The sequence below is a fragment of the Mucisphaera sp. genome (assembly GCF_965279675.1).
Classification (GTDB): domain Bacteria; phylum Planctomycetota; class Phycisphaerae; order Phycisphaerales; family Phycisphaeraceae; genus Mucisphaera.
Genome location: NZ_CBDIIJ010000002.1, coordinates 173015 through 229388 on the forward strand (window position 1 = coordinate 173015; position 56374 = coordinate 229388).

General features: G+C 61.8%; 48 protein-coding genes and 2 tRNA genes (2 of these 50 cut by a window edge). 16 read left to right on the forward strand and 34 right to left on the reverse strand.

The genetic code is table 11. The annotated features are described in order from the left end of the window. The 4 genes in view from astD to ACQZAB_RS00670 are tightly spaced (at most 9 nt apart) and all read right to left on the reverse strand, a layout consistent with a single transcriptional unit that may run on beyond the window. A protein-coding gene (gene astD / locus ACQZAB_RS00655) for a succinylglutamate-semialdehyde dehydrogenase (protein ID WP_428386253.1) crosses the window boundary here: on the reverse strand, positions 1–1083 show its 5' portion. Its footprint begins 396 nt before the window's first position; the window shows 1083 of its 1479 coding nt (coding positions 1–1083); it begins with the start codon at positions 1081–1083; its stop codon lies off the left edge, out of view. Beyond that, on the reverse strand, positions 1080–2087 hold the full coding sequence (locus tag ACQZAB_RS00660) for an arginine N-succinyltransferase (protein ID WP_428386254.1): 1008 nt from the start codon (positions 2085–2087) through the stop codon (positions 1080–1082). Before ACQZAB_RS00660 ends, astD begins: the two co-directional genes overlap by 4 nt. A gap of 9 nt (positions 2088–2096) precedes the next feature. Beyond that, complete coding sequence (locus ACQZAB_RS00665) at positions 2097–2399, reverse strand: hypothetical protein (protein ID WP_428386255.1); 303 nt, start codon at positions 2397–2399, stop codon at positions 2097–2099. Beyond that, the gene (locus tag ACQZAB_RS00670) at positions 2396–3301 is read right to left on the reverse strand and encodes an ion transporter (protein WP_428386256.1); all 906 of its coding nucleotides are present in this window, start codon (positions 3299–3301) and stop codon (positions 2396–2398) included. Before ACQZAB_RS00670 ends, ACQZAB_RS00665 begins: the two co-directional genes overlap by 4 nt. Positions 3302–3477: 176 nt before the next feature. Here ACQZAB_RS00670 and ACQZAB_RS00675 point away from each other — a divergent pair, with 176 nt between their 5' ends. Continuing rightward, positions 3478–3894 carry a hypothetical protein gene (locus tag ACQZAB_RS00675; protein WP_428386257.1) on the forward strand — a complete coding sequence of 139 codons (417 nt, stop codon included), beginning with the start codon at positions 3478–3480 and terminating at the stop codon, positions 3892–3894. 16 nt (positions 3895–3910) lie between these two features. Here ACQZAB_RS00675 and ACQZAB_RS00680 read toward each other — a convergent pair whose 3' ends face one another. Continuing rightward, positions 3911–7369, reverse strand: coding sequence for a putative Ig domain-containing protein (locus ACQZAB_RS00680; RefSeq protein ID WP_428386258.1), 3459 nt, complete (start codon positions 7367–7369; stop codon positions 3911–3913). Between the two features lie 355 nt (positions 7370–7724). Between ACQZAB_RS00680 and ACQZAB_RS00685 the strand changes: the two genes are divergently transcribed. Continuing rightward, positions 7725–12791 carry a beta strand repeat-containing protein gene (locus ACQZAB_RS00685; protein ID WP_428386259.1) on the forward strand — a complete coding sequence of 1689 codons (5067 nt, stop codon included), beginning with the start codon at positions 7725–7727 and terminating at the stop codon, positions 12789–12791. Positions 12792–12990: 199 nt separating this feature from the next. Here ACQZAB_RS00685 and ACQZAB_RS00690 read toward each other — a convergent pair whose 3' ends face one another. Both ACQZAB_RS00690 and ACQZAB_RS00695 read right to left on the reverse strand, forming a co-directional pair. After that, positions 12991–13818, reverse strand: coding sequence for an MlaE family ABC transporter permease (locus ACQZAB_RS00690; RefSeq protein ID WP_428386260.1), 828 nt, complete (start codon positions 13816–13818; stop codon positions 12991–12993). Between the two features lie 111 nt (positions 13819–13929). Beyond that, positions 13930–14003, reverse strand: a tRNA-His gene (locus ACQZAB_RS00695). A gap of 165 nt (positions 14004–14168) precedes the next feature. Between ACQZAB_RS00695 and ACQZAB_RS00700 the strand changes: the two genes are divergently transcribed. From ACQZAB_RS00700 to ACQZAB_RS00715, 4 genes are all read left to right on the forward strand, one after another. Then, positions 14169–14666 carry a hypothetical protein gene (locus ACQZAB_RS00700; RefSeq protein WP_428386261.1) on the forward strand — a complete coding sequence of 166 codons (498 nt, stop codon included), beginning with the start codon at positions 14169–14171 and terminating at the stop codon, positions 14664–14666. A gap of 72 nt (positions 14667–14738) precedes the next feature. Further along, positions 14739–15221 (forward strand): hypothetical protein, encoded by a 483-nt coding sequence (locus ACQZAB_RS00705; RefSeq protein WP_428386262.1) that lies wholly within the window; start codon positions 14739–14741, stop codon positions 15219–15221. Between the two features lie 38 nt (positions 15222–15259). Next, positions 15260–15967 (forward strand): hypothetical protein, encoded by a 708-nt coding sequence (locus ACQZAB_RS00710; RefSeq protein WP_428386263.1) that lies wholly within the window; start codon positions 15260–15262, stop codon positions 15965–15967. A 15-nt stretch (positions 15968–15982) separates the two neighbouring features. Next, positions 15983–17248 (forward strand): RluA family pseudouridine synthase, encoded by a 1266-nt coding sequence (locus ACQZAB_RS00715; protein ID WP_428386264.1) that lies wholly within the window; start codon positions 15983–15985, stop codon positions 17246–17248. A gap of 6 nt (positions 17249–17254) precedes the next feature. Here the strand turns inward: ACQZAB_RS00715 and ACQZAB_RS00720 are convergent, their stop codons facing one another. Genes ACQZAB_RS00720 through ACQZAB_RS00730 form a run of 3 tightly spaced genes read right to left on the reverse strand, consistent with a single transcriptional unit; the run spans position 17255 to position 20843 of the window. Further along, entirely contained in the window at positions 17255–17836 is a 582-nt protein-coding gene (locus ACQZAB_RS00720; RefSeq protein WP_428386265.1) for a cob(I)yrinic acid a,c-diamide adenosyltransferase, read from the reverse strand. Between the two features lie 25 nt (positions 17837–17861). Then, complete coding sequence (gene lon, locus ACQZAB_RS00725; RefSeq protein ID WP_428386266.1) at positions 17862–20390, reverse strand: endopeptidase La; 2529 nt, start codon at positions 20388–20390, stop codon at positions 17862–17864. Between the two features lie 24 nt (positions 20391–20414). Next, positions 20415–20843 (reverse strand): Hsp20/alpha crystallin family protein, encoded by a 429-nt coding sequence (locus ACQZAB_RS00730; RefSeq protein ID WP_428386267.1) that lies wholly within the window; start codon positions 20841–20843, stop codon positions 20415–20417. A gap of 136 nt (positions 20844–20979) precedes the next feature. Here ACQZAB_RS00730 and folE2 point away from each other — a divergent pair, with 136 nt between their 5' ends. Next, a complete protein-coding gene (folE2, locus tag ACQZAB_RS00735; protein WP_428386268.1) occupies positions 20980–21819 on the forward strand; it encodes a GTP cyclohydrolase FolE2 in 840 nt (279 codons plus the stop codon). Between the two features lie 74 nt (positions 21820–21893). On the opposite strand, the gene hflC is transcribed toward folE2, so the two are convergent. Together hflC and hflK are read right to left on the reverse strand one after the other, a co-directional pair. Further along, the gene (gene hflC, locus ACQZAB_RS00740) at positions 21894–22838 is read right to left on the reverse strand and encodes a protease modulator HflC (protein ID WP_428386269.1); all 945 of its coding nucleotides are present in this window, start codon (positions 22836–22838) and stop codon (positions 21894–21896) included. Next, on the reverse strand, positions 22838–23872 hold the full coding sequence (gene hflK / locus ACQZAB_RS00745) for an FtsH protease activity modulator HflK (RefSeq protein WP_428386270.1): 1035 nt from the start codon (positions 23870–23872) through the stop codon (positions 22838–22840). Before hflK ends, hflC begins: the two co-directional genes overlap by 1 nt. 131 nt (positions 23873–24003) lie before the next feature. On the opposite strand from hflK, the gene ACQZAB_RS00750 reads away from it, so the two are divergent. The 4 genes from ACQZAB_RS00750 to ACQZAB_RS00765 all read left to right on the forward strand — a co-directional run bounded on the left by ACQZAB_RS00750 (position 24004) and on the right by ACQZAB_RS00765 (position 29835). After that, the gene (locus ACQZAB_RS00750) at positions 24004–25920 is read left to right on the forward strand and encodes an MFS transporter (RefSeq protein WP_428386271.1); all 1917 of its coding nucleotides are present in this window, start codon (positions 24004–24006) and stop codon (positions 25918–25920) included. 107 nt (positions 25921–26027) lie between these two features. Further along, positions 26028–27056, forward strand: a complete 1029-nt coding sequence (locus ACQZAB_RS00755; protein WP_428386272.1) for a sugar phosphate isomerase/epimerase family protein — start codon at positions 26028–26030, stop codon at positions 27054–27056. Positions 27057–27065: 9 nt separating this feature from the next. Further along, positions 27066–27611, forward strand: a complete 546-nt coding sequence (locus ACQZAB_RS00760; protein WP_428386273.1) for an NfeD family protein — start codon at positions 27066–27068, stop codon at positions 27609–27611. Positions 27612–27759: 148 nt separating this feature from the next. Next, entirely contained in the window at positions 27760–29835 is a 2076-nt protein-coding gene (locus tag ACQZAB_RS00765) for a methyl-accepting chemotaxis protein (RefSeq protein ID WP_428386274.1), read from the forward strand. 6 nt (positions 29836–29841) lie between these two features. On the opposite strand, the gene ACQZAB_RS00770 is transcribed toward ACQZAB_RS00765, so the two are convergent. The 3 genes from ACQZAB_RS00770 to ACQZAB_RS00780 are packed head-to-tail and all read right to left on the reverse strand — an operon-like array spanning position 29842 to position 32154. Further along, on the reverse strand, positions 29842–30111 hold the full coding sequence (locus ACQZAB_RS00770; RefSeq protein WP_428386275.1) for a FliM/FliN family flagellar motor switch protein: 270 nt from the start codon (positions 30109–30111) through the stop codon (positions 29842–29844). Positions 30112–30156: 45 nt separating this feature from the next. Continuing rightward, positions 30157–31731, reverse strand: coding sequence for an anthranilate synthase component I (trpE, locus tag ACQZAB_RS00775; RefSeq protein WP_428386276.1), 1575 nt, complete (start codon positions 31729–31731; stop codon positions 30157–30159). A gap of 6 nt (positions 31732–31737) precedes the next feature. Next, entirely contained in the window at positions 31738–32154 is a 417-nt protein-coding gene (locus ACQZAB_RS00780) for a hypothetical protein (protein WP_428386277.1), read from the reverse strand. Positions 32155–32218: 64 nt separating this feature from the next. Between ACQZAB_RS00780 and ACQZAB_RS00785 the strand changes: the two genes are divergently transcribed. Continuing rightward, positions 32219–33760 (forward strand): hypothetical protein, encoded by a 1542-nt coding sequence (locus ACQZAB_RS00785; protein WP_428386278.1) that lies wholly within the window; start codon positions 32219–32221, stop codon positions 33758–33760. A gap of 355 nt (positions 33761–34115) precedes the next feature. Continuing rightward, on the forward strand, positions 34116–34991 hold the full coding sequence (locus tag ACQZAB_RS00790) for a TorF family putative porin (protein ID WP_428386279.1): 876 nt from the start codon (positions 34116–34118) through the stop codon (positions 34989–34991). A gap of 92 nt (positions 34992–35083) precedes the next feature. On the opposite strand, the gene ACQZAB_RS00795 is transcribed toward ACQZAB_RS00790, so the two are convergent. From ACQZAB_RS00795 to ACQZAB_RS00825, 7 genes are all read right to left on the reverse strand, one after another. After that, the gene (locus tag ACQZAB_RS00795) at positions 35084–36271 is read right to left on the reverse strand and encodes an aminotransferase class V-fold PLP-dependent enzyme (protein ID WP_428386280.1); all 1188 of its coding nucleotides are present in this window, start codon (positions 36269–36271) and stop codon (positions 35084–35086) included. Between the two features lie 7 nt (positions 36272–36278). Next, on the reverse strand, positions 36279–36770 hold the full coding sequence (locus ACQZAB_RS00800) for a DinB family protein (RefSeq protein ID WP_428386282.1): 492 nt from the start codon (positions 36768–36770) through the stop codon (positions 36279–36281). 12 nt (positions 36771–36782) lie between these two features. Beyond that, positions 36783–37262 (reverse strand): DinB family protein, encoded by a 480-nt coding sequence (locus tag ACQZAB_RS00805; RefSeq protein WP_428386283.1) that lies wholly within the window; start codon positions 37260–37262, stop codon positions 36783–36785. A gap of 18 nt (positions 37263–37280) precedes the next feature. Further along, the gene (locus ACQZAB_RS00810) at positions 37281–38384 is read right to left on the reverse strand and encodes a ThiF family adenylyltransferase (RefSeq protein WP_428386284.1); all 1104 of its coding nucleotides are present in this window, start codon (positions 38382–38384) and stop codon (positions 37281–37283) included. 98 nt (positions 38385–38482) lie between these two features. Next, complete coding sequence (rpsG, locus tag ACQZAB_RS00815) at positions 38483–38956, reverse strand: 30S ribosomal protein S7 (protein ID WP_428386285.1); 474 nt, start codon at positions 38954–38956, stop codon at positions 38483–38485. A 54-nt stretch (positions 38957–39010) separates the two neighbouring features. Beyond that, complete coding sequence (rpsL, locus tag ACQZAB_RS00820; protein ID WP_428386286.1) at positions 39011–39385, reverse strand: 30S ribosomal protein S12; 375 nt, start codon at positions 39383–39385, stop codon at positions 39011–39013. A gap of 127 nt (positions 39386–39512) precedes the next feature. After that, complete coding sequence (locus tag ACQZAB_RS00825) at positions 39513–40682, reverse strand: hypothetical protein (RefSeq protein ID WP_428386287.1); 1170 nt, start codon at positions 40680–40682, stop codon at positions 39513–39515. Positions 40683–40738: 56 nt separating this feature from the next. Between ACQZAB_RS00825 and ACQZAB_RS00830 the strand changes: the two genes are divergently transcribed. Continuing rightward, the gene (locus tag ACQZAB_RS00830) at positions 40739–41530 is read left to right on the forward strand and encodes a glycosyltransferase family 2 protein (RefSeq protein ID WP_428386288.1); all 792 of its coding nucleotides are present in this window, start codon (positions 40739–40741) and stop codon (positions 41528–41530) included. A gap of 8 nt (positions 41531–41538) precedes the next feature. Here the strand turns inward: ACQZAB_RS00830 and ACQZAB_RS00835 are convergent, their stop codons facing one another. From ACQZAB_RS00835 to holA, 7 genes are read right to left on the reverse strand one after another with little or no spacing between them, the layout of a single operon-like run. Next, the gene (locus ACQZAB_RS00835) at positions 41539–42711 is read right to left on the reverse strand and encodes a glycosyltransferase family 4 protein (RefSeq protein ID WP_428386289.1); all 1173 of its coding nucleotides are present in this window, start codon (positions 42709–42711) and stop codon (positions 41539–41541) included. 3 nt (positions 42712–42714) lie between these two features. Continuing rightward, on the reverse strand, positions 42715–43779 hold the full coding sequence (gene waaF, locus ACQZAB_RS00840) for a lipopolysaccharide heptosyltransferase II (RefSeq protein WP_428386290.1): 1065 nt from the start codon (positions 43777–43779) through the stop codon (positions 42715–42717). Continuing rightward, entirely contained in the window at positions 43776–44879 is a 1104-nt protein-coding gene (locus ACQZAB_RS00845) for a hypothetical protein (RefSeq protein ID WP_428386291.1), read from the reverse strand. The genes waaF and ACQZAB_RS00845 overlap by 4 nt, the downstream gene beginning before the upstream one ends. A 48-nt stretch (positions 44880–44927) precedes the next feature. Next, a complete protein-coding gene (gmk, locus tag ACQZAB_RS00850) occupies positions 44928–45500 on the reverse strand; it encodes a guanylate kinase (protein ID WP_428386292.1) in 573 nt (190 codons plus the stop codon). After that, complete coding sequence (locus ACQZAB_RS00855) at positions 45497–46480, reverse strand: aspartate carbamoyltransferase catalytic subunit (protein ID WP_428386293.1); 984 nt, start codon at positions 46478–46480, stop codon at positions 45497–45499. Before ACQZAB_RS00855 ends, gmk begins: the two co-directional genes overlap by 4 nt. Positions 46481–46529: 49 nt before the next feature. Next, the gene (locus ACQZAB_RS00860; protein ID WP_428386294.1) at positions 46530–47612 is read right to left on the reverse strand and encodes a hypothetical protein; all 1083 of its coding nucleotides are present in this window, start codon (positions 47610–47612) and stop codon (positions 46530–46532) included. A gap of 54 nt (positions 47613–47666) precedes the next feature. After that, on the reverse strand, positions 47667–48671 hold the full coding sequence (gene holA, locus ACQZAB_RS00865) for a DNA polymerase III subunit delta (protein WP_428386295.1): 1005 nt from the start codon (positions 48669–48671) through the stop codon (positions 47667–47669). Between the two features lie 87 nt (positions 48672–48758). Between holA and ACQZAB_RS00870 the strand changes: the two genes are divergently transcribed. Continuing rightward, positions 48759–49784: a Gfo/Idh/MocA family protein gene (locus ACQZAB_RS00870; RefSeq protein WP_428386296.1), complete on the forward strand. Its 1026-nt coding sequence runs from the start codon at positions 48759–48761 to the stop codon at positions 49782–49784. A gap of 34 nt (positions 49785–49818) precedes the next feature. Here the strand turns inward: ACQZAB_RS00870 and ACQZAB_RS00875 are convergent, their stop codons facing one another. After that, entirely contained in the window at positions 49819–51909 is a 2091-nt protein-coding gene (locus tag ACQZAB_RS00875; RefSeq protein ID WP_428386297.1) for an ATP-binding protein, read from the reverse strand. A 219-nt stretch (positions 51910–52128) separates the two neighbouring features. Here ACQZAB_RS00875 and ACQZAB_RS00880 point away from each other — a divergent pair. Next, positions 52129–52202: transfer RNA gene (locus ACQZAB_RS00880), tRNA-Glu, on the forward strand. A 66-nt stretch (positions 52203–52268) separates the two neighbouring features. Here ACQZAB_RS00880 and mgtE read toward each other — a convergent pair. The 4 genes from mgtE to ACQZAB_RS00900 all read right to left on the reverse strand — a co-directional run. After that, positions 52269–53672: a magnesium transporter gene (gene mgtE, locus ACQZAB_RS00885; RefSeq protein WP_428386298.1), complete on the reverse strand. Its 1404-nt coding sequence runs from the start codon at positions 53670–53672 to the stop codon at positions 52269–52271. Positions 53673–53770: 98 nt separating this feature from the next. Then, on the reverse strand, positions 53771–54604 hold the full coding sequence (locus ACQZAB_RS00890; RefSeq protein ID WP_428386299.1) for a sulfotransferase domain-containing protein: 834 nt from the start codon (positions 54602–54604) through the stop codon (positions 53771–53773). A 120-nt stretch (positions 54605–54724) separates the two neighbouring features. Next, positions 54725–55363 (reverse strand): 50S ribosomal protein L17, encoded by a 639-nt coding sequence (gene rplQ / locus ACQZAB_RS00895; RefSeq protein ID WP_428386300.1) that lies wholly within the window; start codon positions 55361–55363, stop codon positions 54725–54727. A gap of 162 nt (positions 55364–55525) precedes the next feature. Then, positions 55526–56374, reverse strand: the 3' portion of a protein-coding gene (locus ACQZAB_RS00900; protein WP_428390118.1) for a DNA-directed RNA polymerase subunit alpha. The gene runs 177 nt beyond the window's last position; only the last 849 of its 1026 coding nucleotides appear in the window; the start codon falls outside the window, past its right edge — the gene reads right to left on this strand; its stop codon occupies positions 55526–55528.

Below are 56374 nucleotides of genomic sequence, written 5' to 3' on the forward strand. Positions count from 1 at the left end.
GATGCCGGTGTGGTCGCCGGCTTGCTTGACGGGTTCGAGGATGGTGCCGTTCTGATTTTCGAGGGAGGCCTGGGCGTCGAGGATGGCCTGGCCGGCTTCGGGTGAGATGAGGGGGCCGGTGAAGGGTTGGGGGTCTTCGTCGAAGTGGCCGATTTTGATGGACTGGGTGATGGCGATGAGGCGGTTGAGGAATTGCTGGCGATCGACGGCGGGCGTGAGGATGAGTCGTCGGGCGCAGTTGCAGCGTTGGCCGGCGGTGGAAAAGGCGGAGACGGCGACGGTGTAGGCGGCGGCGTCGAGGTTGGCGACCTTGTCGACGACGATGGCGTTGTTACCGCCTAGTTCGAGGGCGACGATCTTGCCGGGTTCGTCGATGAGTTTGGCGGCGATGGCCCGGCCGGCGTTGTAGCTGCCGGTGAAGAGGACGCCATCGATCTGCGGGTGGGCGACGAGGGCTTCTCCTGTCTCGCGGGCGCCGACGATGGCGGAGAGGACGCCTGGGGGTAGTCCGGCATCGGCCCAGAGTTTGGCCATGAGGATGCCGGCGGAGGGCGTGCGCTCGCTGGGTTTGAAGACGATGGTGTTGCCGGCGAGGAGTGCGGGGACGATGTGTCCGTTGGGCAGGTGGACGGGGAAGTTAAAGGGGCCGATGACGGCGAGGACGCCATGGGACCGGTGTCGGGTGACGGCTTTGGCGTTGGGGAGGTCGAAGGTGGTTTCGGTGAGCTGGCGGTGGTGTTCGGCGATGGAGGTTTCGACCTTGGGGCCTATGAGGCCGACTTCGGCTGCGGCTTCCCAGCGGGGTTTGCCGGCTTCGGAGGCGACGGCTTCGGTGAGGGCCTCGGCGTGTTCGGCGGCGAGCTGTGCGAAGCGCTGGCAGATGACGATGCGGTTTTCGAGGGGTGTGGCGGACCAGGCGGGCTGGGCTTTGCGGGCGGTGCGGACGGCTTCGTCGACCTGTTCGGCGGAGGCGGCGTGGCCGAGCCATGTGGGCTCGAGGGTCCAGGGGTCGCGGGCGGTGATGGGCTTGCCTTGGCCGTTGACGAAGTCGCTGTTGATGAAGTGTTTGTGCTCGGCGCTCATGGCTTGGTTTCCGATGGCGTGGTGTAGAGGTGTGTGGCGCGGACGTGGTCGTCGGGGTTGAGTTGGAGGAGGTCAATGGCCTGCTGGGGGAGGTGGAGGGTGTTGTCGGTATGGGTAGCGGGGGTGAGGGTGGCTCGGAAGTCGTGTTGGGTGTTGGCGACCATCCACTGCGGTGCCTGGGGGTCGATGTTGGCGGGGGTGATCGGAAGACGGTGGCTGTCGCGGATGGTTTTGATGCTTTGGGTTTCGGCGGAGAGAACGGGACCGGCGTCGAAGATATCGATGAGGTCGGTGGCTTTGAAGCCTTGCTTGTGGAGCAGGTGCATGGCGGGGAGGGTGTCGGGGTGGACGCGACCGACGACGGCTCGGGCCTCGTCGGAGAGGAGGTTGAGGTAGATGGGGTGGCGGGGCATAAGTTCGGCGATGAACTGCTTGTCGTAGGCGGAGCGGAAGTCGGCGGTGGTGTAGTCGACGGCGAAGAAGTGGTGTCCGACGGCGTCCCAGAAGGGGCTGCGGCCGAGGGCGTCGACGACGCCTCGGAGTTCCGCGATGGTGCGGGGCTGGAAGTCGTCGGGGTGTTCGGCGATGTATAGGAAACGGGCAAGCGAGAGGAAGCGACCGCGGCCGGCGCGGCGGGCGTTGGGGCTGAGGAAAAGCGTGCCGATCTCGGAGGGGCCGTTCTTCTCGGCGATGAGGTGGAGGACGTTGAGCTTCTGGCTGATGCCCAGGCCCTGGGACTGGTGGGTGATGGTTTCGAGGTGGAAGGCGTACCAGGGTTCGTCGGTGCCGACCTGGGGGGTGATGCTGGCGGTGCCGAGGAGGCGGCGGGTGGTGGTGTCTTCGAGGACGAAGAGGCGGGTGGTGTTATTGAGTGAGTGGGTGATGCGTTCGGCGAGGAGGTGTTCGGCGGCGGGCAGGGTGGTGAGTCCGTGGCCGGCCTGCTGCGCGAGTTCGAGGAGGCCGGGGAGGTCTTTGTTCTGGACGAGGCGGAGGATGAGGCTCATGGCTAAGTTTTAGAATGAGTGTTCGGGCTGAGGCTGATCGTTTTCGGCGAGAGCGTAGATGTCGTCGATGACTCTTGGGACGATGTATTTGTTAATGGTCCAGCTGTAGACGATGAAGGAGACGGGGATGGCAACGACGTAGCCGGCGATTGCGCCGGCGGTGCCGGGATCGATTTGGAGACCTAGTACGACCACGGCTGCCCCTGCTATCCCGCCGGCGAGTGCGCCGCAGAGGGCTCCGAGGAGGGTGGCGACGATGAAGAAGATGAACCAGGCTTTGAGGGTTGGGACTTTGTAGTCGGCTTCGTTCATGGGTGGTGGCTTTCGGGAGAGGATGTCTTCGGGGTTTTCTCTGAGGGTAGTTGGTGGCGGATGACGCGGAGTTTTTCCTTGAGTCGGTCGAGGTCGTGTTCGAGGGCGACGAGTTCGTCGGCGGCTCCGGCGTGTTCTTTTCGGGCTTCGGCTTCGGCCTGGGCTTCGTGCATGGAGTTGATGATGACGCCTATGAAAAGGTTGAGCATGATCATCGTGCCGACGAGGACGAAGCTGAGGAAGTAGAGGCCGCCGACGATGGGTTGTGCCTGCGGGTTTTCTGCGGTGGCGAAGGGGTTATCGATGGCGTAGACGTCGGAGCCGAACATCTGGATGTACATGATGTCGGTCCAGTCTTCGAGGGTGACGATGCGGAAGAGGGAGAGGAGGGCGAGTTGGAGGTTTCCGAAGTGGACGGGGTCGTTGTCGCGGAAGAGGAAGACGCCGAGGACGGCGTAGATGTAGAAGAGGATGGAGAGGAGCATGCCGACGTAGCCCATGGATGGGATGCTCTTGAGCAGCGCCTCGACGAGGAGCTGGAGCTTGGGCATGGCGGAGATGAGTCGGAGGGCTCGGAGGACGCGGGCGAGTCGGAGGACGGCGGCGGCGTGGCCGTCGAGGGGTAGGAGGCAGACGACGACGATGGTGAAGTCGAAGCAGTTCCAAGGGTCGCGGAAGTAGCGGTGCCAGTGGCAGCCGTGGGAGGCCATCTTAAGGATAGCTTCGAGGGTGAAGAGCCAGACGATGGTCCAGTCGAGGGCGTAGATGATGCGGCCATACTGGTCCATGACGGCGGGGTAGGTTTCGAGTCCGACGATGACGGCGGCGGCGAAGATGAGGAAGAGGATGACGCGGCTGAAGGCGGCGGATTCGACCAGTGCTTTGATGCGTTCAACGAGCATTGGCAGAAGAATACCCGGGTGGGTGATCTGGTGAGTGAAGGGCTGTGACGGGGGATGGATTTAACCGGATTAGGTGGACTTGATCGGTTTTAGGAGGGTTTCTGAGGGGGTCGCATTCGTCAGGGGGTGTGGCTATCTTGTGGGAGGTTCTGTTTTCAGGTGAAGGGATCGCGGTCATGTTGAAGGTGTTTCTTGGTGTCTTTCTTTCGATCATTGCGGGCATGTATGCGGTTTACTACCTCGCGGGTCTGAATGTGGATCCGAATGAGCAGGGCCAGGCTTTTCGTGATGCAGTGCAGGTGGGGATGGACTGGGCGGATGTGGTGGATTTGCGCGAGCCGAAGAAGTGCGTGCGTATGAATTATGACACGCCGGGGCTGATGCCGGCTCGGCTAGAGACGCGGTATGACGCGGATCATGTGAAGGGGCTGGTTTCAAGCGGGAAGGCGATGGACGGCGGGTTCTTCTTCCCGTATGTGTTCTCGGGGGACATGGCATTCAGCGTTCACTTCGATGGGAACGGGAAGGTGGTCGCTGTGGAGGATGACAAGACCACTGCGGATCTGTTTAGCGGGAACCTGTTCTCGCCCTGATGCGTTTGGGTTCGGTTCAGGCGGGGGTCAGCCACCAGGGCTGGTTGTCTTCTTCGGTTTCGATCCAGTCCGGATCGCTTAAGGCGGCATCTGTCTGCTGCTGAGGCTGGGTGGGTGGCGGGCTGGTGATGGTTGCTGTCTGGAGGAGGCCGGGTTGTGTGGCGGCGGGTGAGTTGATGATGGTGAGGTTGAAGGCGGCGGTGGCGTCGTCGCCGTTGGCGTCGATGGCGATGACGTCGAAGGTGAAGGTGCCGGGTTCGGTGGGTGTACCGGTGATGAGGCCCTGGTTGTCCATGTTCAGGCCGGGGGGCAGGGCTGTGATGGAGGCCCAGAGGCTGAGATCGGCGGTGGCGTCGGCCTGGAGCTGGTGTGTGTAGGGGATGCCGAGGGCGGCGGTTGGTGGTGGGTCTGTGAGGATGGTGAGTGTGGACTGGGGGTCGGTGAGGGTGATGCTGTCGATCCAGAGTTGATCGCCTGCCGAGACATTGGTGTTGGAGCCTTCGATGATGAAGACGAGGAATTCGTAACCCTGATTGAAGTCGACGGTGAAGTCGAAGCTGGTGGTTGGCATGGTGCCATCGACGAGGTCGCTGGCTTCGAAGAGGAGGAAGGTTTCGGGGTCCTGCACGCCGTAGGTGGGTACCGGCGGGTCGGCGCTCCAGGTCTTCATGCCGAAGTCCTGGGCATTGGTGCCGTAGATGGCTATACGGAGTTGGTTGTCGGGTCCGACCTGCTGGATGGAGCCGGCCTGGATGGTGAGCTGTCTGGTGCCGTGGGTGATGAATTGATCGCGGACGACCTGGCTCGTGGTGCGGCTGATGTCGGGGAAGTTTTCGTACCCGACATCCTTGACTGCCCTGCCATTTTCGAGGTTGAAGCCGTAGTCGATCCATCCGAAACCTTCGTCGACGATGCTGCCGCTTCGCCAGCCGTTGTAGGTGTAGATCGCCTGGGGATTGTTGAAGTCGCCGTTGAGGATGGGGTCGTAGGACTGAGTGGGCAGGGCGACGATGGTTTCGGTGGTGGAGGTGGCGACGCCGGCGGAATCGATGATGGTGAGGGTGACGTCGTGCGTCCCTAACTCGGAGAAGTTGTGGCGGATCACGCGTCCGTGGTCATCGATGGTTCCGTCGCTGTCGAAATCCCAAAGGTAGCTGACGACACCCGTGGATTGGGGTGCGCGAGGATCGGGACTGAAGGCGTCGGAGGCGTTGAACTCGTAGCCGTGGGAGGTGAGTTGGGTGCTGTTGAAAGCAGCGATGACGTTTTGTCTGTTTTCAGGGCTGTTCGATTCGAAGTGGACGTTATCGATGAGGTAGTAGCCGGGGTTTTCGTTCTGTGAGCTGCTGAAGCCGCCGAAGAGTTGGATGGGTATTTCGACGTTGCGTATCAGGCTGTTGGTGAGGCTGAAGGCGGAAGCTCGTGCGGGTGTGGTGTCGTCGGCTGAGCTGACGCCTTCGCCGATGGCGCGGATGCCGATTTCGAAGCCTTCGATGTGGATGCTGTCGTAGGTGAGGTTCTTCGCTGCGTTGTTGGCGGCGATGCCACGTCCGCGGCCCTCGCCGTTGATCCCCCATCGGAAATCGACGGGGTCTTCGGTGTTGCCGAGGATGAGGCCGTTGCTGAAGTCGGTCTGGCTGGTGTACTGGGTGAAGATGCCTTCGCCATAGATGGACCAGAAGTTGAAGCCGTCGATGGTGGTTCGGAGTCTGTGCGCTGGTGTGCCGAGTCCGAAGGTAAAACCCAGTTCGCCGTCCTGGTTGCGCATGTGTCCCCATGTGACGAGTCCGAAGTCGGCGTTGATGACGGTTGAGTTGAAGATGCCGCGAGCGGGGACGTTGAAGGCATCGACTTCGTCGCGGCCTTGGGTGATGTTGGGGTCGTCGAGGACGGATGCGGGGATTTTGACGTTGCGCATGCCGTCGACGTTGCTGAAGAGCATGATGCCTGTGCTGGCGGCGCTGGCGGCGATGTTGCCATCGAGTCGGATCTGGCCGGCACCCTGGATCCAGAATCCTTCGCCGTTGAAGCCGAAGTCGAAGAGGGGAACGCGGTCTGAGCCGTCGAAGTCCTGGAGAGGGTTGTCGTCGCCTGTGGTTTTGATGGTGATGTTGTTGGTCCACCAGCCGACTTCGTTGCCGTCTTCGGAGGCGATGGCGGTGCCGACGACGTCGAAGACGACGTTGTCTTCGAGTCCGGCGTGGGTGCCGTGCTGGACGATGCCCCAGCCGGGGCTGCCCCAGACTGCGTTGCCGGTGATGAAGGCTCTTGTGGCGGAGGGGGCGGGGTTGTCGATGCCGCCCAGCAGGTGGAGGTGGAGGGCGTAGCGGCCTCGTGGGTTGGTGGCGTTGCCGATGGTGCCGTTGACGTTCTCGACGGGGTCGTCGATGAGGCGGTTTTTGTCGGTTCTGCCGAGGTCGTAGAAGGCTGCGTTGCGGATGGTGACTTCGGCGGCGTGCATGAACATGGTGTGCCCGCGTTCCTGGGTGGGCACGTTGTCGGCGTTGAGGGTCTGGATGGTGATGTTGCGTGTGAGGTTGGCTGCGTAGACGCGGAGGTTGTGGTCGTCGAAGCCCTGAGGTGGTGTGTGGTCCCAGAGGAGTTGGCTGGAGCCGTCGGCGGATGGGTTGGTGCGGTTGATGAAGGTGACGATGGCGAGTCGCTGGCCGGTTCTCTCGATGCTGGTGATCTCGAGGATTTCGTCGTGGAAGCGTGTGTTGTCTTGGTCGTTGCCGTTGGGGTCGTGCTGGGTGCCGTTGAGGACAATTCGGTCTCCGGGTCGCCAGCCCTGGGCGTCGCCTCGGATCACGAGCTGGTCGTCGCCGGCCCGGGGTGCGATGTGGAGGGGCAGGTGGTCGGCTTTATCGGCACCGACGATGGATGTGAAGCCGTGGGTCAGGACGCCGCGGCCGAGTCTTGTTGGGTCTGTGATGGGTCCTGCGGAGGCGTCGATGAGGATCTCGGCGGTGACATCGGGACGGATGGGGTTGGTGTCTGATCCGATGACAAGGCTTGATCCGGGCATGGCGACGAGGGTGTCTAGGACGAGGCGTGTGTTGATATTGGTTTGGAAGGTGAGTGCCGCACCGGTGTCGATGCGGATGCCCTGGTAGCTGGTGTTGGCGAAGGCGTTGTACTGGACCTGGATGTTGGCGGGGATGTGTATGAGGTCGCCTGCTTGCGGGAGGCTGCCGCCCCAGGTTTGCGTATCGGTCCAGTTGCCGGAGTGCTGCGCGGTGATGTCGGCATTCTGGGTGGGAAGCAGCGCACCGAGTTCTGCGTGCATGCCCATGTGGTGGTCGCCTGGTGTCATGGCGGCGAGAGTGGCGGGCTGCTCGTTGGAAGTGATGGGTGAGGAGGTGAAGGCTGCTTCGGTGGGTGAAGCGGACAGGAGTTGCCGTGCTTCGAGTGCTTCGAGGCGGGGATGGGGCTGGGAGACGGCGCTAAGACGACGTGTGCCGATCTTCGTGGCCATGGTTGGCGATTCTCCGCCTTGTATCGATGTGATGGATGAGGCGTCTGTCCCGAAGCGTGCCTTGGTGAACTCCAGGTCGCTGCTTCAGGCGCAGTTGCATTCTCGTCCTACTTCGATGGGGTCTAACTCCGTCCCTTGAGGGTGAGGATAGCCGGAAAGAGGTCCCGGGCAAGCTAAATTAGGGTACAGAGGCGGTTTGGTGTGTGTAACCACAGTTGATGAAGGGGGTTCTGTGTGGCGAGCAAGTTTAGTTTTCGAAAAGTAGTAGCCAGCCGGGCGGGGTGCGTTTAGGCTGTGATGATTCGGTTTTATATGGGCTGACCCTTCGAATCAGATCAATGGATGGAGATGAGACGTGACGACCCGAGGACTCTGCTGCGCTTTCTGCTCGATGATGCTTGCCGGCCCGGTGATGGGGCAGGTTTACGTGGGTCCTACGTCGGGGACTTGGAGTAACGCGACCCTCTGGGATACCGGCCTGGTTCCTGATGCAAGCGATGATGTTCTGATCGATGCCAGGGCTCAGATCTCGACGGTGTCGCTGGATGTGAATGCGACGGTTCGGAGCCTGCAGATTGCCATTGGTGACACCTTGGAGTTCAACAACGGCATCGACATGGTGGTGGGGTCCGCATCGTCGCTGGACAACAACGGTTCGATTCAGTTGTCGCCTTTTTCGCTGACTTCGGTCCTTGAGGTGCAGGGCTTTGGGATTCAGGGGACGGGGGAGATCTTTCTTTCGAATGGGTTTGCTCGGCTGGTGGGTCAGGGCGTGATGCTGCATGGCACGGCGCACACGATTCGAGGGGGCGGACGCTTACTGAACAATACGGCGGGGATGAACAACCTTGGGACGATCATCGCGGATCAGAATGCTGCGATGGTGATTGACCCGAGTGTGGACGGGTTTGTGCAGTCGGACACGGCAACGCTTGAGGCGACGGGTCTGGGTGGGCTGACGTTCAATACGGGTGTCTATACGCTGGGTCAGAGCACGGTACGGGTGGCTTCGGGTTCGAATCTGACGTTCGGACAGGTTGGCGTTGAAGTAATTGGCGGTCGGTTTCTGACTGAGGGTTCGGGTGAGCTGCGGACGGAGACGCAGTCTGTTCTGGACGGGGTGCGGTTCGAGGCGGGTTCGTTGGTGGACCACCGCAACGCGGACACGGTGACTGTGCGGAATGGTCTGGTCAACGATGGCACCTGGGATTTTGATGCGTTCAGTCTGAATACCGTGCTGTTGTTTGAGGGGAGTCAGTCGCTATCCGGGACGGGTGAGGTGCTGCTGGGGTCTGCGACGTTTGCGAAGATTCAGTCTGATGGGAGCGTGTTGACGCATGAGAGTGGGCACACGATCCGGGGGGGCGGGCGTCTGCTGGATAACACGGGCGGCATCATTAACCACGGGAGCATTCTTGCGGACAGTGCTCAGGTTCTGTTGATCGATCCTGATGGCAACGGCTTTGTGAATCAGCCGGGTGCGACGATCGAGGCGACGGGGGCGGGCGGGCTGCGGCTGGGTGACGGCACCTATGACCTGAACGGGACGACGGTGAGTGTTGGAAACGGATCGAGGCTGCAGCTATCGGCGGGTGTTGAACTGGTGGATGGGGTGGTCTCGAGCACGGGGACTGGCTTCATTGAGGTGGATAACAACACTGTATTTGATGGCATGACCGTGGCTGCGGGGACGGTGGTGACGCAGCCCAACGGGGATGACGTGGATGTGAAGAACGGGCTTGTGAATGACGGGGCCTGGACGCTGGCTGCCTTCAGCCTGCCGACGGAGCTGAGGTTCATGGGTGCGCAGACGGTTTCGGGGGCGGGGGAGATCGTTTTGCAGAGTCCGACGTTTGCGCAGGTCCTGACCGACGGCACGGTTTTGACGCAGGCGGCGGGGCATACGATTCGGGGTGCAGGACGGCTGCTGAACAACACCGGAGGGATGGTGAATCTCGGGACGATCGACGCAGACGGGACGGCTACCTTGACCATCGATCCGGATGGCTTGGGGTTTGTGAATCAGGGGGTGCTTCGGGCTACGGGAAGTGGTGGACTGGTTCTTGAGGCGGGTGATCACACGCTAACCGGTACGACGCTGGACGTTGCGGATGGTTCCAAGGTGGAGGTGCGCAATAGCGCGCGCGTGGTTGATTTGGAATTGGTGGCTGCGGGCAGTGGTCAGATGACCGTTCAGAACCTAAGTGAGTTGGTGCGGCCGGAGATCGTCTCGGGGACCGTGATTCAGCCCAACAACGTCGATGTGGTGGTGGTTGATGGTCTTGTGAATGATGGTGTGTGGCGTCTGGACGGGTTTTCGCTTGATACGGATCTGATTTTGTCGGGGACGGCCTCGATCACGGGTACGGGGGAGATTGTCTTCTCGAGTTCGAGTTTCAATGAGATTCGTTCCTTGGCGAACGTGGTGGTGACTCATGGGGCGGGTCATACGATTCGAGGCGCGGGTAGCTTGCTGAGCAATACGGCGGGCATGTCGAATGTGGGGACGATCCTTGCTCAGGCGAGTACGGCGTTGATCGTAGATCCGTCGGACCTGGGTTTTGACAACTTTGGCGTGCTGAGGGCGGAAGGCATTGGTGGGCTTCGGTTTCTAGCTGGTGATTTCAGGCTGAATGGAACGACGATCGATGTGTTGGACGGTTCGCGGCTGGTGCTTGCCAATGGCGCTCGGGTGGTGAATGGCCAATTGTCGACGGCTGGGAGTGGTGTCGTGATTGGGGAAACCGGGAGTGTGCTGGAGGCGGTGACGCTAACGGCAGGCACTGCTTTTCAGCAGGCGAACAACACGACGGTCACGGTGGTTGACGGGTTGGTGAATGATGGGGTGTGGCATGTTGGGGGTTTCAGCATCAACACGAATGTGAGTTTTGAGGGTGCGATTACGACGCTGGGTGGTACGGGTGAGATGGTGCTCACGAACGTGTCGCTGAATCGTCTGCTTGCGACGGGTCAGGTGCTTACGCACGGAGCGGATCACACGATCCGAGGGGCGGGGAATCTGCTGGCGAACGGCGGAGGGATGGTGAATCAGGGGACGATTCTGGCGCAGGGTACTGCTGCGTTATTGATCGATCCGAATGAGCTCGGGTTTTCAAACTTGGGGACGCTTCGGGCTGAGGGGGGTGGCGGGCTGGATTTTGGGGAAGGTGTGTTCACGCTGAATGGCACATCGGTTGAGGTTGCTGCGGGTTCGCGGCTGGATTTGTTGACGGGTGCGGTGGTTGAGGATGGTGTGCTGGAGACGGATGGTTCGGGTTTGGTGAACTTCTTTAGTGGGAGTCGGCTGAGTGGGATGACGCTTGCCGAGGACAGTCAGGCTGGGTTCGGTAATGGTGTATCGCTGTTTGTGGATGGTGGTTTGACGAATGACGGGGCGTTGGCTGTGGGCGGGTTCAGTGTGCCGACGCGGGTGGTGTTTGATGGGGGTGCGCAGACGCTTGGCGGGACGGGTGAGTTTGTGATGACCAATGTGAGCGTCAACCAGTTGCTGTCGAATGACGGCGTGTTGACGCATGGCGTGGATCACACGATTCGTGGGGCGGGTAATCTGCTGGTGAATGCGGGTGGGATGATCAATGAGGGGACAATTCTGGCGCAGGGGACGGTGGCGTTGACGATCGATCCGGATGGGAATGGGTTTTCCAATCTGGGGGTGTTGCGGGCGGAAGGATCGGGGGGTTTGACGCTGGGGGATGGACGTTTTGAATTGAATGGGACGACGGTTGAGGTGGCGGACGGGTCGCGGCTGTCGCTACTGAATGGCTCGGTGGTGGCGGATGGGGTGATCGAGACGGATGGCTCGGGGACCATTGTGTTTGGGAGTGGGTCGACGCTTGAGTCGATGTCGTTGGCTGCGTCGACTCAGGGTGGTTTGGCGAATGGGGTCACGGTGACGGTTGTGGATCGTCTCGACAATGACGGTACGGTTAATGTGAATGGCTTCAGTGTGACGACGCGGGTGCAGTTCACGGGAGCGACGACTGAGCTTGTGGGCACGGGTGAGTTTGTGCTGAACAATGTGACGGTCAACAGCATCATCGCTAGTGGTGCGGTGCTTGTGCAGGGTGCGAATCATACGATTCGGGGCGCGGGAAATCTGCTCGGGAATGTGGGCGGCATGACGAACTTCGGGACAATCGTGGCTGAAGGGTCGCAAGCCCTCGTGCTTGATCCTGATGGTCTGAGTTTCTCGAACTTCGGGACGGTGGATGCGAAGGGGACGGGTGGGCTGAGGCTTGGGGATGGCCTGTTTGATCTGAATGGCACTTCCATCCGTGTGTTCGATGGGTCGGTGCTGCGTACTTCTACGGGGACGACGATCACTGATGGTCGTCTGATTAACTTTGGTTCGAGCCAGATTGATTTTGGGTCGGGCACCGTTCTGGATGGGGTTGAACTGGGTGACGGTTCCTTTGCTCAGATGACCAATGCTGAGGTCGTGACCGTTCGGAATGGCTTAGAGAATAAGGGGGAGTTGTTCGTTAATGCGTTCAGCGTGGTGACGCCTCTGGTTTTCGATGGCACGCAGGCCATCACAGGCAATGGGGAGATCAGGAGTTCGAATAACGGCTTGAATCGTCTGCGTGTGACAGCGGGCTCGGTGATCACGAATGGGGTGGGGCATACGCTTCGGATGACGGGCAATCTGCTGGAGAACCAGGGTGGTCTGATCAATGAGGGGACGATTCTGGTGGGTGGGAGTACGGGGCTGACGATTGATCCCGATGCGAACGGTTTGGTGAACACGGTGACGAGTCGTGTGGGGGGTATCGGGACGTTGACATTGACGGATGGCTTGCTGGATACAGCGGGTGTGATTGATCCGGGCTACAGCGACGATGCGCGTGGGACGCTTCGGGTGGTGGGTGATGTGGCGATGGCTTCGACGTCGGTGTTGGAGTTGGCGCTTGGCGAGGAGGGGGTTTCCAACCAGACTGACCTGCTGGATGTGGATGGGACGCTGGCTGTGGATGGTGTTCTGGATCTGACGTTTGTGGGCGGGTTTGCTGGGACGGTGAGTGATCCTCATCGGATTGTGACGGCGGATCTGATCACGGGAGGGTTTACGGATGTGGTTTCGAGTGGCAACTCGATCGCGGGGTTTGTGACGGTGATCCAGACGGCGACGACGATTGATGTGGCGCTGGATGCGTTGGTTGGCGATGCGAATCTCGATGGCACGGTGGATCTGATCGACCTGTCGATTCTGGCGAGCAACTTTGGTGAGGCGGGGCCGTTTACGTTCACGGATGCGGACTTCAACTTTGACCAGTCGGTTGATCTGATTGATCTGTCGCTGTTGGCGGGCAACTTTGGTGCGACGGCGGCGGTGCCTGAGCCTGCGATGGCGGGTGTGATGGCGTTGGCGGGTCTTGGGATGGTTCGGCGGCGGTCGGCTTGAGGTGCCCGGACTGGCACGGCGGCTCGCGGGGGGTGTTGTTCTTGTGGTGAGATTGTTGGTGACAGCCTCGGTCGCGTCGCGACCGGGCTCGTGGGGTGTGTGAATTCTTGGTTCTGTGGCCCAACCGTATGTGTCCTGAGGCTCCCGCCTCAGGCTCGTGTTGGATCAAAGCAGGTTGATGGTGGGTTGTGGGGGTTGTTTAGCCGAAGGCTGTTGGGCCACCGTAGCCGAAGAGGATGTAGTAGAGGTCTTTGAAGAACTTGGCGAGGAAGAAATTGAGGACGATGATGGCGATGAAGGAAGTGACGAACGCGTCGGTGGCGGCTCGTCCGACGCCTTGGGCGCCGCTGCCGCAGTGGAAGCCCTTGTAGCAGGCGATCATGCCGATGGCGAGGCCGAAGATGAGGCTCTTGCCGAGTCCTGTGAAGATGTCCCAGTTGCCGATGAATCGGCTGGCGAAGTCCCAATACTCGCGAGCGTCAACGCCGAAGCCGTTGACACAGACGAGGTGACCGCCGTAGACGCCGAGGAGATTCGAGAAGACAGTGAGTATGGGGACCATGACGACACAGGCTAGGACGCGGGGTACGACGAGGTAGTCGATGGGGTCTGCGCCCATGACTCTGATGGCGTCGATCTGTTCGGTGACTTTCATGGATCCGAGTTCGGCGGAGACGGCTCCGCCTACGCGTCCTGCGATCATGACGGCGGCGAGGACGGGTCCGATCTGTCGGAGGACGGAGACGCCGATGATCCCGCCTAGTCTGGATTCCTGTCCGATGGCGGCGAACTGGTCGTAGGCTTCGACGCCTAAGACGGCGCCGACGAAGAGTCCGACGAGCATGACGACGGGGATGGACCTGGTGCCGACGGAGTAGAACTGCGGCATGAGGAGGGCGAGTCGGCCACGGCCTGTGAACCATCGTCCGGTCCACCAGGTGGCGGCGAGGCAGAACTGGGTGAAGATCCCGAACTGGGCGATGTTGTACTGGATGGCTGCGCCAAACCCCGCGAGCTGCCTGATCATCGGCTTATTCCTGCGGCTCGGATGGGGCCTGCGGGAGGGTGCGGGCCCGTGGGTGGGTGCTTCGGGCAGACGGTCCGTGCGATAGGGTTGGAACCAACCAAGGGTGCCAAGGGTGAGCAACGGGGCTCGAACCCGCGACCTCCGCGACCACAACGCGGCGCTCTAGCCAACTGAGCTATGCTCACCATGTTCCGCAAGGGTTGCCTGCGGGTCGCTGAGTTTAGCGGGATGTGGTGCGGCGGGTCAATCGTTGGGCGGGGGGTGGCGGGATGGGGTATTTTATAGGATCGGGTGGGCGATCGAGCCCCCCTGCTGCTGTGAGCCTTGTCCCCTTCTGGAGATGACCTGAGATGCTGCGATTCCTGATGTTGGCTTGTGTGTTGGTGGTGGCTGGTTGTGAGTCGATGGAGGATGTGACCTTTGACGAGATGTTGAACTTCGCTCACGGTCAGGACGTGGAGCAATTCACGTTTGATACCGGTGGCGCGGCGAATCTGGAGGGGCTGGGAGCGTGGCGGGTGGACCTGACCCGGGGTGGTGCCTTCAAGCTGAGACATACGATGAACGGTGAGACGACGGATTACGATTTCGGGTCGCTGACAGATGATCAGGCGTCGAATCTGTGGGCGGTGGTGGATCGGCTGCCGTTCAACAAGCTGTCGAAGGGTGCGGGGACGGCGACGGGTGGCGAGCCGACGTACTTCTTCGGCTGGACGGTGGATGGGAAGGCACAGACGGCTGAGATCCCAACGGTTGAGGCGCTTCAGAACCAGGGTGTGGCGGCGATGGTGAACGTGCTTGAGCCGCTGATTGCTGCGGAGACGGGTCTGCAGGTTCAGCTGGACTGATTTTGATGGCCTGTTGCGTGACCTGCTATGTTTAGGGGTTGGGTGATTTTTGAGCCTGAAAGGATTCGAGCGATGAGGCTTCAATGGTTAGGTATGCCGCTGGTTCTGGTGGTGCTGATGGCGTCGCTGGGTGGCTGTGGAGGACAGCCTGTTTACGTGTATTCGGATGAGGGGGTGCTGCTGCCCAAGCAGGCTGGGTCCGGTTTGGTGCCGAGGCTTGAGGATGCCTGGCTGATCCCGGATGTGCCGATGCCGATCGGTTTTCAGCCTGTGACCTCGCAGTGTTTTTCCAAGACCGATGGGGTGATGCGGACGGTGACCCATGTGTATCAGGGTCGTACGCACACGAGTGATGCGGTGAAGTTCTATCGGCAGAATCTGCGTGATCCGGAGCTGGGTTGGGTGTTTGAGGGGATTGGGAGGACCGAAGACGGGGTTCAGATCCTGGATTACACGAAGGGTCCGGAGGCGATGCAGATTCGTATCGTGACGGAGTTGGGATTAACGACGGTTCAGATTGATATCACGCCCCGTGAGTTTGCTGTCGGCGTGTGATTGTTGTGTGTTTACCTTTTGAGTTGAGACGCTGATTTATGGCCAAGAGCCCACCGACCGAGCCTGAAGCACCTGAGAGTCTGCACGAGATCTGGTGGACCAATCTGCAGGTGCTGTACACGAAGCACCGGAACAAGATTGCGGCGGGCCTGTTTATTGCGGCGGCGGTTTTTGCGGGGCTGTCGTTTTACAACGAGCGACAGCGTCAGGTGCGCGAGGATGCATGGGGTCGGCTGGCGACGGCGACGAGTCCGGCGAGTTTCCGGAATGTGGCGGAGGATCATGCGGATCGGGATGTGGCCCCGCTGGCGTCTCTTTATGCGGCTGATCTGCTGATGGCAGAGGTGAATGGTCTGCGTCAGGCGGATGAGGCCGGTGCGGATGTAGAGGGATCGCTGGCGGAGGCGGGGCGTTTGTATCAGCAGGCGTTGGATTCATCGGAGCATCCCTTGGTTGAGATCAATGCTCGGCTCGGGCTGGCTTCGGTGGCTGAGAGCCGTCAGGCGTGGGACGAGGCGGTGCGTCAGTACGAGGCCGTGAAGACGCTGGCTGGGGAGCGGTTTCCGTTTCTGACGACGATGGCTGAGCAGCGGCTGGCGGTGGTTCCGCAGCTGCGAGAGGGCGTGGTGATCGCGGCGTCGTCGATTCTGGATGAGCTTGGGATCGGGACGGATGCCGGCGAGGAGGGGGCGGCTGAGGAAGTGGTTCCTGAGGTTTCTGACGAGCCGGCGGCTGAGACGCCCTGATCGGGCGGAGACGTTATGTCATCGGGTGATCGTGATCTTCGGCCGGCTCTTGAGGGCTCACGGCCTGAGCATGATGTTGATGCATGGGAGGGTGAGGGTGGTGAGGTTCTGAGCTATCGGCTGTCGAAAGATGCGGCGCTACGGCTAGATTTGTATGTGCAGAATCGGATCAAGGGGTTCAGTCGGAATCAGGTGCAGAAGCTGATTGGTCTGGGGGCGGTGACGGTGAACGGGAAGGAGGCGAAGCCGAGCCTGAAGCTGAAGGAGGGGGACGTGGTGGAGATTCGGACCCCGCCTAAGCCGGGGAAGGAGATCAGGCCTCAGGCGATGGATCTGGATGTGTTGTACGAAGACGATGATCTGATCGTGTTGAACAAGCGTGCGGGGGTGGTGGTTCATCCGGCGCGGGCTTATCTGAGTGGGACGTTGTTGAATGGGCTGGCGCATCACTTTCTGGTGACGGGGCAGGCGACGGAAGTCACTGTGGAGGCGGGTGAGGCTGGGGGCGATGATGAGGAGGACGTGACGCTGGTGCCGGGGCTATCGACGGTGGGCGGTCACGAGGCGCGGCCCGGGGTGGTACATCGGCTGGACAAGAACACGACGGGGGTGATTGTGTTTGCGAAGCGGGATGCCTCGCATTGGTTGATCTCGCGGCAGTTTGAGAAGCGTACGAATCTGAAGGTGTATCTGGCGGTGGTTCATGGATCGCCTGAGCATGAAGCGGGTGTGATTGACCATCCGATCGGGAAGCACCCGACGATCAAGGAGGCTTATTGCATTCAGGCGGAACCACATGGGAAACCGAGCCTGACCCTTTACCGGGTGCGGGAGCGTTATCAGGGTTACAGTCTGGTGGAGTTGGAGTTGAAGACGGGGCGGACGCATCAGATTCGTGTGCATCTGTCGTATCTGGGGCATCCGATTGTGGGGGATCTGCTGTATGGGGGTGAACCGGTGGGGTTGGCGGAGTTGGATGCCCCGCCTGTAGCGGCGGGGTTCCGGCCTTATGTGAACTATGCGCGGCCGAAGGAGGAGGGGCAGAAGATGGAGACGGAGGCGGCAGAGCGGGAGGATCTGGTGATTTGTCATCCGGCGCTGCACGCGACGCTGCTGGGGATTCGTCAGCCGACGACGGATCGGCCGATGCGGTTTACGGCGCCGGTGCATGAGCCGATGCGGCGGTTGATTGGGATGCTCCGGGAGCGGCCGGCTCAGGGGAAGGTGGTGAGCCGGGGGGCACACGTTGATTTAGACGAGGCGGTGCCGGTGGAAGGGTGATGGGCTTTAATCTGAATCCGTATTGAGGCTGGGTTGCCAGATGGTTTCGGGGTGGTTGTCTTCGAGGTTGGCGAGGCGGGCGAGGGCGAAGAGGAGGTCCGAGAGGCGGTTGGTGTAGATGATGGCGAGGGGATGGATGGTTTCTGCCTGGGCGAGTTGGACGAGGAGTCTTTCAACGCGTCGGCAGATGGTGCGGGCGTGGTGGAGTCGGGTGGCGACTTCGGACCCGCCCGGGAGGATGAAGGTTCTGAGTTCGGGGACCTGGGCGCTGGCGTGGTCGATGGCGGCTTCGAGGCGGTCGATGTGGGGCTGGGTGAAGGCGGGGAGAGCGGACTGTGTGGCTTCGGAGGTGTTGGGTGGGGTGGCAAGGTGGGCGCCGAGGTCGAAGAGTTCGGCCTGGATGCGTTTGAGTTCGGACGTGATGAAGGTGTGTTTATCTTTGGGGCAGGCGGCGAGGACGAGTCCGAGGCAGGCGTTGGTTTCGTCGATCCCGCCATAGGTTTCGACGCGGAGGGCTGCTTTGGGGACGCGTTCGCCGCCAAAGAGTGAGGTGGAACCGTCGTCGCCTGTTCGGGTGTAGAGCTTCATGGGGTCCTCGTGTCTGGCTTACGGGTCAGACGCGGGTGGGTCTGGTTCCGAGTGCGTGTTCGAGGACCTGGTTGGTGTTGTCCACGAAGCGGAACTGTAGGCGTTTGCGGACGCGGGGGTCGATCTCTTCGAGGTCTCGTTCGTTTTGCTTGGGGAGCAGGACGGTTTTGACGCCTGCGCGTTCGGCGGCGAGGGTTTTTTCCTTGATCCCGCCGACCGGCAGTACCTTGCCGCGGAGGGTGATTTCGCCGGTCATAGCGACGCGGTGTTTGACGGAGCGGTTGAGGAGGAGGGAGGCGATGGCGGTGAACATGGCGGTGCCGGCGGAGGGGCCGTCTTTGGGGATGGCGCCGGCGGGGACGTGGATGTGGAGGTCGGTCTTGCCGAGCTCTTCGGGGTCGTAGCCGAGTTCGGCGGCTCGGCCGCGGAAGAGGGAGAGCGCGGCGGAGGCGGACTCTTTCATCACGTCGCCGATCTGGCCGGTGAGTTGGAGGTTGCCTTTGCCGGGGAAGGCGGCGGCTTCGACGTAGAGGACTTCGCCGCCGACAGGCGTGTAGGCGAGGCCGGTGACGATGCCTGGTGGTTTGGTGCGTTCGTCGATTTCGCGGATGTACTTTTCGGGTCCGAGGGCAGCGCGGACGAGGTCGGGGGTGACGGAGCGGCTGTCGGGTTTGCCGTTGGCCTTGGTTTTTCGCGCTCGTTTTTTGGTGGGTCGCACAGCGACTTCGGCGGCGACGGATCGGCAGACTGAGGCGATCTGTCGGTCGAGTTCGCGGACGCCGGCTTCGCGGGTGTAGTGTTCGATGACTGTCTTAACGGCGCTGGCCTGCCAGCGGCATTGGTTGCGTTTGAGGCCGTGTTCTTTGAGTTGGCGGGGGATGAGGTATTTGCGTGCGATGGCGGACTTGTCGTGGTCGGTGTAGCCGGGGATGTCGATGACTTCGAGCCGGTCGTGGAGGGCGGGCGGGACGTTGCCCATGTAGTTGGCGGTGGCGATGAAGAGAACGGAGGAGAGGTCGAAGGGGACGTCGAGGTAGCGGTCGACGAAGGCGTTGTTCTGTCTGGGGTCGAGGAGTTCGAGGAGTGCGGAGGCGGGATCGCCTCGGAAGTCGGCACCGAGTTTGTCGACTTCGTCGAGCATGAGGACGGGGTTGTTGGTTCCGGCGCGGCGGATGGCCTGGATGATGCGGCCGGGCATGGCGCCGACGTAGGTTCGTCGGTGTCCTCGGATTTCGGCTTCGTCGCGGACCCCGCCGAGGGAGAGCCGTGCAAACTGTCGTCCCATGGCGTCGGCGATGGACTGGCCGAGTGAGGTTTTGCCGACGCCTGGCGGGCCGACGAGGCAGAGGATGGGCCCGCGGCTGACGGGGTTGAGTTTGCGGACGGCGAGGAACTCGATGAGGCGTCGTTTGACCTTGTCGAGGTCGAAGTGGTCGCGGTCGAGGATGTCGCGGGCCTGAGTGAGGTCGAGGTTTTCCTCGCTGGCCTTGTTCCAGGGGAGGTCGGCGATGAGTTCGAGGTACGTGGTGATGACGGCGTGCTCGGGGCTGGCGGGCGGGATGGCCTCCAGTCGGGTGAGCTCGCGGGTGGCTTCGGTGAGGACTTCCTCGGGCGGATCGGCTTCGACGATGCGTTCGCGGAGGAGGTCGACGAGTTGCTCGCCTTCACCCCCCTCTTCGCCGAGTTCCCGCTGCATGGCCTTGATCTGTTCTTTGAGGAAGAAGCGTCGCTGGTTGTCGCCGATGGCGGTTTCGACGTCTTCCTGGATCTTCTGCTGGAGCTGGGCGAGCTGGAGTCTTGAGGAGACGTGGTGGTGCATCGCGCGGGCGCGCTTGGCGACGTCTGTCAGTTCGAGGACGTCCTGCTTCTGTTCGACGGAGAGGTCGATGTTGGCGGCGAGGAAGTCGGCGAGGTTGCCGGGTTCGTCGATGTTGAGGAGGACGGTGAGGGCCTGCTCGGCTGCGTTGGGTGAGAGCTCGATGAGCTGGCGGGCCTGCTCGCGGAGCTGGGCGACGGCGGCGTCGAAGGCTTTACCGGTGCCGGGTTTCTCGGCGGGGACTTCGGTGCGGGCGCGGAGGTAGGGCTTGTTCTTGACGGTCTTGAGCATGCGGACCCGTTTGAGTCCGTGGACGATGATGGAGAGGTTCTCGTCGGGCTGGCGGACGAGTTTGAGGACCATCGCGGCGGTGCCCATTTCGTAGAGGTCGTCGACGCCCGGCTCGTCTTCGGTTTCTTCGCGCTGGGTGAAGAGGCCGATGATCTTGCTCTTGGAGAGGGACTCGTCGAGGAGTTGGCGGGAGGAGGCGCGGCCGATGGAAATGGGGGTGATGGTTCCGGGGAAGACGACGGTTCCGCGGAGGGGGAGGATGGGGAGGATGTCTGGGATGGGCGGGGAGCCAGAGGCGTCGCCGGCTTCGTTGGCGGCTTTGATGCGGCTGGCGTCGGAGAGGACGCGGGCCTGTCTTCGGGAGACGGGCGTCTTGCGTGCGCGTTTGGGGCGCGCGGGCGTTTTCTTCCTGCCGGTTTTTTTGGTGATCTTCTTCTTGGCGGCCACAACTACTCCGGGGTGCGGGCGGTGTTACTTGCCCGGTACTGTCTTGGGGGTTTGGGGGGTCTGCGCTTTGGGTTGGTCTGTGGTTTTCTGCAGCAGGGGCAGGGTCAGTTTGAGCAGCCCGTGCTGGTAGGTTTGTGTGATGCGTTGGGTGTCGATACGGAGGCCGATCTCGATGACGCGTTGGAAGGGTCCGTGGTCGATTTCCATGGTTTCGATGCGTGTCTGCTCGGAGGGTGCCTGCGTCTGAGGTTCCGGGCAGGGCCTTTCGCCTTTGATGATGGCGTAGCCGTCTTCGAACTCGATCTCGATGGAGGCCGGGTCGGTGCCGGCGACGTCGAGGCAGACGTGGATGGCTCCGGGTGTGCGGAACAGGTTAATAGGGGGCGACCAGGAGGAGCCGAAGGAGCAGGCCTCGTCGCCACGGAACCAGAGATTTTCGGGCAGGTCGTCCATGGTGGTCCTAGCTAGCCCATCGTAACGGACTGGCCGGTAGAGGTCAGGGGCGTGTGGGTATGCTTCTGGCTCCCGGGGAGGCTGCTGCCTAGGATGATGAGTTCCCACCATTTGAGCCTGGAGCCTAACCTTGACCATGACCGACAGTTTTGTGACATCTGGCCACGACCGCTCTGTGCCTGTTTCGGCCGCGATGCCTGACGTTCAGGGCAGTCTTGACGAGCGTAACATCGCGATCAACCAGGTCGGCGTGAAGGGTGTGCGTTATCCGATCACGCTGGTCGATCCGGCGACGGGTGGCGAGCAGCACACGGTTGCGATGGTGAACATGTATGTGGGGCTGCCTGCTGACCAGAAGGGCACGCACATGAGCCGTTTTCTCGAGGTACTCAATGCGCATCACCGGTCGATCCGATCGGATGATGTGATGGCCATGTGCCGTGAGATGAAGAAGCGGCTGGGGGCGGATGAGGCTCATCTGGAGCTGACGTTTCCGTATTTCATCGATAAGGCGGCGCCTGTGACCGGACAGGTGGGCAAGCTGGACGTGGAAGTGACTTTCACCTGCACGAGTGGGGCAACGGATGACTTCGTGCTGGGGGTGAAGGTGCCGGCGACGAGCCTGTGTCCGTGCTCAAAGGAAATCTCCGAGTACGGGGCGCACAACCAGCGTTGTGAGATGCTGGTGGAGGTGCGTGTGGCGGAGGGTGAGGTGATGTGGGTGGAGGATGTGGTGGCGGTGGCCGAGCGTGCGGCGAGCACGCAGGTGTTCTCGGTGCTCAAGCGGCCGGACGAGAAGTATGTGACCGAGGCTGCCTATGACAACCCGAAGTTCGTGGAGGACACGGTGCGTGATCTGGCGCTGGGTCTGGAAGCGGAGGAGCGGGTGGTTTGGTACCGGGTGAACAGCGAGAACTTCGAGTCGATCCACAACCACAATGCGTTTGCGTGTATCGAGCGGGACAAGCGGGGCTGATTCATTAACAATTTGATCCATGAAAAAGCCCGAGCGTTTGCTCGGGCTTTTTTGATGCGCGGGTTGCGGTGGGCCTAGTTATCGTTTTCGAGTCCCTGGAGGAACTGGAAGTAGGGGGCGTCGGCGGAAATCATGAGGGTGGTTTCTCGGCCGAGGCTCTTGCCATAGCTTTCGAGGGTTCGGAGGAAGGCGTAGAACTCGGGGTCCTGGCCGAAGGCGTCTGCGTAGATGCGTGTGGCTTCGGCGTCGGCCTGACCGCGGATGATTTCGGCGTCGCGGTTGGCACTGGAGGTGATCTCGGCGAGGTCCCGCTGGGTTTCGCCCTGGATGCGAAGGGCTTCGCCTTCGCCTTCGGAGCGGAACTGTTGAGCGACGCGCTGGCGTTCGGTGATCATGCGGTCGAAGACGCGGGCCTGGACGGAGGGGACGTAATTGAGTCGCTTGATGCGGACATCGACGAGGACGATGCCGTACTGTCCCATGCTGCGGCCAGCCTCAGCGAGGATGCGGCCTTCGAGTTCTTCGCGGCCGCCCTTCTCGGCGGGGTCGATTTCGGTGGCGACCATGACCTGTTCTGCGGCTTCGGATTGAGGTATGCCTGACCAGCTGGATGAGCGGACGATCTGTGCGAGTCCGGTGCTGGAGACGGCGTCGCGGACGACAGAGTCGATGACGTCGTCGAGGCGAGACTGGGCGCCGCTTTCGTCGCGGACGGATTGGAGGAAGAGCAGGGGGTCGACGATGCGCCAGCGGGCGGTGGTGTCGATCTGGATGAACTGTCGTTCGAGGGTGGTGATCTGGTTGGGGTCGCCATCCCAGGCGAGGAGTCGTTTATCGAAGCGGCGGACTTGATCGACGAAGGGGACTTTGATGTGGAGACCAGCATCGGTGATGGGTTGTCCGACAGGGCGACCAAAGCGGAGGATGACGGCCTGCTCGGTTTCATCGAGGGTGTAGAGGGATGATCCGGCGAGGATCGTGAGGAGGACGACAACGATGGCGATGACGGACTGGATCATCAGCGGGCTCCTCCCGTGACGGGGTTACCGGCTTCGGGGTTGAGGTTGAGGAGGGGGAGGGGTCCGGCCTGGCCGGATTCGATCACGAAGATTTTGCCGACTTCGGGGAGGACGCGGTCGATCATTTCGAGGTACATGCGCTGTCGGGTGACCTGGGGGTTGCTCTGGTAGGCCTCGAGGAGGGCGAGGTAACGGTCGGTTTCGCCACGAGCGACGTTGACGCGTTCGGCTTTGTAGCCTTCGGCCTGGGCGATGAGCTGCTGGGCTTCGCCTTCTGCACGGGCGAGGATCTGGTTGCGGGAGCGTTCGGCTTCGTTGATGGAGCGTTCGCGTTCCTGCTGGGCGGCGTTGACGTCGTCGAAGGCGGGCTTGACGCGTTCGGGTGGGAGGACGTCCTGTAGTTCGACGGCGGTGATGGTGAGGCCGATGTCGTAGGCTTCGAGGGCTGTCGAGAGGTCTTCCTGCATGCGGTTGGCGATGGAGACACGACCGACGGTGAGGGCGTCGGCGCCGATACGGTTGCCGACGATGCGGCGCATGGCGGCTTCGGAGATGTCGCGGAGGGTTTCAACGGGTGCCCGGACGGAGTGGAGGTACTTGACCGGGTCGGTGATGCGGTACTGGACGACCCATTCGACGTCGATGACGTTGAGGTCGCCGGTGAGCATGAGGGAGACGTCGAGGTCGGCGGCGGTCTTTTCGAAGCTGGATCGTTGGCCGATGTTGGTGGTGGTGAAGCCGAATTCCTCTTTCTGGACGCGCTCGGTGGGGACGAAGGTGGCGGTCTCGATAAAGAAGGGGAGTTTGAAGTTGAGGCCGGGGTCGGCGACGCGGCTGACCTCGCCGAAGCGTTTGACGACGGCTCGGCCCTCAGTGGCGACGGTGTAGATGGAGGTCCAGATGCCGACGCCGACCAGGACGATCAGGATGAAAATGGGTGTGAAGCCGGCCCCGTAGCGTTTCCAGAGGAGTTGGAGCACTTCTGCGGGGTCGATGTCGGGCTGGTTGCCGAAACCGCCTGGGGTTCTGGCCATGGTTTGGGTCCTCTCGAACAGCGTTGCGAACTGTGGAGTGTAGTCGGGTTTGGGTTCTCGGCCTTGCAGACAGGGATGGTTGTTTTCCCGCAAGCGTGTTGGGTTGGCGGGGGTCGCTATCTTGTGGGTCCATGAGCGAGGCTGGTGTCGGCATCCCGGAGCAGGTGGTTCGTCGTCCGCTGTGGCGGAATCTGAACTTCACGCTGATGTGGACCAGCACGGCGGCGTCGGGTTTTGGGGATCGGATTCTGATGCTGACGGCCTGGGTGCTGCTGGGTGGATTGGCGGTCGGGACCGACTCGACGAGTCTGAAGGCGGGGATCAGCTTTGCGTTCTTTGCCCCTTACATCCTGTTGAGTTTGCCGGCGGGGTGGCTGGCTGATCGGCTGCCACGGAAGTGGATCATGCTGGCGTGTGATCAGACGCGAGGGCTAGCGATTCTGCTGGGCTTGTACTGGCTGGTTGGGGCGACGGGTTCGGCCCATGTCGCTGATCGTTTTCATTCGCAGGTCATCATCGTGGTGGTGATCGCGGGGGCTTGTGCGGCGACATTTAACCCGGCTCGGAATGCGGTGGTGCCGGAGATCATTCCGAGGGCTCAGCTTCAACCGGCGAATGCGGTGATTCTTGGCATCAACGTGGTGGCGTCGATGTGTGGGATTCTGCTGTTCAATGCGATCACGGATGCGGACAGCATCGAATCGGTGAAGACGGGGCTTTGGCTGTGCGCGGGTTTTTATCTGATCTCGGGCTGGTTCTTTGCATTTTTGCGTCCGATTCCGCATCAGCGGGTGGCTCAGGGGACTGCGTCGCGGTCGCTCTGGCCGGGCGTGGTTTACGCGCTGAGGCACAAGCGGCTGCTGGTGCTAATGGGGTTCAACATTCTTCTGTGGGCGGCGGGGGCGATGGTCTTCAGTGCGGTGCCGGGTCTGGCGCGGACGCACTTCGGGCTGACCGGGGATGAGCAGTTGAGTTTTGAGGCGATTGTGAGCGCGGCGGTTGGTTTGGGGATGTTGGTTGGGGCGATTGTGATTGGGACGCTGGGGCGTCGTCGGGAGTCGACGATGACGCTGATGGTGGCGACGGTGCTGCTGGGTGCGGTGCTGGTGTCGTTGTCGCTGGTTCCGGTTTATGGGTTGTCGGTGATGCTTGGTTTTCTGGTGGGGGTGTTCGGGAACATCGCGATCGTGACGACGATCACAACGATCCAGTGTCTGACGCCTAATTACATCCGGGGGCGGGTGATGGGGCTGACGGCGCTGACGAACACGATGGTGAGTGTGGTCACGTACTTCGTCATCTGGCGGGTGCCGGAAGCGGACACAATCATTGTGATTGCGTTGGGGGTGATGGGGACGGTCATGGTGCTGGTGGGACTGGCAGGGCTTTGGACTCACATGAGTCGTGGGCCGATGGAAGCGGATCGTGTGGCCAATGGTTTCTGGCACTTTGTGCGGTGGTACACGCTGATCTATCACCGTTGTCGTTGGGTGGGCCGGTATCGGGTGCCGAGTGAGGGGCCGGTGATTTTTGCGGCGAACCACACGACGGGGCTGGACCCGCTGGTGATGCAGGCTGGGTGTCTGCGGCGGGTGCGGTGGCTGATGCTGACGAGTTATCTGTTCTGGTTTTTGGGGCCGCTTTGGCGGTCGATCAAGCCGATCGCGATGGATTACGGGGAGAACAACACGGGTCGGATCAAGCGTGTGGTGACGGTGCTGAAGGAGGATCGGGACGTGGTGGGGATCTTTCCGGAGGGGTCGCTGCAGCGGACGGAGCGGGTGCTGGCCCCGCTTAAGCCTGGGATCGTAATGATTCAGCGGCGGTCGGGGGCGCCGATTCAGCCGATCTGGATCGACGGGACGCCCAGGAAGCATGCGATGCTGTGGCACTTTTTCTGGCCGGGGCGGGTGACGGTGGTTTATGGGGAGGTTTGGCGGCCGGAGGAGGGTCTGTCGACGGAGGCGTTTCTGGAGGAGCTTCGGTGTCGGATGGAAGCGCTTGAGGCGGAGGTGGCTGGGGCGAAGCTGCTGCCTTGTAATGGGTAGTGTCCTGGGTGGAGGTGGCTGGTGCTCGCGGTCGGGCGGGTGCGTGAGCTAGACTGTTGTATGGATTTGCCGATTCGTCAGAACTGATTTTGAGATTGGAGTTTGCGATGCCACGACCTGTCACGCTGTTCACCGGCCAGTGGGCTGATCTGCCATTTGAGACGATGTGCGAGAAGGCGGCGGCGTTTGGCTATGACGGTTTGGAGCTGGCTTGCTGGGGAGATCACTTTGATGTGGAGCAGGCGGCGGAGAGTGATGCTTACTGTCGGGAGCGGTGGGCGATTCTGGGGAAGTACGACCTGACAGCTTTTGCTGTGTCGAACCATCTGGTGGGTCAGGCGGTGTGTGATCTGATCGACGAGAGGCACCAATCGATTCTTCCTGAGTCGGTGTGGGGTGATGGGGATGCGGAGGGGGTTCGGCGGCGGGCGGCGGAGCGGATGATTTTGACGGCGCAGGCTTGTCGTCGGTTTATCGATCAGAAGCCGGAGGGTAAGGATGCATTTCCGGCAGTGGTGAATGGGTTTACGGGGTCGAGCATCTGGCATGCGACCTATGCGTTCCCGCCGACGAGCCAGGCGTATTGGGATGCGGGTTTCAAGGATTTTGGGGATCGGTGGAAGCCGATTCTGGATGCGTTTGAGAAGGCGGATGTGAACTTTGCGCTGGAGGTGCACCCGACGGAGATCGCGTTCGATCTGGCGACGTCGGAGCGGGCGATCGAGGCGGTGGGTGGTCACAAGCGGTTCGGGTTTAACTATGACCCGTCGCACCTAGGGTATCAGGGGGTGGACTACGTGAAGTTCATACGGGCGTTCGCGGAGCGGATCTATCACGTGCACATGAAGGATGTGTGGTGGGGTCACGGGGATGGGTCGGTGGGTGTGTTCGGGGGTCATACGGATTTCTGTGATCCGCGGCGGTACTGGGATTTCCGTTCGCTTGGGCATGGGGATATTGATTTCGAGGAGATCATTGTCGCCTTGAATGATGCGGGGTATCGCGGGCCGTTGTCGGTGGAGTGGGAGGATGGGCGGATGGATCGTGAACATGGCGCGACCGAGGCGTGCGACTTCGTACGGTCGGTGGATTTCCCGAGCAGTGATCTGGCGTTTGATGGTCAGTTCGATCGATAGGTTGGGTTCATGCTGACGGCGTTGTGTTTGCTGGCTCAGAGTCAGGCCCCTGCGGCGAGCGGGGCCGGGAGTGGTGGCTCGCTGATTCTGTGGGGCGTGATTCTGATCGCGGTGGGTCTGGGCCTAGTGGTGCTGGAATTTTTCGTGCCGTCGGCGGGGGTGTTGGCGCTGGCGGCGTCGGCGAGCCTGGTGGTGGGGATCGTGATGCTGTTTATCAGCGATACGACGCTGGGGTTGTTCGCGACGTTGTTTGCGTTGGTGCTGCTGCCGGTGATCGTGGGGACGGGACTGAGGATCCTTCCGCACACGCCTGTTTTCCGGATGTTGACGCTCGGATCGAATCAGGAGGCGGAGGAGGCTGCGGCGGCGAAGAAGTCGACGCGGGTTGGGCAGGAGGGGGTGGCCTTGAAGGATCTGCGGCCTGTGGGGATGTGTGAGATTGGGGGCGAGCGGATCGAGTGTCTGGCACAGGGCGGGGTGATTGATGCGGGCTCGCGGGTGCGTGTTGTGTCGGAGGATGCGTTTCAGGTGAAAGTGGCTGCGGTCAAGGTCTGAATAATCAGGCCTCTTTATCCTACGCAAGGATGTTGATCGTTCTGCACGTTTTTGGCTTCAGTACTAAGGGAAAACCACCGATTAGCCGGATGGCAATGTTTTGGGCATAGCCGTCATGTTTTGCGATCTGGTCCCGCTGGAGCATAAGATGAAACTAACCATTGGTCGAAAGCTGGCGTTTGGTTTTACCGTGGTCACGGCGATTGGCATCGGCGTGGGTGTGGTGGGTCAGGTTGCGCTGAATCACCTGTCGAATCAGGTTGAGGAAGTCGCGGAGATGACAGCGGACAGTCAGGTGGGTGGCAAGTCGCAGACGACGCTTCTGGAACTGCGGACTGCGGTTAAGGACTACCTGCTGACGAACAAGGAGTCGGAGTACGAGATGTACACGGTGGCTCGAGAGCGATTCCGAGAGCTGCTTGAATCGAGCGATGCCAGCTTCCAGAACCCCGGGCGGCGTGCAGAGCTTGTCAAGATCCGGGAGAAATTTGATGCGTATGACGCTGCCTTCTACGAGGCAAAGCAGGTCATCACGCGACGCAACTATCTGCGCGATCAGTCACTGCTACCGGCTGGCCGAGGCCTGCGTTTGGCTTTGAAGGAGTATGAAGACGTCTTGCGAGGCCGCGGGGATTTACAGGGCGTGACGGAGGTCGCGGATACAACGGTGAACCTGATGTTGGTCCGGCTTTATGGCCGGATGTATCTGGCAGGGGGCGAATCTGAACGGCTTGAGCGCACGCAGGTTGAGCTGGCTTCTCTTAAAGAGCGTATAGCCGGCTTGCGGACCTCAGCGGGTGCATCCGACGTTGATTTTATCGAGCGTTTCGAAGCCCTGACGAACCAGTACGGAGAGAACCTGGCTGAGCTAACGGAACTGGTGGCTCAGCGTGATGCCTTGGTGCTCGGCTCATTGGATGTCTTGGGACCTCAGATTTATGGGCATTGGCAGACGATCGTCGAAAGTCTGGCGGAAGATGCCAGTCGGATCAACGGCGAGGCTCTCGCTACGGCTGAGCGGAATGTTCTGACCGTCAACATTGCCATCCTCGCTGACATTCTTTTGGCGGCCTTGCTGGCGTTCTTCATCACGCGCAGTATCACGGTTCCGATGAATCGGACGGCGGCGGCGATGCTGGACATTGCTGAGGGGGATGGCGATCTGACTGTTCGACTGGATGAGAAGCGGCAGGATGAGCTGGGTCTTCTGGCCAGGGGCTTCAACCGGTTTGCCAGCAAGGTGCATGACCTGGTGGCGTCGGTTCAGGGGGCCTCACACGAGGTCGCTTCAGCTTCGACCGAGATTGCGGCGACGTCTGAGCACATCTCCAAGGGTCTCCTTGATCAGCAGCGTCAGGTGAGCGTGATTGCTTCGGCGGCGGAGGAGATGACTGCATCGGTGGCTGAGGTTTCGAATCAGGCTGGAAGCGGTCTGGAGCGTGCCCGCGAGGCGGGTGAGATGGCGAGTCGTGGCGGCAGCGTCGTGAAGCAGACCATCGAGGACATGCAGGAGATCGCTGATGCGGTGAAGGCCACGGCGAACTGCGTGGAGGACCTTGGAAGGCGCGGCGAGCAGATCGGTGCGATTATCGAGGTGATCAACGACATCGCGGATCAGACGAACCTGCTGGCGTTGAACGCGGCGATCGAGGCGGCCCGTGCGGGTGAGCATGGTCGCGGGTTCGCGGTGGTGGCCGATGAGGTGCGTAAGCTCGCAGACCGGACGACCAAGGCGACCGAGGAGATCGCTGAATCGATCGAAGCGATTCAGGAAGGGACAGGTACGGCGGTCGAGCGGATGCAGTCCGGGACATCGCGGGTGTCTCAGGGTGTGGCTCGTGCCGAGGAGGCGGGCGAGAGTCTGGAGTCGATTGTGGCCGGCTCGAACGAGGTTTACCGGCTGGTTGAGAGCATCGCTACTGCGAGCAGCGAGCAGGCTTCCGCCAGCCAGGGCGTGACGAGCAGCGTGACGGAGATCTCGACGGTGATTTCCTCGTCGGCTGAGGGCTCGAAGCAGGCTTCGGAAGCGATCGAGTTGTTGTCGCGGAAGGCGGAGCAGCTGTCGGCCCTGATCTCGAAGTTCAAGCTGCATGCGGATGATCGGCGGAAGAACGAGGGGCCGATCCCTCCAGACATCCGGGACAAGCGGCTGGATGTGAAATCGCACGGCATCGAGCTGATGCGTAAGCAGGGGCTGGATCCGGCTGAGTTTGATAAGAAGTGATGAGGTTTAGTCGGCGGCGAGTGCCTCGGCCCGTTCTCTGGCGGTGGCGAGGTTCTCGATCCGGACGCCGAAGTTCTCACCGACTTTAACGGCAGATCCGTCGCCGACCACCTTGTTGTTGATCAGCAACGACAGGTGGTCGTCGGCGGATTTGCTCAATTCGAGGATGGCTCCGGGCCCGAGGGAGAGGATGTCGTCGAGGGGCAGCTTCTGGCGGCCGACTTCGACGATGAAGGGGACGCGGAGTTTGAGGAGGGTTTTGACATCGGTCGCCATAGTGTGGTTATCGGCCGGCGGGCCGGCGGGGCTGGAAAGTGCGTATCAGGTCCTGAAGGTTGATTCGGCGACGTCGATGGCCTTGGCGAGGGCGGCGGCCTTGTTGACGGTTTCCTGGTGTTCGGCGTCGGGATCGGAGTCGGCGACGATGCCGCCACCGGCCTGGAGGTGGACGTTCCATGTGCCCTGCTGCTCGGCGGGCTGCACGACCATGGTTCGTAGGGCGATGGCCATGTCCATGTTGCCCTGGAGGTCGGCGTAGCCGACGGCGCCGGCGTAGGGACCGCGTCGGGTGGGTTCGAGTTCGTCGATGATCTGCATCGCGCGGATCTTGGGTGCCCCGCTGACGGTGCCGACGGGGAGGGTGGTGCGGAGAGCGTCCCAGGCGGTCAGACCGTCGAGGAGGGTGCCTTCGACGGTGGAGCTGATATGCATGACGTAGCTGTAGCGTTCGACTTCCATCAACGCGGTGAGTTCGACGGATCCGGCGTGGGCGACGCGGCCGACGTCGTTACGGCCGAGGTCGACAAGCATGATGTGTTCAGCTCGGTCTTTGGGATCGGCGAGGAGTTCGGCCTCGAGAGCTTTGTCCTCGTCGGGGGTATTGCCGCGGTGCCGGGTGCCGGCGAGGGGTCGGTTGATGATTTGGCGGTCTTTGACCTTGCAGAGGATCTCTGGGCTGGAGCCAATGAGCATACCGCCTTCGATCTGGAGATAGAACATGTAGGGTGAGGGGTTGACGACGCGGAGGGATCGGTAGATGTCGAAGGGATCGACGGGTGTCTGTCGGGTGAAGCGCTGGCTGGGGACGACCTGGAAGGCGTCGCCAGCGAGGACGTATTCCTTGACGCGTTCGACGGCCTGCTGGTACCCCCCTTCTCCGAGGTTGGAGGTAGGGAGTCTGGAGGGTGCGGAGTGAAGGTCGAGTCCGGCTTCGGCCAGGGTAAGGCTGTCGAGGCCTTGTGGGTGGGGCTCGGCGAGTTGTTGGGCGATGGTGTGGAGGTGTTCCAGAGCGTTGTCGTAGGCGGTTTCGGGCGACTGGTCGGCGAAGAGGTCGACGTGGGTGATGAGAGTGGCGGTTTTCTGGACGTGGTCGAAGGCGACGAGGTCGAGGTAGAGCTGGAGGTGGATGTCGGGGAGGTGGCGGTCGTCTTCGGGTGGGTTGTTAAGCCGCTCGGGTTCGGCGTAGCGGACGGTGTCGTAGGCGGTGTAGCCGACCCAGCCGCCGGTGAACTCCGGCAGGCCGGGGAGCGGATGGGCCTGGAGTTGTTTGGAGAGCTCGGAGACTTCGTGGAGGGGGTCTTCGGCGATGCGTGCGCCGGTGGGGATGAGGTTGTGGGTGGAGCGGATTTCGACTTCGTTACGTCTAGCGATGAACTCGGCGGCGGGTCGTGAGCCGAGGTAGCTGAAGCGGCCGACACGGTCGCCATCGATCACGGATTCGAAGAGGAAACTGGGCGCGTTGCGGACATCGGGAGCGACAAGACGACGGTAGGCGAGGACGGGGGTCATCCAGTCGCTAAGGACGCGGAGTGAGACGGGCAGGAATCGGTTACCGGTGGCCTGTGCCTGGCTGAAGAGATCCGGGAAGGCTTGTTGGGAGGGGATCGAGTGCGCCATGTGCGCTCACTTCGGGGCGGGTTGCGGGGACTGGGAGGCGGCGGTGTCGTCGGATGGGGTGGTGTCCGGGCCGTACATGGAGGCTTCCTGGCCGGCGCGTTTCTTCTCGATGTACTTACTGACCCAGGTTTCCCAGCTGCGGCCGGTGGCGGGGTCTTTGCCGGTCATGGCGATGGACTTGATCTGGTCGTAGGGGATGGTCTGGGTTTGGCCGTCGGGCGTCATGAGGCGGAGTACGGCGGCGTCTTTGCGGCGATCGAACAGGTAGCCCGCGGCGGTGTTGCCTGTGGTGAGGTGGAGGGTGACATCGCCTCGGTAGTCGAAGGCTTTATCGATGGCGTCTGCGCGTTCGGTGTCGTTGGCAGGCTCGAAGTGTGTGCCTTCGAGGCTGGCTGTCTGGTCTGTCTGGGGGGGTTCACTCATAGCTGGTCTAGCGTACCCTATGGGCAGTGGTTTGGGATTGGCGGCCCTTTCTGGAGCCCATGGGATGAATATCGAGACGTTTTTGGGTCATCACGGGGTGACGGTGAATCCGTTTGCGGCGGAGGAGGCGAGTCTGGATCCGGTTTTTGATCGGATGATTGACGGGCCGCCTATGCATCCGGACTTCACGAAGATTCTGGGGCGGGTGGATCGGCCGAGTGGCGCGGTGGTGTTCGGGGAGAAGGGCAGCGGGAAGACGGCGATCCGGCTGATGATCGAGCGGCACGTGGCGAGGCACAACGTGGAGCGCGATAGCGGGCGGGTGATGCAGGTGGCGTACGACGATCTGAATCCGGTGCTGGACCGGCTGACGCGTCGGTTTCGGGGGGATGAGCAGGCGATGCTGGATCATCTGGGTCTGGCGGACCATCAAGACGCGATCCTGAGTGTAGCGGTGACGCAGTTGGTTGACGGGTTGCTGCGGCCTGAGGATGGTCCGAACGGGCGGATGCCGCTTCCCAAGGATGCGTGGCAGCGTCTGCGGAAGATGAGCCGTGATGAGCGGGTGGACCTGCTGGTGCTGGCGAGTTGGTACGACCAGCCGGTCAACGGGGGTGTGGTGTCGCGTTGGCAGCTGCTGAAGAAGCGGCTGCGGGTTGGCTGGCGGTTGCCTCATCAGGCGTTGCTGCAGGCGGCGTTGCTGCTGCTCATCGTGGCGGGGATTCTGGCGGTGGTGCTTGGGCTGGAGCTGGGGACCTCGGTGTTTCTGGTGCCGGCCTGCGGCTTGAGTTTCGCGGGGGGGTTGGGGCTGCTCGGCTGGTGGGGCTGGCAGCGATGGTCGTTGTGGCGGTTGTGCGTGGGGATTCGTCGAGAGCTACGGCCTGTGGAGCGGGGGGTGGATGAATCGATGGCGATGCTGGGGCGTCTACGTTCGATGGACGTTCGACGTCAGCCGCTTGGGCGGGGTGCTCATCAGGATGAGACGGGGCCGAAGGCGGCGGATGACAGCCGGTATCGGCTGACGCAGCGGCTGCTGAAGGTGCTCAAGGTGCTGGGCTATGACGGGATGATGGTGCTGATGGATCGGGTGGACGAGCCGACGATCATCAGCGGGAACCCGGCGCGGATGCGTCCACTGGTTTGGCCATTGTTCGACAACAAGTTCTTCCAGCAGCCTGGGGTGGGAGTCAAGCTGCTGCTGCCCATCGAGCTTCGGCATGCGTTGTTCAAGGAGTCGCCGGCGTTTTTTCAGGAGGCTCGGCTGGACAAGCAGAGTCTGATCGATCGGTTGTCGTGGTCTGGCGCGACGCTTTATGACTTGCTGTCGAGTCGTTTGCGTGCGTGCAGGAATGATCGCAGTTCAGATTTCTACTTGGCGTATTTGTTTGCCGAGGATGTGAACAACGCTCATATCGTCGATGCGCTGGATCAGATGCATCAGCCACGGGATGCCTTGAAGTTTATTTACAACGTGGTTTTGGAGCACTGCAAGCTGGTTCCGGAGGATCAGGAGAACTTCAAAATTGCGCGGCTGACGCTCGACAACGTCCGGCAACGGCAGGCTCAGCGGGTCCAAGACCTTTATCGCGGGTTAAGCCCGGGTTGAATCGGGCATTAGGACATGAGAATCTTCAAGGGAACTGACCGGTAACGTCGATCTGCCAATTAGTTATCAGCACGAGGGCCGAATGGAGAGGCCCGCAGGATTGGACACGCGTCATGGGTTGCTCTAGTCTCTCTACGGATGGAGAGGCCATGCGGCCTGGTAAGCGACTTTATGATCTGCTTACAGAAGGTGCTCTCCAGAACCAACCTTGGACCATGGAACCATTAACAACCCGGCTATCTACACCAGACCTTTTGCCTCATTGTTAGAGGCTGATTGATTTTCGAGCCGTTGTGTAAGCGGCCGAAGCCTTTGTCCACGCGGTGTTGGATACCTTTTAGAAGGAGTGATAAGAATGTCACTGATCAAGAATTGCACGACGGCTACCCTCGCCGCTAGCGCTCTAGCTTTCGGCCTCTCGACCAGCGCGATGGCCCAGGACGCTCCTGCGGTCAACACGGGTGCCATCAGCGTCGATGCTGGTGTCGACTGGACCAGCGCCTACTACTTCCGTGGTATTGCCCAGGAAAACCAGGGCCTGATCCTTCAGCCCTATGCGACCGTGACCGTCGATCTGTATGAAGACGACACCTTCACGGTGGCCGGTTACGTCGGCACCTGGAACAGCTTCCAGTACAACGACGCAGCCAGCAACGATCCCTGGTACGAGCAGGACGTGTTTGTTGGTGTAACCGTCGGTCTGCCCGAAGGTCTGACGCTCGACGTGTCGTACGTCAACTACTACAGCCCGCGTGGCGGTGCTGGTTTCGCCGAAGAGTTCGCCTTTGTTCTCGGTTATGACGACAGTGAACTGCTGGGCGAGTTTGCTTTCAGCCCGTACGCTTTGCTGGCGCTTGAATTTGACGGCGGTGCGGATGGCGGTGCCGACACCGGTACCTACCTTGAGCTCGGCGGTGAGTTTGCCCTAAACGTGCTGCAGTCCGAAGATTACCCCGTTGATCTGACCATTCCGTTCGCGGTTGGCTTCAGCATCGCTGACTACTACGAGTCGGGCAACGCTGGTGATGAAGATTTCGGCTTCATTCAGGTTGGTCTCGTGGCTTCGACCCCGCTCGCTTTCATCCCTGCTGAGTACGGTGAGTGGTCGGCCAGTGCCGGCATCCACCTGCTGTTCATGGGCGACGCAGCCAGCGATATTGGCGAAGGCGTTGTTCACGGTTCCGGCGATGTGGTGCCCATCGGCACCGTCGGCATCAGCCTGAGCTACTAAGATCTTCGCCATGCCTTCGGCATGCTGATCTGAAACAATCAAGACCTCGGCCTTCGGGCCGGGGTCTTTTTTTTTGTTGGGTCTCGGCTGGTTCAGGCGTGGATGGCTGCTAGCGCTGCCAGCAGGCGATCCACGTCTTCGGGGGTGTTGCTCGGGCCGAAGCTGATGCGCAGGGCGCCATCTGGCAGGAGACCGAGTTGGCGGTGGACCTGGGGCGAGCAGTGGAGCCCGGCACGGGCGGCGATGTGGAAGGAACCGTCGAGGATCGAGGCAAGGCTGGCGGCGTCGAGCAGCGATGACGTGAGGCTGAGAATTCCGATGGTCTGGCTCGAATCGGCTGAGCCGAGCGGTTGGAGGGCGGGGATACGCTGCAGGCCATCGAGAAGCTGTGTTCTGAGAGCCCGTTCGGTTCGGAGGCGTTGAGTGAGAATGTCGTCTGTCAGGGGTTCGATGGCGGCGAGCAGGCCGGCGAGACCGATGGTGTTGGGTGTGCCAGCTTCGAGGCGGTGAGGCAGTTCGTGCGGTTGGGTAGGGGTTTTGGAGTCGCCGCCTGTCCCGCCAAAGCGGATGGGGTGGATGGCTTCTGCGGCTCGCTGGCTGAGGCAGAGGGCGCCGGTTCCCGTGGGGCCGGCAAGACTTTTATGGCCGGAGAAGGCGAGGAGATCGATGTGGAGACTGTCCATGTCGATCGGAACGAGTCCGGCGGTCTGTGCGGCATCGACGCAGAGGAGCGTTTGGGTGGCGGCCAGCTGCTCGCCTATCTCGGCGATAGGCTGGAGGGTGCCCAGGACGTTGGAGGCGTGGCTGATGACCACCAGTTTGGTTTGGTCCGTGCAGGTGCTGAGGAGTGCTGGTGCTTCGACGACGCCTGACTGATTGAAGGGCACGCGGGTGAGGCTGATGTGGTTTTGCTGGTGGAGGGTTTCGAGCACGCGCGAGGTGGCGTTGTGTTCGAGTGTGGTGGTGACGACGTGGGGTTTGGGGTCGGCGGGAGTTTCGGGAAGGACGCCTTGGATCGTGAGGTTGAGGGCGTCGGTGCCGTTGTGCGTGAAAACGACATGCGAGGGGTCTGGGACGCGCATCAGACGGACCAGCACGGTTCGTGTGCGGTCCATGACAGACTGGGCGGCGGTGGAGAGTCGATGGCCGGCGCGGCCTGGGTTGCCGGCTTCGTGGCGGGCGAAGTCGGCCATGGCTGTGAGCATGGTCTCGGACTTGGGCCAGCTGGTGGCTGCGTGATCGAGGTAGAGGATGTTCTGGCTGTCGTCGTAAGCGGGCATGGGTCTGTCAGACCGAGGGCAGGCCCTGCACCCGTCGCCAGGCCGAGAGCTGGCCGAGGTGCGTGGCTTCGTGAAGAAGCATGACGTAGCCGAGGAGGTCGCCGACGCGAGGGAAACGGGTGGTCCAGCGTTCGATGGGCATGGGCCTGAGGATGTCCTGCTCGGTGGCGGCTTCGAGTGCGGCGAGGACGCTGGCGTGGCCTTCTGTGAAGCTGGCGACGAGTTGCTCAGGATCGCCATAGGTCGCGAGGTCGGGCTGGGGGCTCGACTGCATGCCGAAGGGGTGGTCCTTGGGGTCGGCGGGTGTTTCGCCTTTGAGCAGACCCGCGAGGACTTCGTGGTAGAGGGTGAGGTGGGCCAGGATCCAGGCGGGATGATTCATGCCGGGCGCGGGCTGGTGGGTCCACTGGTCGGGCTTGAGGTCGGCGACGAGTTTCTGGGCGTAGTCGCGATTGGCGTTCCAGCCGGCGATGAGAGTGGCTTTGTAGGCGTCGAGCATGGTGTTGCACCTTTAGAACTTAGGCGGGTAGCCGGAAGCGCGTCGCCAGGCCGAGAGTTGGCCGGCGTGGATGGCTTCGTGCGTGGTCATGAGGAAGGTCAGCATGTCGGCGAGCTTTGGCAGGCTTGCCCGCAGGCTTTCGAACGGATTGGGGGACGCGAGTTGGTCGGCGGAGACGGCTTTTACGGCGGTCGTCAGCCTGTCGTAGGTGGCCGTCAGGGCTTCGTTGAGGTGGTCGGCCGTGGGGTAGCTGGCCAGATCGCTTGTAATTTTGGACCCCATATTGAAGCTGTTCTTGTAGCTTGGTGGGAGGTGCGTGGCCTGGCCGAGCATCTCCAGGGCTGAATCCCGAACGAAGCAGCAGTGGCCGATGATCCAGGCGGGGTGATTGAGGCCCTGAGGCATCTCGGCGAAGCGCTCTGCGGGGATGTCGCTGGCGAGACCGGAGAGGAACTCGTGGGTCATCCTGAAGGCGGCGAGTACTTGGTCCATCCGTGTTCTCCGAGCGGGTTAGTTTCCGACGTAGCGAGCATACAGGGATCGGGCGAGGGTGGGGTCTTCGGTGCCCTTGATGATGGCACGGCCGTCCTGGAAGACGGTGATCTCGAAGGTTTTGTTGGCTTCGGTGACTTCGCCTCGGACGAGGTAAGGCGAGAGCTGCGCGGGGCCGAAGGTGGAGAGACGATCGGAGCAGGCCTTGAGGTCGAAAGGGGTGGCCGTTCGGACCGGTGGGGTGATCTGCACGGCGTGGCGACCGCAGAGGGAGGTGGTCTCCGAAGCGGATGTGCCTTTGAGGAAGCGATGCAGTCTTTGGGGGTAAGATGACTCGACCAAGGTGGTGACGTCGATCTCAGTGATCTTGTGGGTCTGGAGATCGATCTGCAGGAGTTGACGGTTGATGGCCTGCCACTGGTGGGTGAGGATCCGGAGGGCTTCGGCAGCCTGAAAGCCAGCGACGATCGAGATCAGCGGGCCGAGGACGCCGGCTGTGTCACAGGTGGGCGTGGACCCGGGTGGCGGGGGTTCGGGGAAGATCTGCTCGAGGTCGGGGCCTGCGGCGCCTGCCTTTTCCCAGGGCGTGTCGGCGGACAGGGTCTGGGGCAGGATGGCGTAAACGGCTCCGTGCATGGCGACCGCGCCGCCATAGACGTACGGGATGGCGTGCGCCGTGCTGACGTCGTTGAGCAGGTAGCGGGTTTCGAAGTTGTCGAGACCATCGACGATCACATCAACACGCTCTCTGCTGCCACGAGCGCCTGTGAGTTCTTCGATGTTGGCTGGCGTGGCGTCGGCGACAATGGCATCGATCTGGATCTGGCTGTTGATCTTCTCGAGTCGCTGTTTGGCGGCCTGGGCTTTGGGGAGGCCGGCTTTGGCGTCCGACTCGTCGAAGAGGACCTGACGCTGAAGGTTGGTGAGTTCGACGATGTCGCGATCAACCAGCGTCAGGTGACCCACTCCGGCTCTGGCCAGAGCGTCGGCGTTCGCGCAGCCGAGAGCGCCGCAGCCGATGACGATGGCGTGGCTCTCGGCGAGCTGTTGCTGTCCCCTCTCGCCGATGCCGGGAAGGAGCATCTGGCGGTGATAGCGGCTGGTCGGTGGCTGAGAGGTCACGGGTTTATGCTAGCTGAGACGGTTGCGTTGACGCACAGGACCAAGAAAAAACCCTCGACGCTTGCCGAGGGTTTCGAAGAGGTTTGTTGGGGGCTGTCTCACCAGGCGAAGTGGGAGAAGGCTTTGTTGGCGTCGGCCATGCGGTGGACCTGATCGCGTTTGTTGACGGCGGAGCCTTCGTTGCGAGAGGCGTCGAGGAGCTCGCGTCCGAGCCGGATGTACATCGGACGGCCGCTGCCGGAGCGGGCGGCCTCGATGATCCAGCGGAAGGCGAGGCTCTGCTGACGCTTGCGGTTGACCTGCATAGGCACCTGGTAGTTGGAGCCACCAACACGCTTGGAGCGAACCTCCACGGAGGGCTTCACGTTGCTGAGAGCTCGGTGGAAGATTTCGATCGCGGTGGGCTCGCCTTTGGTCTGCTTCTCGATCTCATCCATGGCGTCGTAGACGACACGCATAGCGACAGACTTCTTGCCGTCGAGCATGATGCAGTTGATGAAGCGTGAGAGGACCTTATCGCCGTAGCGGGGGTCCGGAGCGAGCTGTGTTTCGGAGGCGGTAAAGCGACCCATGGATTCCTCGTTGCGTGAATGTCCGCTGTGTCTCCAGCGGATTGGTTGTCTTGTTTACTTGCCGGACTTCTTAACGCCGTACTTGGAACGGCCGCGCTTGCGGCCGTCGACGCCTAGGCAGTCAAGGGCACCGCGGACGATGTGGTAGCGGACGCCGGGGAGGTCACGCACACGGCCGCCTCGGACGAGCACGATGGAGTGCTCCTGGAGGTTGTGTCCTTCACCGCCGATGTAAGCGGTGATTTCCTTGCCGTTAGAAAGGCGAACACGAGCGACCTTGCGGAGGGCTGAGTTCGGCTTCTTGGGGGTCACGGTCTTGACCTGCAGGCAGACACCGCGCCGCTGAGGGCATTGATCGATGTCTTTAACCTTGGACTTAACCGAGGGTGTGCGTCGTGGTTTGCGGATCAGCTGGTTGATCGTCGGCATACGGATGGTCTCATCGCTGGGGCCCTGCTAACAGGCTGGGCCGAGCCACGTAGTATAGACGTAGCAGGTTGGAACTCGCAAACCGGGGTTCACGCGGCTGGAAAGCACATCGCAGATGGCTCTTTAGTCATTTAATGGCATGGATTTGCGCTTCAAGCTGGGATGTGAAATCTGAGACTGTTTGACAGATGTCGTCTGTAGCCGTGCGAGGCCATGCTGCGGGATCGGTCTCCAGCAGGCTTCTGATGGCTGCGGCGGTGCTTTCGGGGGTGGCATTCGATGGCAATGCAGCCATGGCCTGCCGCGGGTCCTTGAGGGGGTAGGCGTCGGCAGACGTGTTGGAAGTCAGGAGACGGGGGGCCAGACTAAGTGAGAGCGGGGGCAGCAGGTCGGCGGCGGGATCGACGCTGGGCTGGATCACGAGGTCGGCGGCGGCGATGAGTTCCGGCAGTCTGGAGGGGATACCGATCAGACGAACGGCGTCGCGGCAGCCCCGATCGGCGATGGATTGATTCAGGCGGTAGCCGACCCAGGTGGCGACCAACAGCACGCACTCGGGATGGCTTCGGTGATACCGGTTGAAGGCATCGAGGATGAGCGGCCAGCGGTCTTCATCAGGGCGCATCGAGGTGTACAGAAGTATCGCATGGCCCTCGGGGATGCGGTAGGCGTGTCGGAGTTGGGCCCGGGTTTGTCTGGCTGTTGCTTGGTCGAGATCCGGGAGGGACAGCGGGGTAGCCAGGGTATGTGTTGGCGACGATGGGGCATATGGATCGTTGGCGATCTGCTGCCAGATGTCCTGATTGAGGGCGATGAGTGTATGGGTGCTCTGACGCGTCATCGCTTTTCGTTCGAGCTGTCGGAGTCTGACCTGGCGGGGTGAAGCGTGATGCAGGAGTTGTCTCAAGCGCCGCCTGGCGGCGGAGAGATGTTGCCGCTGGCGTTTAAGGGTGACGGCTCGCAGGCCTTGCGTCGGGATCATGATGTCGGCGGCGACGAGTGGGCTCAGGGAGATAGAGAGGGCATCGGGTGTTTGGCTGATCTCATCTCTGGCCCAGTTGGCGAACTGGATCAGGGCTCTGGTTTCGGGGCGGAGGGGTTTCTCAGCGGAGGTACGGGTGCGCTCGGGATAAGGTGCGTCGTCGGCTGCTCGGGCGGTGAGAATCGTGAGGTTGTGGCCTCGGGTGATGAGTTCGGCGACGACGTTGCGGAGATCGCCGAGACGCCAGGCGGGGGACCCGCCCCAGGTCGGGGTGATCCAGAAGAGTTTTCGGGTAGAGGTGTTGGTTTCCCGCACGTCGGAAGCGTAACAGGCCGGGTTCACGGGGTCATCAGGCGGGTTATGCTGGGGCCATGGCGAGAATCAGTGTCACGATTTGTTGCGCTAACGCGGCGGACACGCTGGCTGATGCGTGTGCTTCGGCGAAGTGGGCCGATGAACTGGTCATCGTGGACTCGGGTTCGCAGGACAACACGCAGGCGATCGCTGAGGCTCACGCGGATGTGTATGTGCAGGAGCCGTGGCGGGGTTATGTCGAGCAGAAGAAGTTTGGCATGACGCTGGCGAGGAACGACTGGGTGTTCATTCTCGATCATGATGAGGAGATCGACGAGAGGCTTGCGGCCGCGATTCAGGAGATGTCCGAGGAAGAACTGGATCGGTATGACGTGCTTCACTGCCGGAGGAAGAACTACATCTATGGGCGTCATGCACGTGGCTGGGATCCCGACTGGCAGAGCCGTCTGATCCATCGGGGGCGAGCGCGGTGGAACGATGACGCGTTGCACGACGATCGACTGCCAACCACTCCGGATCGCCAGAAGAAGCTGACGGGGGCGTTGCTCCACAAGCGCACCAGTTCGGTGGGTTTTGAGGATTACTTCAGTGGGCGTCGGCTGGACGCGCGGCTGCTGATGGTGGCGGAGCAGCAGTACGCCAAGGGCAAGCGGTGCTCGTCGCTGGACCTCATGCTGCGGCCAGGTTTTACGCTGTTCAAACAGCTGATTCTCAAGGGAGCCATACTGGATGGGACGTTTGGGCTGATGGTCGCCCAGAAGACGGCGGTCACGACGCAGCTTAAGTACGCGGCCTTGTGGGCCGTGCAGCATGGTGTTCATCGGAACGAAACGTCGAAGCAGGGTTGAGCTTCACTTCAGCCTGCGGCGGCGATGAGCAGTTGTTCGAGCTGGTCGACGTGATGCTTCATCGAGCAGGCATGCTGGATCGCGGGGGCTGCATCGACGCAGGCTTGTCGGGTGGCCGGGTCGCAGAGGTCACGGATGGTCTGGCTCAGGGCGGGGATATCTTCGGCGTGGTCGATGAGGCGCCCGCGCCAGCCCGGGGTCTGCAGGCCTTGGATGGCGTCGGGTTCGACGAGGTCGGCGGCGCCGTTGGTTCGGGTGGTGATGACAGGGACCGCGGCGAGGAGTGACTCGGCGACGATTTTACTGGCCGGGTCGTAGAAGCTGGGGAGGATTGTGACATCGGCGGCGGCGTAGACGCTGGCCATATCGCTTGTCGATCCGGGCCAGCGGGTCCGAGCGTCGATGCCGAGCTGTTTGGCGAGTCGTTGGAGGCTGGCATCGCGTGGGCAGACCATCACAAGGACAGCCTCTGGGGCTTTGGCTTGAGCAAAGGCGTGGAGGAGTTGCACCGCGCCCTTGCGACGGGGTGCGTGAGCGGGGAAGACAAAGGCGATCTGGTGATTGTCGAGTTGCCAGGCCTGTCGGGTCTGCTGACGGCGTTCGTCCCGGAGGTTGGCATCGAGGACTGGAGCTTCTGCGGCGTTGGGGATCAGGTTGATGCGCTCCGGTGGGACGCCCCGGTCGATGAGTTGCCGCTGCATGTAGCGGCTGATCGCGACCCAGCGATAGACGCTGGCATCGGCGAGCGTCTGCTGTTCGGCGTCACGCATCGCGCGCTGCTTGGAACTCAGCAGGTGTCCTAGACGGCGAGCGAACCTGGAGGTTGTACCGGGCTGCCAGCGCAGAGCCTGGCGGTGTAGTTCGTAATAGATGCCTGCGCGGGGTTCGACGACGCGTGCCGGAGCGAGCGTCGTGACCGAGAGGCTGGTGTCGAAGTCCGGGCCGGCGAGGCGGTGTTTGAGCCAGCTCCGGTAGCGCCAGAGATGACCAGCGGTTTTGAAGCGATCGGCGTTGGCGGCTTCGATGGGCACATCCGGGATGCTGGAGTCTTTGCCGACGGCTCCGCAGAGGAGGGTGGGTTGGTGACCGCGTGCCTGGAGCTGCTGGATGATCTGCTCGGTGGATTTTTCAGCGCCCCCCCTGCCTAACTCGTAACGTTCGATGGTGACGGCAATGCGCATGGTTCAGATACCTGCGGACTTGAAGACGCGGAGCGCTGTTTCAGCGACCTGCTCGACGGTGATCGCTTCCATGGTGCCGGACGTGAAGGTTGGGTAAGGCTCGATCGCGGTCTGGATGCGATCGGGTGCGATCACGTGGTGATCGTGTTTGAAGGGGATGAGGGTCCATTCGGGCCCGGTCGGCCCGAAGAGCGTGACAACCGGTGTTATCACGGCGGCGGCGACGTGCCGGGGGCCGGTGTCGTTGGTCACCAGCAGGCTGGCTCGAGCTATGACGGCTTTGAGCAGGCGGATCGGCCAGCCGGCTTCGGCGAGGTTGACGACATGGGTGCGGGCTTTGGCGACGACTTCGCTGAGGATCGGCTTCTCGGCGGGGGATCCGGTCACGGCGATCACGGAGCCGGTGGATGAAGCGAGTCGGTTGGCGAGACGGGCGTAGCGCTCGGCTGGCCAGCGTTTGGCGGGTTTGCTGGCGCCGGGATTGAGCAGGATGAGTTGCTGGCCCGCGTTGATACCGAGTTCGGCAAGTCGTTCAGCGGTTTCGCGGTGCTGCTGGGGCGTGATCTTGAGCCGCATGGGCGGGATGGGGTGATCGGGTAGTTGCTGTGTTTCGCGGACGAGGCGGAGGTAATAGTCGACGGCGGGCTCGGGCAGCCAGCCGCCAGCCTTGTTCTTTCTGGGCTTAACACGTCGGTTGAGCAGCCAGCCACGGCCGTCGCGGGCGTAGCCGATGCGCTTGGGGATGCAGGCGAGTCGAGCTGCCGCGGCGCTGCGGAAGCTGTTGGGCAACAGGATGACGGTGTCGAAGCGGCCGAGGCGGTAGAGACGGGCTTGAGCACGGATGCCTGCGAGGCCGGGGGTGGTGGGGCGTCCGAGCCAGCGATCGATGCCGTCGAGCGGGCAGAAGAGCGGTCGTAGCGGCCGGGGGACGGAAGCGGTGATCTCCCAGTTGCTCCTGGGAAAGGCTCTTCGTAGGTCGGGGATGAGAGCCGTGGCCATGACGCCATCTCCCAGCCAGGTGGGGAAATCGACAAGCAGGCGTTTGCGAGGGGGCGTTGTGGGCTTCACGCGGATCGCTCGTGGAGCAGCAAGGCGGTGATGGCAGCGAGTTGGACCATGATCCCGCCAAAGGCCCAGCGGAGCAGCAGGTCGGTGTCGCTGGCGGCCATCCAGAGGCCGCCGATGAGGCAGATGGCGGCGATGAGTTGGAGGATCATGGCGAGCATGTGCAGCGGCGCGATTCCCGTGCTGACCGGACGGTGGCTACGGATCTCGCTGAGGATCTGCTTCAGGAGGCGGGCTTCTGAGGTATGTGGGCTATCGACGCTGGACCGCGAGTTCTCGGCGTTTCTCGCTTTCGCAGCTACCGGTTTTGGCTCGGGCGTCGCGGCTGGCTTCGGCGGTTTGGAGATTTGTGGTGGCTGCGGCGCAGGTGTGCTTTCCGGGATCGCCGCTGTCGTGGGGGCAGGCACCTCGGGTGAGGTCGCAGGGGTGTTGCTGACTGCCTGCGCGGAAGCGGCGGCGAGGTCCTTGGGTGCCAGTGGTTCCTCACGAGCACGTTGGATGCGTGCGACGGCGGCGGTGTCCCAGCGGCGTCCACCCAGTTCGGCCTTGTGGATCTCTTCCTGGACCTCGGGCTTACGCTGCTGGGCGACGATGCGGACGGCTTCGACGAGGTTGCCGGAGAGGTAAGCGGGTGCGATCCCGCCTTCGCTGGCTGGCGGGACGATGCCTTCTGCGTGGGGGTCGAGGAGGATGGTGCGCAGGCCCTGCAGGGTGCCTGCTTCGATCTGGTCCTCGTTGACGCCTATGAGCCAGCTTCGGGGGATGTCGATATTGAGGTCGCTGGCGATCTGTTCGAGCGCGAGGCTGACGGACTCGGCCAGTCGGGCTTTCTTCTTGCGGCCGGTCGGTGTCAGCGTGTTGTAGCGGCAGACCTGATCGATCCTCGCGCCGTTGCTGGCTTCTTCGATGAGTCGGCCGATTTCGGCATCCCGGCGGCCATCGTCGCCTGTCTGCGGGGCGAGCATCACCACGCGGTAGCCGAGTCCGCAGATCGAGGCGACCGCGGAGGCAGAGCCCTTGGCGAGTACGGGCGCAGAGATGGCATCGGTGTTGTTTTCGGCGAGCAAGGCGCCGTCGCGTGCTAGGAAAACCGCTGCTCGCATGGTGCCAGAATAGCAGGACGGCTGGCCGCAGGCCGGTGCGGGAGCGAGTCAGCCCTTGCGATCGCGAATGATCTGTTCGGCACGATCCATGGCGGCGGCGAGGTCGTCGTTGGTCACAAAGTGGTCGTAGACCCCGCAGGCGTGGGCCTCGCCGATTTCACGAGTCGCTTCGGCGAAGCGCTTCTGGATCTTCTCTTCGCTCTCGCGTTTGCGTTCGCGCAGGCGTTTGAGCAGCGTGGGTTCATCGGGCGGGAGGATGAAGATGGCCAGGGCCTCGGGGCGTTTGGTCTTGACCTGGATAGCTCCCTGGACATCGATTTCGAGAAAAATGGTTTTGCCTTCTTCAACCGCCTGATCGACAGGGCCCTGTGGGGTGCCGTAGCACTGGCCGAAGACTTCGGCCCACTCAAGGAAATTGCCCTGTTCCAGTTCTTTCTGGAACTGCTCGTGGGTCACGAAGCGGTAGTCGCGGCCATCTTTAACGGTCTGCTCACGTGTGGTCATGGAGACACTGAAGACGCCCTTCAGCCGTTTCTCCATCTCGTGTGCGATGGTGGTTTTCCCAACGCCGCTGGGGCCGGAGATGATGACGATCTGACCGGGTGAGGACGGCGAACTCATGCGGCAACGACTCCGGAGGCTTGACAGACGTGGAGGAGACAGGCCATCCGGACCGCCAGCCCGTGGGTGACCTGTTCAAGAATGGCCGACTGGATGCCATCGGCGACCTCGGCATCGATTTCGAGGCCGCGGTTGATCGGGCCCGGGTGGAGCACCAGCAGGGATGGTTTGGCTCTGGACAATCGCTCGGCGGTCAGGCCGTAGAGCGCGTGGTATTCCCGACGCGAAGGGAACGCAGGGCCCGTGATGCGCTCGAACTGGACCCGAAGCATGTTGACGGCGTCGACATGCGGCAGCACCTCGTCGAGGTTGTGGGCGATCTCGACGCTGTCAGCGGCCAGGCCGGTAGGTACCAGGGTCGGGGGACCGACCAGCACCACGCGGGCGCCGAGGGTGCGGAGCAGATGCAGGTTTGACCTCGCGACGCGGCTGTGGGTGATATCGCCGACGATCGCGACGGTGAGACCCGTGAAATCGAGGTCTGTCAGCCGGTTTAGGCGGGATGCGATGGTGAAGGCATCGAGCAGGCCCTGGGTCGGGTGTTCGTGGCGGCCATCCCCGGCGTTGATCACGGCACAGCGGACGGACTCGGCGACTTTGGCGGCGGCCCCGCTGCGTGGGTGTCGGCAGACGATCACATCGACACCCATGGCCTCGATGTTTCGTGCCGTGTCGATGAGGGTCTCGCCTTTGGAGAGGCTGGAGCCCTTGGCGGAAAAATCGAGGACATCGGCCGACAGCCTGCTGGCCGCGAGGCTGAAGCTGGCTCGCGTGCGGGTGGAGTCTTCGAAAAAGAGGTTGGCGACGACGCAGCCGTTGAGGTCGGGGCGTTTCCAGACGCTGCGACGAGAGACCTCTCCGAAACCGTGAGCGGTGCTGAGCAGCGTTCGGATTTCGTCCGCCTGCAGGCCTCTCAGACCCAGTAGATGGGGCCTGTGCCACGCTGAGACGGTCTGTGAGTCGTTGGCCACGCCGTGCATCTGCTCATCCTAGGGACAAGCCGGTGCCGTGCAACGGGCGATGGATGGGCTAGCGGGCGAGGCTGGTCCGTGACGACGTGGATCGTTCGGTTGAGCGCTCTTCACCGTCGACCAGCGAGCGGTCGGCGACGACGGTGAGATCGATCATGTCCTCGGAGATGGTCTGTCCGATGTTGTCCTTGACCCGGGCCTTGAGCCGGTATTCGCCGACACCCAGGTTAGATGGCAGCCGGATCAGCTGGACCATGAAGAAATCGCGTCGGCGGTTCTTCGAGCGATCAACCACCTCGACCGGCTCCTGGCGCCAGACCATCAGGCCGTCACGGCGTTCGTACAGCCGGACTTCCTGGGTGATGCGGGTATGGTGCCAGCCGTCGCTGATCTCGGTCTGGAAGCCTTCTAGTTCGAGGTAGACGATCATCGGATGCTCACGTCCAGCGAGGAGCCGGCGGGAGTCGAGGGTGTCGTAGACGCCATAGCCCGAAACCGAGGTGCAGAGCTCGATTTTCTGGATGCTCACTGGGCCTTCGTCGATGCCACGCAGGTCGTAGGCGAGCTGGTTGAGATCGAGCATGTGCTCCTCGGCGGCCTGGCGCTCAGCTGCGAGCAGGAGTCGCCTGAGTCTGGAGATTTGCTCTCTTTGCTGGCGACTGAGCAGGCTCATCGAGAGCTCGGGATCAACGGTGGGATCGGTCAGGAGCCAGCCGGAATCGCGAACGGCGTCGAGCATGACGTTGGGAATGGGCCGCTGGGTGCGGAGGGTGCTGGCGGATTCTGCGGGCTGGATACGGCTGTCTGCGAGGGGACGCTCGGCGGGTGCCAGAACTGGCGGCCGTGAACTGGTTTGTGTCTGATCGGCTGCCTGCTCGGGAGCTGAGCCGCCAAGGGCCTTGTGGTCGATCCATCTCACGGCCGGTGGCGGCGGGGACCAGTCTGGTTCGGCCGGCTGCTGGAGGGAGGCCTGCTGCCGCTGGATCATCTGCAGCGCCTCGTTTTGGCGCGCGATCTCTTCGTCGGATGGGATGACCCGGTCCCGCGCCGTTGGCTGCTGCGCCTGACAGCCTGTCAGGGTCGCCAGAAACAGCATCATCAGCCCGCACAGGGCCAGTTTCGAGGTTTGGGGTCCTCTCATGATGCCTCCTTGCATCGTGTTGAGGTGACTCACGATCCGTCAGGGCGTCCTGCCTTACCGTGGAACATCGGCTAAGCGAATGCAAAGGGTTTCGAGATTGCACCTGGCCGTGCCGAACCCGCGTTTCGAGCGGGCATCCGACTCGACCGCCAGGTCGAACAGTCTGGCCGTGGCCTCGGGGTCGAGTCTGGTGGCGATATCTAGAAAAACGCGCTGCTTGGGCCCCCAGAGCTTGAGGCGTTTGGCGATTTCGCCGGCCCCCACACGCCTTGCGGCGTACCGCTGCGCCAGCGAGAGCTTGCGGACGCCATCGGCCACGAAATAGGTCACGAGCACTTCGGGCTGACCGGCCAGGTCGATCAGCTCTGCCGTGGCCTCCAGGGCGTGGCTGGCCCGCCGGCTGGAGAGCGTGGCGAGGGCGGCGTCCTGAGCGATCCAGGCCTGCTCGTCACTGGATTTCCCGACCACGCGCAGGACGTCGTCGGTGGTGATGCGATCGTTTTCGACCATCGCCGTGAGCTTGCCAACTTCCTGATCGAGACGAGCCAGATCGGTGCCCAGTCGCTCGACCAGCATGCTGGCGGCCTCGGGGCGCAGTTCAGCACCGTGTTCGGCCTTGGCTCGGCGGGTCAGCCAGGCAGCAGCTTCGCGGGGGCTCGGCGGTTCGCAGGCCACGATCGCACCGATCTGCTCGATGCGTTTGTCGAGCTTGCCCTTGCGCCAGACCGGCGAACGGAGCACCAGCGTTGCGTGCTCGGAGGGGCTTTCTGCGTAGCGTTCGAGGGCGGAGCGGTGCTCTTTGACAAAGGCCTCCGCTTCCTCAACGACGACCAGCTTGTGCGACTGCATCAGCCCAAAGGTCCGGAGTTCGTCGAAGACGTCAGCCAGGGCGGCGGTGCGGCCGTCGAGGACGATGGGATCGGTTTCGCCATGCTCTGCTTCGATGGCTCTGGTCAGCTCGCGAAGGCGTAGCTGCTGGACGAGTCGTTCCTTGCCATGGAGGACCACCACGCGCTTCCCGGCATCGAGTTCAACCTTGGCTTTCGTCTTACGGGCCATCGACACAGGGTACCAGAGCGATCGCTGACACTCGGGAAATCGCCATCCCTGAGCGTAGGATGAGCCAGAATGATCGAGGAGCCAGCAATGCCAGAGCCTCTACGAGCCACTGTTGTTGGAGCGGGCAACATCACCAAAGCCTGGTTTCCGGCCCTGATCGCGGAAGGCGTGCGGGTGGTCTCGGTGGTGGATCTCGATCTTTCACTCGCTGAGCGAGCGATCGACCACTACGCGCTGGCTGGTGCCAAGGCGTTCGATAGCCAGGAGCGGGCACTGGCTGACATCGGCTCCGACTTCGTGGTGGACCTGACAGTTCCCGGAGCTCATCGGGATGTGACCGTCAGCGCCCTGCGCGCCGGGAGGCACGTGATTGGTGAGAAACCGATGTCCGATCGACTGGATAGCGCCAAGGAGATGGTGCGGGTCGCGGATGAAACCGGCTTGATGCTGATGGTGAGTCAGTCGCGTCGCTGGAACGCGGGGGTGCTCGATGCGTCTGAGGGCGTAGCATCAGGGAAGATTGGGACCCTGAGTTCATTGCGTTGCGATTTCTACCTTCGCGGGTACTTCGATGGTTTCCGAACAACCATGCCACATGTGCTGCTTGGTGATATGGCGATCCATCACTTCGATCTGGCACGGAAGATGAGCGGGGCTGATGCTCTTACGGTGTACGCGCTCGATGACAACCCGAGGGGTTCCTGGGCAGCGGATGGCGTAGCGGCTCACGCTTTGTTCCAGATGGCAGGCGGCGTGACCTTTGTCTACAGCGGGTGCTGGAGCGCACGCGGACGGCATACGTCCTGGGATGGCGATTGGCGGCTGCAGGGCAGCGAGGGCTCGATCGAGTACGCAGGCGACGAGCGTGCCAAGGGCTACCGCAGTGATGGCGACGGATTCACCCCGGAACCCACGGCCATCGATATCCGTGCGGCGCAGCCAGAAGTCCGAGGGCAGCAGGCCGCCTTGCGGGAGATGATCCGATACATCCGAGAGGCTGTTGTGCCCCAGTCGGTAGCCAGCGACAACATTCAGTCGCTGGCCATGGTCTGCGCGGCCATCGAAAGCTGTGAGACGGGTCGGCCTGTCGATGTCCAGGCCATGCTGGACTGAAAACATGGGTGCAACCAGAAAAGTCCAGCGGGAATTAAGCAGCTCGTTGCTTCGAGGCTTCGGCGAGCACCTCGCTACAGATAGCCAGTAACTCGTCGCGTGTGATGGGTTTGGTGGCGTACGCCGTGCAGCCGGCTTGCAGACATTTATCCCGGTCATCAGACATCGCGTGGGCCGTCAGAGCAACGATGGGCAAACGAAAGCCGTCGCCTCGAAGCCTTTCAGCGACCTCGTAGCCATCGACACCCGGCATCTGCATGTCCAGAAGGATCAGATCGAAGGGAGAGTGATTGGAGCCTTCGAAAGCTCTGAGCGCCTGGCCGCCATCATTGGCGACCTCGACCTTCATCCCTGCGTTTTCAAGATGGTGCTGCAGCAGCCTCTGATTGTCCAGGCAGTCTTCGGCCAGAAGCACCCGGGTACCGGACAGGGTTTGTCTGGCGTTGGGCCCGGCCGCTGAGCAGGTGCCGGCAACAGGTGGATCCTGTGTCTGGAGCGGATGGATCGGTAGTCTGACCGTGAAGCGGCTGCCTCTGCCGGGTTCCGAATCCACTTCGATGACACCTCCAAGAAGAGTGACAAACTCTCTGCAGATGGTGAGTCCAAGCCCCGTTCCTGCGGCTCTTCGTGAGCTGGAGAAGTCGACCTGCGTGAACGCATCGAAGACGCGAGCCTGCTCATCATCGGTCATCCCGATGCCCTGGTCGGTGATCTGGAGGACTAGCTGCTCCGGCTGCTTGACGGTGGCATCATCCTTATCGACCCGCAAGAGGATGCTGCCACGCTCCGTAAACTTGATGGCGTTGCCAAGCAGATTCACCAGCACCTGCTTGAGCCTGGTCGGATCGGTGTGGATTCGATGGGGCACGCGCTCGCTGAGATCGACATGGAGTTCCAGGCCTTTGGCTTCGGCCTGGATGGCCATCATCTGGGTGGCTTCGTAGAGAAGCTTGGGCAGGTGCACGTCCTGGGTTTCCAGTCGGAGCTTCTTGGCTTCCACGCGTGAAAGATCGAGGATGTCATCGATGAGCGTCATCAGGTGCTCACCATGCTTGCGGATGGTGGCCACGGCTTGCTCACGGAGTTGGGTACCTTCGCTAGACGGTTTATCCAGCAGGTCTGCGTAGCCGAGGATGGCCGTCATCGGCGTCCGGATCTCATGGCTCATATTGGCCAGGAACTGGCTCTTGCTCCGGCTCGCAAACTGCGCCTGGTCGCGGGCTTTAGCGAGTTCCTGCCGATGAAGGACCTGCTGGGTGATGTCCTGAAACACGCCGATCACATGATCGCAGACACCATCGACCATCTGAGGCATCCCGATGGACCGTACCCAGATCGACTCGCCTTTGCCTGTCATCATGCGCAGCTCAACATCAAAGCCCTCGCCGAGCCTGATAGCACGGTCAACACAGCGTTCGATCACGGGTCGAGCTTCCGGTGCGTAGAAATCGATGGCTGTCCTGAGATCGGGCACGTAATCATCGGGGACGTCGTGGATCTCCCGGACAATGGGCGACCAGACGGGCTTGATCGGATTCAGTTCGAGCCGCCAGCCGCCGATGCGGGCTAGTTTGCCCACCTGATCGAGTAGCTTCTGGCTTTCACGCAGGTTCAGTTCGGCCTGATGCTTGGCGGAGACGTCGGAGACCACACCCAGCAGTCGACGAGGGTTGCCTCGGCTGTCTTGTTCGAGTCTGGCCTGGCAGGAGAGATAGCGTTTGCGCCCATCGGCAAGGTCCACCCTGTAAACCAGGTCGATCGGATGCCCGTGATCGACGGAAGCCTCAAGGGCCTCTGCCACACGCTGCCGGTCGCTGGCATGGATACAGGCAAGGAAGTCAGCCCGCGTGTAAGCCAGGTCCGGGTGAACGCCCAGCTGCTCACAACAGGCTGCGTCCCAGTGCATGAGGTCTTTCTCGATCATCCATGACCAGCTGCCAATGCTGGCCGCACGGGTCGCTTCGATCAGAAGATCGGTTTGTTCGTTATCCCGGTCGGGGTGCTTATGAGCCAGCCAACGCTTCACGCCAAGGGCGAGGCTCAGACCAATCAACAGACCGCCAACCACAGCGGCCGGGCCGAGGAGTGTCCAGTCAGACAGTGCCAGAAGATATGGCTCATGCACACCATGATCATCGGTGAGATCCAGCGGTGCTTCGACTGCTTTGAGTTAACCTCGATCAGTAGGCGGCCGACGGCGGGACCTATAGCGGTGGTAGGGGTTGTGACGGCTATCTGACAGTCGCACGGCGACTAATGATCAAGACAGCCTTAAGGCCCAGAAAATGGACGGGCCAGCTTGGCCGCCACGCCTACTGACGCTAAACTCCCACCTCCGCAAGGCGGCCCCTTCGTCTAGTTGGCCTAGGACACCAGGTTTTCATCCTGGCGACACGGGTTCGAATCCCGTAGGGGTCATTCCTAAGTTTCTTTTTTACAGCGCCTTAGAGAATGAGTCATGTAACCGGGAGAGATCTGTCATGCCTACGACAGGAACTGTGTCGCGAGGAACAGTGCGAAGAAGAACCCGCAGAGGTCGGTGACGGTTGTCAGGATCGGGCCCGAAGCCATCGCGGGATCGATGCCGAGACTCTTGAGGATCAGTGGCACGGTCCCGCCAATCGCCACGGCGATCACGCTGTTGGTGGCCAGTGCGGCACCTACGACGATACCGATCCACACAAATTGATCACCGCGCATCACGTAAGCGATCGTACCGAGCAGCGTACCTAGCAGGATGCCGTTGATCGCACCGACCGTCACCTCCTTCCAGAGGGTGCGGAAGACCTCGCTCGGTTTGACCAGGCCGAGCGCCAACTCGCGCATCGAGACCGCCACCGCCTGATTGCCGGAGCAGCCCGACATGTCGGACAGGATAGGCAGGAAGATCGCCAGGGCGGTGACTTTGGCGATGGTCGGTTCATAGAAGGCCACCACACTCGCCGCGATCAGGTTGAGGACGATGTTCGGTGCCAGAAAAGCCAGTCTGCGCAGAGCGCGTGACCAGGTCGGCATCGACCTCGACTCTTCGCCGGCGATGATGCCGCCGAAACGCAGCAGTGCCTGGCTGGAAGCTTCGCCGATGGCTTCCTCGACGGCGGCTCGGCGAACAACACCCACCAACCGCCCTTCTGCATCGATGACCGGCGCGGCCTGGTAATACTGTGCGTCGAAGAACTGCTCCAGCGATGGCAGGTCGGCGTCATCCTGAACGAACACCGGGGTCTGGATCATGATCTGTTCGATCTTGACATCACCCGGCGTCAGCACGAGGTCTCGCAGACGAACCACACCCTTGAGCTCGCCGGTCTTACCAATGATGTAGACGTACTGGACGTCGTACTCCTGATAGCGCGCGGCATTGGTACGCAGGTCGTCGACCACCTCGCTGACCGACATGTTCTGGAAGAAGGCCAGGTACTCGGTGGCCATCAGCCCGCCAGCGGTTTCCGGGTCATAACTGGTAAGGCGTCTGACCTCGGAGGCCTCCTCCGGATCGAGCTTCGCCAGGATGGCTTCAGCATCCTCGTCATCGAGTTCGCCAATCAGGTCGGCCTGAGCATCGGACGGCAGGGGCTCGACGATCTCCGCAGCCCTGGCTGGCGACACGGCTAGGAGCAACTCTGAAGCCTGTCCCGCGTTAAGTTCCTCGACGAGATAAGCCCCGCACTCCGCAGGCACGAGGTTGATCAGCTTTGAGCGGTCCTCTTCATCCAAACGAGACAGGGCACGCGCCATCTCTCCAACCGGCTGGTCGTAGACGAACCGCTGAAGGTCCTCGACGTCCCCAGTCTCCACCAGCCGGGCAAGCTGGATAGTTGGATCGACCGCTTCGAGTTCATCGACCGATGAACGGCTGGCATCCGGCTGGTGTGGGGTCTCGGCCATGGCTTACCTCTTCAACGATTGTACGGGCAGCAGGCAACTGGCAGGCGCACGCCCCGAAAAAACGATGCGAGCGACGACACATCTCGTGCCTCTAAAAACTAACCAAGACCAACGGGAGAGAAATCAACGCCTCGGTAGTACGAGGCAGCTCGCTGGACACGGCTTCTCTGTTCCATGGTCAGCAACGCTTGGCCTCTCCCGGTACGGCCGACATTGAAGCGCGTATCTCCCGGCTGAAGTTCGGCCAACACCCGTATCACTTTCTCAGGGTCATACGAAACGCCTAGAAAATCGAGTGTTTCCCGCAGAGCTTTGCCCGGGTCCGCTGTCAGGTCCGCGTAATCGAGCCAGTGGATGGCCACCTCACCGCTCCGTTCTGCCTCCCGCCAACTCGCATAGAAACGCAGATACCAGGCCAGATGCAGGTCGATCACCGCATCGATCTGAGCTTCGGGGCTGAGGGCTCGAATACCTTCAGCCAGGCCCGATTTGTCCGGGCGGTCCGACAGGTCTTTGACGATGTGATCACGAGCACTCACGATCACATCAAACAGGTTTCGTGTCTGTACCACGGGCGTGATGTGGAAGGCCCGCAGCAGGGCAAGGTTGGCAGGCGTTGCGCAGACATGGAGTTTGGCGACCCCAGTGCGCAAGAGACAGTCCCTAGCCAGTTGCGGGAGGTAGAGGTCTTGTTCGGGGTTATCGAAGCTGTAGACGACCTGCGTCTGCGGGCGGTCAAGAATCCTAGCGATGGCATTAAACAGCAGCGTCGAGCCTGTTTTGGGATTCGCTGCGATGAGGATTTCCTGATTGGCGGGCAACCCCTTGCGGAGTGCTTCCCCCACGGCCTTGAGCTGCGCCTCCTGATAGAAAGCCTGCTGAAAGAGCTGAAAAACCTGCTGGGGACCGAAGGTGTTGCTGGCTTGGCTCACGGGGTCTCCTCAGATAGACCTCGATCAACAACGGCGTTACACGCGAAACCCAGCCATGAAAAAACCCGGCTGCAAGAGCCGGGTTGATGAGCTTTGCGGGGTTGATCGGAGCCGTCCGGATCAGGACTTCTCTTCTTCGGTCTTCTCGGCTTCTGCCGCCGGAGCTTCTTCAGCGGGTGCCTCAGCGACTTCGGTGGCCGCTTCCGGCTTGGCCTCTTCAGCCGCCTCGTCTGCTTTGCCGCCCTTGCGGAGAGAAGCGGCGAACTCCATGCGCTTGTTGGCCTTGTCACGGCGACGCGAATAGCTGCCGGAGACCTGAGGGCCTTCTTCATCACCCACGAGTTGGAGCACACAGAGCTGGGTACCGTCGCCAATGCGATGACGATCCAGACGAACGATCCGGGTGTAGCCGCCGTCACGGTCAGCGTAGCGGGGAGCGATCTCATCGAAGAGGGTCTTGACGACCTTCGGGCCGCCGACCAGTTCGCCATACTTGTTGCGGGTTAGAGACTCGTCCTCTTCCGAGCGGACCATGATGCGGTCGTTACCGAGCATCGAGATCACTCGGCGACGGGAGGCGAGATCGCCCTTCTTGGCCGCAGAGATGAGCTTCTCAACCAGCGGCTTCACGCTCTTGGCCTTCGGCAGCGTCGTCGTGATCTGACCGTGGGTCAGCAGCGAGACGGCCATGTTTCGGAACATCGACTTGCGGTGGGGTGTGTTGCGGCCGAGTTTGCGGCCTGCGACGCGGTGTCTCATGGTGAACTCCTAATCTGGTGGCCGTTGCGAGAGACGTTCGCTGGGCCAGTCCACTCTCACCAAACCTGGCGAGGCAAGTGGTTCCCGCCGGGGAACCCTGAGCGTCGTGGGCTCAGAAAAAAAAAGAGACACCCGGGTCAACGGGTGTCTCTCATCAATCAATCACTGCGCGGCCGGGACAATCCCCGCGACCTGCTGCTGGACTTCGCTGGGAATATCCATCCCGAGTTCGAGGCCCAGATCTGACAGCTTCCGCTTCACTTCGCGGAGCGAGGTGCGGCCGAAGCTGCGGACCTTGAGCAGGTCGCTCTCGTTCTGAGAAACCAGCTCGACCACGGTCTCGACCTTTGCCGCTTCCAGGCAGTTGCTGGCGCGGACAGAAAGGTCAAGCTCAGTCACAGGCATCTGCAGCTTGCGGACAAGCTCCTCGTCGATACGAGCGGCGGCGGCGGCCGACTCGCTGGCCACGGACTCGCCGATCTCGAAGTACTGCACAAACGGGTTGAGGTGCTTACGCAGGATCTTGGAGGCTTCGACCAGCGCCATTTCGGGCGTGACCGTGCCGTTGGTCCAGATCTCCAGGGTCAGCTTGTCGTAGTTGGTCTTCTGTCCGACACGGGTGTCTTCGACCTTGTAACGCACACGGGTCACGGGCGAGAACACGGCGTCCACGGGGATCACGCCGACTTCCTGCTCATCCACATCGGTGTACTGCTCACTCGCCGGGACGTAACCACGACCCTTCTCGACCCGCAGCTCCATGTCGAAATCGATCTGCTTGGTCAGCGTCGCGAGAACCAGATCCTTGTTGTGGATCGTGACGTTCAGGTCGGCCTCGATCAGTTCGCAAGTGACTTCGCCCGGGCCCTCGGCCTGAAGCCGCATCGCGCGGGATTCTTCGCCTTCGAGAGAAACAATGATGTCCTTGATGTTGAGGATGACGTCGGTGACGTCTTCCTGGACACCCTCAAGCGAGGTGAACTCGTGCGGCGCACCCTTGATCTTGACCGC

Coding starts and splice junctions, on each gene's coding strand:
- ACQZAB_RS00750 (WP_428386271.1), top strand. CDS start 24,004: ATGAGCGAGGCTGGTGTCGGCATCCCGGAGCAGGTGGTTCGTCGTCCG.
- ACQZAB_RS00855 (WP_428386293.1), bottom strand. CDS start 46,480: ATGCACGGCGTGGCCAACGACTCACAGACCGTCTCAGCGTGGCACAGG.
- ACQZAB_RS00765 (WP_428386274.1), top strand. CDS start 27,760: ATGAAACTAACCATTGGTCGAAAGCTGGCGTTTGGTTTTACCGTGGTC.
- ACQZAB_RS00755 (WP_428386272.1), top strand. CDS start 26,028: ATGCCACGACCTGTCACGCTGTTCACCGGCCAGTGGGCTGATCTGCCA.
- ACQZAB_RS00710 (WP_428386263.1), top strand. CDS start 15,260: ATGGCCAAGAGCCCACCGACCGAGCCTGAAGCACCTGAGAGTCTGCAC.
- ACQZAB_RS00720 (WP_428386265.1), bottom strand. CDS start 17,836: ATGAAGCTCTACACCCGAACAGGCGACGACGGTTCCACCTCACTCTTT.
- trpE (WP_428386276.1), bottom strand. CDS start 31,731: ATGGCGCACTCGATCCCCTCCCAACAAGCCTTCCCGGATCTCTTCAGC.
- ACQZAB_RS00800 (WP_428386282.1), bottom strand. CDS start 36,770: ATGCTCGACGCCTACAAAGCCACTCTCATCGCCGGCTGGAACGCCAAT.
- ACQZAB_RS00780 (WP_428386277.1), bottom strand. CDS start 32,154: ATGAGTGAACCCCCCCAGACAGACCAGACAGCCAGCCTCGAAGGCACA.
- ACQZAB_RS00795 (WP_428386280.1), bottom strand. CDS start 36,271: ATGCCCGCTTACGACGACAGCCAGAACATCCTCTACCTCGATCACGCA.
- hflC (WP_428386269.1), bottom strand. CDS start 22,838: ATGATCCAGTCCGTCATCGCCATCGTTGTCGTCCTCCTCACGATCCTC.
- mgtE (WP_428386298.1), bottom strand. CDS start 53,672: ATGGCCGAGACCCCACACCAGCCGGATGCCAGCCGTTCATCGGTCGAT.
- ACQZAB_RS00785 (WP_428386278.1), top strand. CDS start 32,219: ATGAATATCGAGACGTTTTTGGGTCATCACGGGGTGACGGTGAATCCG.
- ACQZAB_RS00870 (WP_428386296.1), top strand. CDS start 48,759: ATGCCAGAGCCTCTACGAGCCACTGTTGTTGGAGCGGGCAACATCACC.
- ACQZAB_RS00680 (WP_428386258.1), bottom strand. CDS start 7,369: ATGGCCACGAAGATCGGCACACGTCGTCTTAGCGCCGTCTCCCAGCCC.
- ACQZAB_RS00705 (WP_428386262.1), top strand. CDS start 14,739: ATGAGGCTTCAATGGTTAGGTATGCCGCTGGTTCTGGTGGTGCTGATG.
- ACQZAB_RS00665 (WP_428386255.1), bottom strand. CDS start 2,399: ATGAACGAAGCCGACTACAAAGTCCCAACCCTCAAAGCCTGGTTCATC.
- hflK (WP_428386270.1), bottom strand. CDS start 23,872: ATGGCCAGAACCCCAGGCGGTTTCGGCAACCAGCCCGACATCGACCCC.
- rplQ (WP_428386300.1), bottom strand. CDS start 55,363: ATGAGACACCGCGTCGCAGGCCGCAAACTCGGCCGCAACACACCCCAC.
- ACQZAB_RS00790 (WP_428386279.1), top strand. CDS start 34,116: ATGTCACTGATCAAGAATTGCACGACGGCTACCCTCGCCGCTAGCGCT.
- ACQZAB_RS00760 (WP_428386273.1), top strand. CDS start 27,066: ATGCTGACGGCGTTGTGTTTGCTGGCTCAGAGTCAGGCCCCTGCGGCG.
- ACQZAB_RS00690 (WP_428386260.1), bottom strand. CDS start 13,818: ATGATCAGGCAGCTCGCGGGGTTTGGCGCAGCCATCCAGTACAACATC.
- ACQZAB_RS00830 (WP_428386288.1), top strand. CDS start 40,739: ATGGCGAGAATCAGTGTCACGATTTGTTGCGCTAACGCGGCGGACACG.
- ACQZAB_RS00715 (WP_428386264.1), top strand. CDS start 15,983: ATGTCATCGGGTGATCGTGATCTTCGGCCGGCTCTTGAGGGCTCACGG.
- gmk (WP_428386292.1), bottom strand. CDS start 45,500: ATGAGTTCGCCGTCCTCACCCGGTCAGATCGTCATCATCTCCGGCCCC.
- folE2 (WP_428386268.1), top strand. CDS start 20,980: ATGACCGACAGTTTTGTGACATCTGGCCACGACCGCTCTGTGCCTGTT.
- ACQZAB_RS00805 (WP_428386283.1), bottom strand. CDS start 37,262: ATGGACCAAGTACTCGCCGCCTTCAGGATGACCCACGAGTTCCTCTCC.
- ACQZAB_RS00835 (WP_428386289.1), bottom strand. CDS start 42,711: ATGCGCATTGCCGTCACCATCGAACGTTACGAGTTAGGCAGGGGGGGC.
- rpsG (WP_428386285.1), bottom strand. CDS start 38,956: ATGGGTCGCTTTACCGCCTCCGAAACACAGCTCGCTCCGGACCCCCGC.
- holA (WP_428386295.1), bottom strand. CDS start 48,671: ATGGCCCGTAAGACGAAAGCCAAGGTTGAACTCGATGCCGGGAAGCGC.
- ACQZAB_RS00660 (WP_428386254.1), bottom strand. CDS start 2,087: ATGAGCCTCATCCTCCGCCTCGTCCAGAACAAAGACCTCCCCGGCCTC.
- ACQZAB_RS00675 (WP_428386257.1), top strand. CDS start 3,478: ATGTTGAAGGTGTTTCTTGGTGTCTTTCTTTCGATCATTGCGGGCATG.
- ACQZAB_RS00770 (WP_428386275.1), bottom strand. CDS start 30,111: ATGGCGACCGATGTCAAAACCCTCCTCAAACTCCGCGTCCCCTTCATC.
- ACQZAB_RS00860 (WP_428386294.1), bottom strand. CDS start 47,612: ATGAGAGGACCCCAAACCTCGAAACTGGCCCTGTGCGGGCTGATGATG.
- rpsL (WP_428386286.1), bottom strand. CDS start 39,385: ATGCCGACGATCAACCAGCTGATCCGCAAACCACGACGCACACCCTCG.
- ACQZAB_RS00700 (WP_428386261.1), top strand. CDS start 14,169: ATGCTGCGATTCCTGATGTTGGCTTGTGTGTTGGTGGTGGCTGGTTGT.
- ACQZAB_RS00845 (WP_428386291.1), bottom strand. CDS start 44,879: ATGCGAGCAGCGGTTTTCCTAGCACGCGACGGCGCCTTGCTCGCCGAA.
- ACQZAB_RS00730 (WP_428386267.1), bottom strand. CDS start 20,843: ATGGACGACCTGCCCGAAAATCTCTGGTTCCGTGGCGACGAGGCCTGC.
- ACQZAB_RS00670 (WP_428386256.1), bottom strand. CDS start 3,301: ATGCTCGTTGAACGCATCAAAGCACTGGTCGAATCCGCCGCCTTCAGC.